This is a genomic window from Rhodohalobacter halophilus, assembly GCF_001715195.1.
Classification (GTDB): domain Bacteria; phylum Bacteroidota; class Rhodothermia; order Balneolales; family Balneolaceae; genus Rhodohalobacter; species Rhodohalobacter halophilus.
Map to the genome: position 1 here is coordinate 1 of NZ_MDWE01000002.1, position 57,671 is coordinate 57,671.

General features: G+C 41.4%; 45 protein-coding genes and 2 tRNA genes (1 of these 47 running past the window's edge). 3 read left to right on the forward strand and 44 right to left on the reverse strand.

What is annotated here, in order from left to right; translation table 11 throughout:
- Window positions 1–586: 586 nt before the first annotated feature.
- The 5 genes from BG260_RS00715 to BG260_RS00730 form a co-directional block, all read right to left on the reverse strand.
- Window positions 587–1,288 carry a tetratricopeptide repeat protein gene (locus BG260_RS00715; protein WP_069130031.1) on the reverse strand — a complete coding sequence of 234 codons (702 nt, stop codon included), beginning with the start codon at window positions 1,286–1,288 and terminating at the stop codon, window positions 587–589.
- A 110-nt stretch (window positions 1,289–1,398) separates the two neighbouring features.
- Complete coding sequence (locus tag BG260_RS00720; RefSeq protein ID WP_069130032.1) at window positions 1,399–1,893, reverse strand: hypothetical protein; 495 nt, start codon at window positions 1,891–1,893, stop codon at window positions 1,399–1,401.
- Between the two features lie 285 nt (window positions 1,894–2,178).
- Window positions 2,179–2,245: transfer RNA gene (locus BG260_RS14105), tRNA-Arg, on the reverse strand.
- A gap of 204 nt (window positions 2,246–2,449) precedes the next feature.
- Window positions 2,450–3,307, reverse strand: coding sequence for a nucleotidyl transferase AbiEii/AbiGii toxin family protein (locus BG260_RS00725; protein WP_069130033.1), 858 nt, complete (start codon window positions 3,305–3,307; stop codon window positions 2,450–2,452).
- Window positions 3,304–3,879, reverse strand: a complete 576-nt coding sequence (locus BG260_RS00730; RefSeq protein WP_176719397.1) for a type IV toxin-antitoxin system AbiEi family antitoxin domain-containing protein — start codon at window positions 3,877–3,879, stop codon at window positions 3,304–3,306. Before BG260_RS00730 ends, BG260_RS00725 begins: the two co-directional genes overlap by 4 nt.
- A 223-nt stretch (window positions 3,880–4,102) precedes the next feature.
- Here BG260_RS00730 and BG260_RS00735 point away from each other — a divergent pair, with 223 nt between their 5' ends.
- Both BG260_RS00735 and BG260_RS00740 read left to right on the forward strand, forming a co-directional pair.
- Window positions 4,103–5,221, forward strand: coding sequence for a hypothetical protein (locus tag BG260_RS00735; protein WP_069130035.1), 1,119 nt, complete (start codon window positions 4,103–4,105; stop codon window positions 5,219–5,221).
- A gap of 130 nt (window positions 5,222–5,351) precedes the next feature.
- Entirely contained in the window at window positions 5,352–8,381 is a 3,030-nt protein-coding gene (locus tag BG260_RS00740; RefSeq protein WP_069130036.1) for a sacsin N-terminal ATP-binding-like domain-containing protein, read from the forward strand.
- Window positions 8,382–8,495: 114 nt separating this feature from the next.
- On the opposite strand, the gene BG260_RS00745 is transcribed toward BG260_RS00740, so the two are convergent.
- The 19 genes from BG260_RS00745 to BG260_RS00835 form a co-directional block, all read right to left on the reverse strand.
- Entirely contained in the window at window positions 8,496–10,328 is a 1,833-nt protein-coding gene (locus BG260_RS00745; RefSeq protein ID WP_069130037.1) for a DUF262 domain-containing protein, read from the reverse strand.
- Between the two features lie 194 nt (window positions 10,329–10,522).
- On the reverse strand, window positions 10,523–11,215 hold the full coding sequence (locus BG260_RS00750) for a M48 family metallopeptidase (protein ID WP_069130038.1): 693 nt from the start codon (window positions 11,213–11,215) through the stop codon (window positions 10,523–10,525).
- On the reverse strand, window positions 11,212–14,445 hold the full coding sequence (locus BG260_RS00755; protein WP_069130039.1) for a type I restriction endonuclease subunit R: 3,234 nt from the start codon (window positions 14,443–14,445) through the stop codon (window positions 11,212–11,214). The genes BG260_RS00750 and BG260_RS00755 overlap by 4 nt, the downstream gene beginning before the upstream one ends.
- A 107-nt stretch (window positions 14,446–14,552) precedes the next feature.
- The gene (locus BG260_RS00760; RefSeq protein ID WP_069130040.1) at window positions 14,553–15,347 is read right to left on the reverse strand and encodes a DUF3800 domain-containing protein; all 795 of its coding nucleotides are present in this window, start codon (window positions 15,345–15,347) and stop codon (window positions 14,553–14,555) included.
- 170 nt (window positions 15,348–15,517) lie between these two features.
- Entirely contained in the window at window positions 15,518–15,916 is a 399-nt protein-coding gene (locus BG260_RS00765; RefSeq protein ID WP_069130041.1) for a hypothetical protein, read from the reverse strand.
- Entirely contained in the window at window positions 15,913–16,215 is a 303-nt protein-coding gene (locus BG260_RS00770) for a hypothetical protein (protein ID WP_069130042.1), read from the reverse strand. The genes BG260_RS00765 and BG260_RS00770 overlap by 4 nt, the downstream gene beginning before the upstream one ends.
- A 24-nt stretch (window positions 16,216–16,239) precedes the next feature.
- Entirely contained in the window at window positions 16,240–17,571 is a 1,332-nt protein-coding gene (locus BG260_RS00775; protein ID WP_069130043.1) for a restriction endonuclease subunit S, read from the reverse strand.
- 6 nt (window positions 17,572–17,577) lie between these two features.
- The gene (locus BG260_RS00780) at window positions 17,578–18,942 is read right to left on the reverse strand and encodes a Fic family protein (protein WP_069130044.1); all 1,365 of its coding nucleotides are present in this window, start codon (window positions 18,940–18,942) and stop codon (window positions 17,578–17,580) included.
- A gap of 1 nt (window position 18,943) precedes the next feature.
- Entirely contained in the window at window positions 18,944–19,411 is a 468-nt protein-coding gene (locus BG260_RS00785; RefSeq protein WP_069130045.1) for a hypothetical protein, read from the reverse strand.
- Entirely contained in the window at window positions 19,404–20,618 is a 1,215-nt protein-coding gene (locus BG260_RS00790; protein ID WP_069130046.1) for a nucleotidyltransferase domain-containing protein, read from the reverse strand. The genes BG260_RS00785 and BG260_RS00790 overlap by 8 nt, the downstream gene beginning before the upstream one ends.
- A complete protein-coding gene (locus BG260_RS00795) occupies window positions 20,608–21,756 on the reverse strand; it encodes an HNH endonuclease (protein WP_069130047.1) in 1,149 nt (382 codons plus the stop codon). The genes BG260_RS00790 and BG260_RS00795 overlap by 11 nt, the downstream gene beginning before the upstream one ends.
- Before the next feature lies 1 nt (window position 21,757).
- Window positions 21,758–23,248 (reverse strand): type I restriction-modification system subunit M, encoded by a 1,491-nt coding sequence (locus BG260_RS00800; RefSeq protein WP_069130048.1) that lies wholly within the window; start codon window positions 23,246–23,248, stop codon window positions 21,758–21,760.
- Window positions 23,249–23,252: 4 nt separating this feature from the next.
- The gene (locus tag BG260_RS00805; protein WP_069130049.1) at window positions 23,253–23,819 is read right to left on the reverse strand and encodes a restriction endonuclease subunit S; all 567 of its coding nucleotides are present in this window, start codon (window positions 23,817–23,819) and stop codon (window positions 23,253–23,255) included.
- Between the two features lie 246 nt (window positions 23,820–24,065).
- Window positions 24,066–25,118: a calcium/sodium antiporter gene (locus BG260_RS00810; RefSeq protein ID WP_069130050.1), complete on the reverse strand. Its 1,053-nt coding sequence runs from the start codon at window positions 25,116–25,118 to the stop codon at window positions 24,066–24,068.
- 643 nt (window positions 25,119–25,761) lie between these two features.
- Window positions 25,762–28,101, reverse strand: a complete 2,340-nt coding sequence (locus BG260_RS00815; protein ID WP_069130051.1) for a hypothetical protein — start codon at window positions 28,099–28,101, stop codon at window positions 25,762–25,764.
- Between the two features lie 82 nt (window positions 28,102–28,183).
- Entirely contained in the window at window positions 28,184–28,495 is a 312-nt protein-coding gene (locus BG260_RS00820) for a hypothetical protein (protein ID WP_069130052.1), read from the reverse strand.
- 226 nt (window positions 28,496–28,721) lie between these two features.
- Window positions 28,722–29,561, reverse strand: a complete 840-nt coding sequence (locus tag BG260_RS00825; protein ID WP_069130053.1) for a hypothetical protein — start codon at window positions 29,559–29,561, stop codon at window positions 28,722–28,724.
- Window positions 29,561–30,715, reverse strand: coding sequence for a tyrosine-type recombinase/integrase (locus BG260_RS00830; protein ID WP_069130054.1), 1,155 nt, complete (start codon window positions 30,713–30,715; stop codon window positions 29,561–29,563). The genes BG260_RS00825 and BG260_RS00830 overlap by 1 nt, the downstream gene beginning before the upstream one ends.
- 238 nt (window positions 30,716–30,953) lie before the next feature.
- Window positions 30,954–31,030 (reverse strand) — tRNA-Arg (locus tag BG260_RS00835).
- 186 nt (window positions 31,031–31,216) lie between these two features.
- On the opposite strand from BG260_RS00835, the gene BG260_RS00840 reads away from it, so the two are divergent.
- Entirely contained in the window at window positions 31,217–32,479 is a 1,263-nt protein-coding gene (locus BG260_RS00840) for an MgtC/SapB family protein (protein WP_069130055.1), read from the forward strand.
- 6 nt (window positions 32,480–32,485) lie between these two features.
- On the opposite strand, the gene BG260_RS00845 is transcribed toward BG260_RS00840, so the two are convergent.
- From BG260_RS00845 to BG260_RS00945, 20 genes are all read right to left on the reverse strand, one after another.
- Complete coding sequence (locus BG260_RS00845) at window positions 32,486–33,169, reverse strand: alpha/beta fold hydrolase (RefSeq protein WP_069130056.1); 684 nt, start codon at window positions 33,167–33,169, stop codon at window positions 32,486–32,488.
- Between the two features lie 118 nt (window positions 33,170–33,287).
- Window positions 33,288–34,769: a RagB/SusD family nutrient uptake outer membrane protein gene (locus tag BG260_RS00850; protein WP_069130057.1), complete on the reverse strand. Its 1,482-nt coding sequence runs from the start codon at window positions 34,767–34,769 to the stop codon at window positions 33,288–33,290.
- Window positions 34,770–34,797: 28 nt separating this feature from the next.
- Window positions 34,798–36,669, reverse strand: coding sequence for a SusC/RagA family TonB-linked outer membrane protein (locus BG260_RS00855; RefSeq protein ID WP_176719398.1), 1,872 nt, complete (start codon window positions 36,667–36,669; stop codon window positions 34,798–34,800).
- Entirely contained in the window at window positions 36,632–38,281 is a 1,650-nt protein-coding gene (locus tag BG260_RS13870; RefSeq protein ID WP_176719399.1) for a carboxypeptidase-like regulatory domain-containing protein, read from the reverse strand. The genes BG260_RS00855 and BG260_RS13870 overlap by 38 nt, the downstream gene beginning before the upstream one ends.
- A 49-nt stretch (window positions 38,282–38,330) precedes the next feature.
- Complete coding sequence (locus BG260_RS00860) at window positions 38,331–39,320, reverse strand: FecR family protein (RefSeq protein ID WP_069130058.1); 990 nt, start codon at window positions 39,318–39,320, stop codon at window positions 38,331–38,333.
- 101 nt (window positions 39,321–39,421) lie between these two features.
- Entirely contained in the window at window positions 39,422–39,952 is a 531-nt protein-coding gene (locus tag BG260_RS00865; protein ID WP_176719400.1) for an RNA polymerase sigma factor, read from the reverse strand.
- A gap of 261 nt (window positions 39,953–40,213) precedes the next feature.
- Window positions 40,214–41,296, reverse strand: coding sequence for a 6-bladed beta-propeller (locus BG260_RS00870; RefSeq protein ID WP_069130060.1), 1,083 nt, complete (start codon window positions 41,294–41,296; stop codon window positions 40,214–40,216).
- A gap of 352 nt (window positions 41,297–41,648) precedes the next feature.
- A complete protein-coding gene (locus BG260_RS00880) occupies window positions 41,649–42,734 on the reverse strand; it encodes a 6-bladed beta-propeller (protein WP_069130062.1) in 1,086 nt (361 codons plus the stop codon).
- Window positions 42,735–43,080: 346 nt separating this feature from the next.
- Window positions 43,081–46,254: an efflux RND transporter permease subunit gene (locus tag BG260_RS00885; protein WP_069130063.1), complete on the reverse strand. Its 3,174-nt coding sequence runs from the start codon at window positions 46,252–46,254 to the stop codon at window positions 43,081–43,083.
- Window positions 46,255–46,782: 528 nt separating this feature from the next.
- The gene (locus tag BG260_RS00890; RefSeq protein ID WP_069130064.1) at window positions 46,783–47,178 is read right to left on the reverse strand and encodes an endonuclease domain-containing protein; all 396 of its coding nucleotides are present in this window, start codon (window positions 47,176–47,178) and stop codon (window positions 46,783–46,785) included.
- Window positions 47,179–47,404: 226 nt separating this feature from the next.
- On the reverse strand, window positions 47,405–48,475 hold the full coding sequence (locus BG260_RS00895) for an efflux RND transporter periplasmic adaptor subunit (protein ID WP_176719401.1): 1,071 nt from the start codon (window positions 48,473–48,475) through the stop codon (window positions 47,405–47,407).
- 318 nt (window positions 48,476–48,793) lie between these two features.
- Complete coding sequence (locus tag BG260_RS00900; protein ID WP_069130066.1) at window positions 48,794–49,189, reverse strand: endonuclease domain-containing protein; 396 nt, start codon at window positions 49,187–49,189, stop codon at window positions 48,794–48,796.
- Window positions 49,190–49,514: 325 nt separating this feature from the next.
- Window positions 49,515–52,607 (reverse strand): efflux RND transporter permease subunit, encoded by a 3,093-nt coding sequence (locus BG260_RS00905; RefSeq protein WP_069130067.1) that lies wholly within the window; start codon window positions 52,605–52,607, stop codon window positions 49,515–49,517.
- Window positions 52,608–52,698: 91 nt separating this feature from the next.
- A complete protein-coding gene (locus tag BG260_RS00910) occupies window positions 52,699–53,142 on the reverse strand; it encodes a hypothetical protein (protein ID WP_069130068.1) in 444 nt (147 codons plus the stop codon).
- Window positions 53,143–53,179: 37 nt separating this feature from the next.
- Window positions 53,180–54,334, reverse strand: coding sequence for a hypothetical protein (locus BG260_RS00915; RefSeq protein ID WP_069130069.1), 1,155 nt, complete (start codon window positions 54,332–54,334; stop codon window positions 53,180–53,182).
- Window positions 54,335–54,439: 105 nt separating this feature from the next.
- The gene (locus BG260_RS00920; RefSeq protein ID WP_176719402.1) at window positions 54,440–54,949 is read right to left on the reverse strand and encodes a PH domain-containing protein; all 510 of its coding nucleotides are present in this window, start codon (window positions 54,947–54,949) and stop codon (window positions 54,440–54,442) included.
- Complete coding sequence (locus tag BG260_RS00925; RefSeq protein ID WP_069130071.1) at window positions 54,850–55,191, reverse strand: efflux RND transporter permease subunit; 342 nt, start codon at window positions 55,189–55,191, stop codon at window positions 54,850–54,852. Before BG260_RS00925 ends, BG260_RS00920 begins: the two co-directional genes overlap by 100 nt.
- A 711-nt stretch (window positions 55,192–55,902) precedes the next feature.
- Window positions 55,903–57,024 (reverse strand): 6-bladed beta-propeller, encoded by a 1,122-nt coding sequence (locus BG260_RS00935; protein WP_069130073.1) that lies wholly within the window; start codon window positions 57,022–57,024, stop codon window positions 55,903–55,905.
- 70 nt (window positions 57,025–57,094) lie between these two features.
- The gene (locus BG260_RS00940) at window positions 57,095–57,307 is read right to left on the reverse strand and encodes a hypothetical protein (RefSeq protein WP_069130074.1); all 213 of its coding nucleotides are present in this window, start codon (window positions 57,305–57,307) and stop codon (window positions 57,095–57,097) included.
- Window positions 57,308–57,605: 298 nt separating this feature from the next.
- Window positions 57,606–57,671 carry the 3' portion of a helix-turn-helix domain-containing protein gene (locus tag BG260_RS00945; RefSeq protein WP_069130075.1) on the reverse strand. 282 nt of this gene lie beyond the right edge of the window, so only the last 66 of its 348 coding nucleotides appear in the window; its start codon lies off the right edge, out of view; its stop codon occupies window positions 57,606–57,608.

A 57,671-nucleotide genomic window follows, 5' to 3' on the forward strand; every position in this document is an offset into this window, starting at 1 on the left:
CACGATTTCCCGCTGCAGGATAACAATCCTCCGCAGCCGGCAAAACAGCAAGAGCGGAAGTCACAGAAAAATCGTGGCAAAAGCAATGGAAGTGGAAACGGCAAACGAAAGAAAAGCAGCAACAGCAGAAAGAGGGTCAGGCGTCCTCAATAAGCTCTGACTATTACATCTGCTATCAAGATTATGATCTTATCTCAAGGAATTCATGAAGGCATAATTAGTGCTTTGTGAATTCCTTTTTTTGTTTAAAATTAACTACAGCTATGGGATTTATTCAAGATCTGTATCAAGTGAGCTTTTGACCCAATTATGTCCCATTTGAATTAATTCTCAAAAATAAAAAGCCCTACAATTCTATAATGTTTTGAATTACGAGGCTTTAAAAAAAGAGGACCTGATTGATGACCTTCTCAATGAAAGATTGACTCAGGATAAGTAAAATACAGAGTGAGTAAAACTAGAAGCCAGACCAACGCTTGAAGAGATAAGACAGGCACTAAAAATAAATAATGAAACCCCGATTTCCGCATCTGATTGTCTAGAAAAAGCTTCAATCTAAATTATATTAGCAATAAGACAATTCACTTTACCAATTCATATTACATTTCTCTTCTATCATTTCATAAGCACTCTCAATACCCAGTTCACCAGCTTTGCTAAGATGTAAACATGCCTTTCTTTTTAAAGCCGAAAGTTGAGATGAGTATTCGTCTTTATTATTTAGGCTTGCATTAAGACTTTCGACATCATAAACTAAAAACAATGCCTGCCCTGCCTGTAAATGTGCTCCTCCAAAGGTTGGATCTAATTCAGTTGATCTTATAAAATTTTCAGCAATTTCAATTAATGGAAATTGACCTGATAGACCCATGAATCTGGCTTTATTAAAATAATTGATTGCACTTTCTTCAAACTTATTTGCTGTTTTCAAATCATCTACTGCACCTATATAATCATTCATTTCAGCTTTTGCATTTGCTCTAAGAGCATATCCAGGTGAAAATTCTGGGTGGCGATTAATAACAAAACTTAAATCTCTAACCGCTTCTACATTATTTTTTAATTCAGAGTTTACTAAACCTCTCCAATAGATGAAGAGAATCTCCTGATCTTCACTTAGACTTCTTTCTGTTAATACATTTATAGTTTCCAGAGCTTCTGTATAACTGCCACTACTAATTTCTATTTCAGCTTTATTTGCCAGTTCTTCAACAGATTGTGAAACTGTTTTATTTGGCAAGAAAAATATCGTCACAACTGACAACAATAATAGGCTGATTCTATTCATACTAACTTTTATTATTTTTGTAATTTTTTTTTAAAAAAAATCAATGTCCAACCATCAGAGGTTCAAATTAAATCGGATACTTATATCATGATAGCTTAACAAAATACTACTCATTTCGCAGCCTTATTTTTAAAGAACTTTTTTATTTTTTGGGTTACTGAAATTCTTTTATTCATAGTGGAAAAAAGTATTTCATCTATTTCTTTCTGGATCTCTTTATTTAAAGACGGCATCTCAGTTTTTGCATTTTGAATAATTTCATTATCGTCAGGATCTTCTGAACCTCCTAAGATATATACATTTGCCAAATGGTCTTCAAATTGCTTCAAGCTGGAACTAAGTCTTTCATATTTTAGATAATTAGAATGCAAACCAAGAACACCTAAATCGTCTGATTTAAGGAAATCACCTGCACCTATCTTTTCTAATTCTAAAGGTATTACAACTGAAAGTTTTGAAACTTTATCAGAGAGATCCAAAAGTGATTTAGCATTTCGAGACCAATAAATTTTTTGGAACTCTAAAATTGCTTGGTGCTTAATACTCCAAGCACTTGCTAAATAACCAATTATTAAACCAGAGAATAAAGTAAGTACGTATTCCATAAAATTTTAAGATCTAACCTCAGTATATATTAATATATAATTTGTCAGGTTAAAAAAATCGAGAAAAACCGACCTGTCATCTCTAAAAACATTATTCAGTTAAAAAAACCAAAACAATGACTGAGATTTACTGTGTAACTCTCAAAAATCAAGGGTAAAGTAATTAAAAATAGATGTGCCTTTCACAATTCCGTTACCCAAATCTTAAAAACGAAAAAAAAGAAGTGCAAAAAAATAATCCTTTACAGATATGTATAACACTGAACCGCAAAGGCTTATTAAAAGTACACCCGAGAGGATTCGAACCTCTAACCGCCTGATTCGTAGTCAGAGAAAATAGCCTTAACGATGCCAAAATCGGCGTTTTTGAAGATTTCATGTACCACCATATGTACCACCGGTCTTGAAAACTGTGAATTTATTTCATTAAAATATTTTTGGGTAAGGTGATTTTTGAGAGTGAACTTTCAAATATTGATCTGAGTGAATATGGATAAAAGTGCATACACTTATCGGAATCTGTATGCATTATTATCCACTCGTGAACGGTGCCATTTTAGTCGAATTTTATCAGGTTCAATTCCTTCGAGAAATAGGCTTTCAAATCTTCCATGACAGACTCGAAGCTGACTCGTTCTTCGATTGATATTCGTTTTAGAAAGGCTGCCCACTGTTTGGATTTATTTGAATCCTGAACAAACTCTTTCTCAAAAATCAGTTTGATATCACCTATCTCTGTATTTCTCTTTTTGAATGTCGTTTCAATAGCTTCCGTCAAACGCTGCTTGTCAAATTTCCTGGTTTTAGTAAGAAACCAAATATCATAAAAGTCTTTCATACGGCTACCAAAAATCCCAAGGCTTACGATCGCCTGTAGTTTTTCTGCAATTGCTGACTCAAGTGAATATGCATTCACTTTGGGTGGTTCGAAGTCCAGCATGGCAGGATAACTCATCTCCACCGGACCGTGAACAATCACATCACCAAAGCCAATATCAATTTGAAGCCTTTGATGATCTCCTCCAACTAAAGCGGAGAGCCGAACACGCAGACCGGCATAGTCAGCATCCTTGGTGATTTCATCAATTTCAATCTTGTCTCCATGAAATTGAACCCCATCCTCTAAATCAATTTCAGTAATTTGCCTGATCGCTGTTTCAATCTCATCGACTTGATTGGAGAGATGGTTTCCCAGAAAATCAATGTCTTTTGTTGGCCTCACTCTCGATATATCATATGCAAGAAGCAGTAGTGCACCTTTCAAAATAAATCGCTTCTTATAATCAGATTGCTCCAATCTGGCAAGAAATCGTTCATGCATATATTGAATACAAACAAAGTTATAATCCCTGCCTGATGATCTCGCCAAATTTTTCAGACGATCTTTTACAGATTGATCAATATTCTTTGTCATCCGGCTATCATCGCTTTTACGTAGGGTTCCATCACCGTCTTCACCCTACAGATTTTCATATATTTACTAAGTTCATTGAGGTTTGAATCTGATCGATTCAGATAGTTTTGCAGTCCTTCAAGAGCCAGGTCTTCACCGAGTTTATTTCTGTAGCGGAACATATCGCAAACGGTTTTAGGTTTGTTGTATACCTTAAAACTTCCGTAACCCCTTTCCACCACATCAACACCTGCCTTATACATGTTTTCCCGATAGTAATAGACATTAATTGGGGGATAGTTCAGTTCAAACTTATCCGTGTTATTTGGAACAGCCACATCAATTTTAGACGGGTTAAATGTGGTTAGCTCATGATAGGCAAGTGCCGATCCAAGGCATATGATTGCACTATCATTGGCAGTATGAACATCAATAAATCCTTCATATTCATCTCTTTGAAAGTCCCGAAGCTTATAAAGTCCGGGCTTGATTTTTATGATAATCGCTTTTTCTACGGCTTCGCGAACTTTGCGGGTATGAATTCCTGCTTTTTTAAATTCATTCATAGTGGCGTACCCACTATGTTCTTTCATAAATTGTACAATCTGTTTGCTCATCGGGATGGTTCTTTTTCAAGGTCAATAAGTATTAATGACCTTGTATTTGAACCAAAATAACAATTATCATTTCAATTTAGAAATAATTGTTTTACTGCATAAGGATACTATGAACATCAAGTTCGAAAAGATAATATCTGTAACATTCCTATTACGCAGTAATAGGGAATGTTGAAAATCATAAATTAAAGACAATATTATGAAACCAATCACTTTCAACAGAGAACAACTTTATAAAGAAGTATGGGAAACACCAGTAAGTAAACTGTCAGAATTATATGGAATATCCTTCGCACAGTTTAAAAAGGTCTGTAAAGAGTTAAACATACCTACTCCTGATGCCGGATACTGGACCAAAGTAAGAATGGGGAAGTCAGTCAATATAAAACCTCTTCCAAATTTTGAGAAAGAGGCCTATAGCATAATTCCAGGGAGTGATAAGCAAATAAAACTTCATGAAAAACTTCCGGAAGGATACAAACCCATTACTGTTACTAACCAGTTAAGATCTCTTCATCCATTAGTTGAAAGAACCTACGATTATTTAAACAGTAGAGGAAAAGGCCGAAATGACCGCCTGCGATCACATGGCACAAAGATCCTGGATGTATCAGTTACTCAAAAACATTTAAAAAGAGCGTTGAGAATTTTAGATGCAGTTGTGAAGGAGTTTGAGAGACAAGGATATAAAGTGCATACAACCTCTTACAATGAGCTTTCAAAATCATATGTGAAAATAGATAAAGAGGAAGTTTATTTTCACCTGCATGAAAAAGGAAAAAGAGTTAAAAAAGAGAATAGCAAGTATAGCTGGGACTCATATGATCATATAAATACCGGGGAATTGGTTCTCGGTCTGAGTGACAGCATGTATTGGTCCAGAACAAGAGCAATAGCAGATGGAAAAACTGCAAGGATTGAAGACAAGCTGGATAAATTTTTCATTTCGGTTTTCGATTTAGCTGAAAAGGAAAAAGACAAAAGGATTGAGCATGAAAACTTCCAAAAAGAGGCAGAACTTAAGAGAAAAAATTTAGCAGAGATCGAAGAGAAAAAACGACTGATTAAAGAGAATAGAGAGCGGAAATTTCAGGAAGAATTAAACAGGCGTACATCTCTTGAAAATGATAGTAAAACATTCAGCGTTTCAAATGATATTTATCGATTTATTGATGCTGTAGATCGTGAAATCAGGAAACACACATTAAATGACATACAGAAAAGCCGCCATAAAGAGTGGAAGGCATGGGCAACTGAACATGCGGACAGATTGAGCCCTGTTAATAGATTGATTAAAGAGATAGTGAAAGATGGATAATAAGTCCAGCTACAAACTAAAATTGAAGCACTATTTGCAGAGCCATTTCATTTATACAATATTGTGCGTATTACATTAACTAGGCCTGTTCAATAAGTTTAAACGGCTGATCACAATTTCTATATTCAAAATGAAGCTTAAAGAACTAACAGAAAAACGCCAGAAACATCTCCAATCGTGTATTGATAATAATGATAGTTCACATGAATTGATTGCGGGGATGTATTCTGATCCTTCCCATTTTATATATGAATTGATTCAGAACGCTGATGATGCAAATGCATCAGAGTTAGCATTCAAACTTAATACAAACAGTCTGGAATTAACACATAATGGAACTGAATTATTCAATTACAAAGACGTTGAATCCATTACCTCAGTTGGACACTCTACCAAGTTAAACGAAATCAACAAAATCGGTAAGTTTGGCGCTGGTTTTAAATCAGTTTTCGCAGTTACAGAGAGTCCAATCATTCATTCCGGAAATTTTCATTTTGAAATTAAGAACTTCATTGTCCCTTATCAGATTGATGACATAACTGAGAATAGTAGCACGAAAATTATATTACCATTCAATAAAGAAGGTTCTGATAAGGAAAATATTTACAGCTTCATCAAGGACACATTACTTAACCTTGAAGCAGAATGCCTATTATTCTTGAAGAAGATTTCTACAATTAACTGGGAGACTAAATCAAGTTTTGGAAGCTATTATCTGGAAGCTGAGGACGATTTCACCAAACGTTTGATTAAGAAAGTAAAGCATGATCTATTTATAGATGATTATTTAGTCTTCTCAAACACAATTCAAATTGGAAGTGCCGATAACCTAAATTTAGTTGTAGCATTCAGTTTAAATAATGATGAAGGAGATGATGCACCAAAAAGGATTACAGCTTTTCATGAATCAAAACTATTTGTGTTTTTTCCAACGTCAGTAAACACGGGATTAAAATTTCTGATACATGCACCCTATAAGACAACGCCAAATAGGGAAACCATTAATTTTAATGATGAAGAAAATAAAATATTAACCCACGAGCTAAGTAAACTAGTTGCTCAGAGTATCATAGCACTAAAAGAGAGGGGATTTATTGACCTCGATTTTTTAAATCTGTTACCGCTAAGAAGTAATTTCGATCATTCTTTATACAATTCCATCAGAAATGAAATAATTGCATTAATCAAAGAGCAGCCTCTCCTTCCTACTTCAAACGGGACCTACGCAAGTGGGCTGGAATCATTAATAGCTACTGAAAAAGAATTACCACAATTATTAACAAGAAAAGATACAGTCAGTCTATACCAGAGAAAAGCGTGGCTTAATACTGAAATTAATTCTAAAAAATACCAACAATTAAAAGAGTCAATTCGGGATTATGTTGATTGCCCTGAAATATCAATAGATAATTTTTGCGAAAATTTAACTTATGATTTTTTAAAAAATAAAGATGATAGTTGGTTAAAAGAATTTTACAAGGCGGTATCAACTAAGACTCGATTATACCAAGTTAAATCCTATAGTGTAGGCGTATTAAGAAGTAAACCAATTATAAAACTGACTACAGGTGAGTTTGTAAATCCCACAAATGAGTCGGGCGACATTCAAGTCTATTTACCTGGAAACCAGAAATCGGAGTTTAAAACAATAAAAAAATCACTGGTTAAAGATCCCGGTGCTTTAGAATTTTTCCAATCACTCGGAATTACAGAGCCCGACAAAATCTCAGAAATTAAGGAATTTATAGTACCTAAATATTGGGCAATAGATTCTCTACCTAGTAAAAAAGAATATCAAAATAATTTTAATAAAGTTTATCAGATCTGGCTGGGGGAGGATGACTATAATAAAAATAGAATCACAGATTTGGTAAAAGGACTGGATTTTATAGGATGCTACAATCGAGAGAATAAATTTAGCTTGAAGAAAGCCAGCCAAGTATACATCATTAAAAAAGAGATACAACTATGGTATTCAGGAAACAACATTGATGAATATTATTTCATTGACCAAAATTTCTTCGACAATCAACATCTTGATTTTTTAGAAAGACTTGGCATAATGAGTGCTATCAAATTGAATAACGATACTCAATACCGAAAAGAGTGGACCGGTCATTACAAGCGTGGTGTTACTGGTTTCAATCCAAATTTTGATATTGAAGGCTTAGAGTATGCTATTGAAAATATGAATTATGCCCGATCATTGATTTTATGGAATATTTGCCTCGAAAATGTTAAAAGATTACATGGTCATACTGAATTTAAAACGAATAAAAACAAATCCTACGAGAAAGGTGAACTAGAAGATTCTCTGGCACTAAAAAAACTTAGAGATATCTTTTGGTTATATGATTCAAAGAGAAAAAAGATCCAAAGGGATTACTCTGAAATTGTTATTGATGATATTTCAATGGATTACACCAAGCATCATGAAAACATTGATCGTTTAATTAAAGCTTTAGGCTTTAAGCTTGATGAAGTTTCCGAATTTGAAAAAAAGACAGGTAAAAAAGTAGTTTCTAAAGAAGATTTTGAATTACTTCAAAAAATAAAAGTTCAAGAAAATCAGAATAATTCCGCTCATACTAAAAAATGGATTGCTCAAGTTGAACCAGATGAAGCAGAACCCCAGATTGATAATAACCCATTTAAAAAACGCAAAACTAAAGATCGATCATATCAAGACCAAGCACATATAAACAAAAATAATTCAGTCTCTGAGAACATACAATATCCGGAAGATCAACCAAACAACGTAAACTCCGACCAAAATAAAGAAATAGGAGTTTGGGGTGAAGCTGTTGCCTATAATTATCTGAAAAGAGAGTACAAATCTTCAGATTTTGAAGTCATAAATTTAAATCGAGTGTCGACCCGTGGTGTCGGATATGATTTTGTCGTAAAGAAAAACAAAATAGAAATAGCGTATTACGAAGTAAAAACTAAGATGGACGACCACCCATCGTTATTCAAAATATCAAAATCTCAATGGAACTGGGCTAAAAGATTACATGAGGAGGAAAACGGCGAAAAGTATCGCATATTAGTTATCACCAATGCTGGTAGTGATAAGCCAGGATTACTTGAAGTAATCAATCCAGTCAAACTGTGGGAGCTAGGTGAAATAGAAGCTGACCCTGTAAATCTTATTCTTTAGACATTTAAAATTGATGGACATCTTTAATTGTTAAACAAAAACAAACACACTGCCTGTGTAAGTACTAAAAACCGTTAAAATTATTGATTAAACCCCTGAGAGTTATTAAAACATTTAATCTACATTCCAAATGTTCTTTGTCATTTCATATAATAACTGAGTTCGCTCAGTAACTGCAATTTTATCAAAATCATTGTAAGGTTTCATGTCGTAACCATATTCATTTATAAAATCTCTATTATCCAATTTAGATTTGTAGAACTCCTGTAAAAGGGATTGATTCCAATATAAAGTGCCTGAATAGGTTATTTTCTTCTTGGTGAATGGCTCATTATTTGATGATTGATTATCCCTGCCTCTTAACAATAACAGCGCACCTAATTTATTTCTTTCCATTTCAAACTCTTCTTCGCTTTCAAAAAGTTGTCGATTATCGTAATTATCACTGATGATATGTTCAATATGATATCCGTTTTTTTTACCTGTATTACGGACTAAGTTGTACAATTCATCTTGCATATTTTTACCTATTCCATCTGCAAGATACTTTTCAATTCGAGCTAAATAATACCTTAAAAACCGTTTATTGAAATCCTGTCTTGTAAGCCCCCTAAATACTCTATCCTCCAACAAATTTGTTGTAGGTGCACTTCGTCTTTCATTGATTTCATCCAAAATGTTTTTATTAAATATCACATTGAATTTATCAGCGCTCTGGCCTCTAATTTCTTCTGAAATTTTATAGACCATCGAATAAAATCTATTACTATCATACGCCTTATTTAAATGAAGTAGAACATAGGCACGATCTACTAAGTAAGAAACAAGCTTAATCTTCTCTTTCTCTTCCTCATCTTTGACTGTACAAGAAGAAAGTATTAGAACCTCCTGAGAATCCATTTCAGTTAAACTATTAAATCGAACATATTCAAATTCTTCATCATAGTTCTTAGAAAGTTTTTTTACTTTTTTAAATAAATCAACATAATAGTTTAAATCAGACTCAAGGAATTTTTTTACTCCACTTATTTCATTTATCTGAAGCTCTTCAATGTGTGGTGGAGAATAGATTACGCGTTGATAATCTCCGTCAAACTTTCGCCCTTCTGCGCGAGTACCTGCAAATCGAGCCTTTAAATATGTTCGAAAGAATTCGTCAGCAGTATCTGCTAAAGGGTTAATTTTACTATCCCATATTTTTTCATAAGGTCTTAAATCAACTTTAGGAATTTGACTAAGAAGTTTACCCTTTAAAATTTCATAAGGTTGTAATCCAATTCCTCTATCATTTATTACCTCGAATACCATTGGAACATCTGTTTGTCCTACTTCAAGGTTTATAATTACAATTCTTAGAAGGGCATAATAAATGAAATGCAAAAGTTTATTTTTGCTATCTAGCCTTTCATTTAGCTCTTTTGCAAGGAAAAGGTAGTTCTGTTGTATATTTTTTTCGGTAACATTCTTTGGTTTGAATTCTTTTATTTCTTCAATGTCATTTTCAAAAATAAATGATACTACTCTCTTTCTGTCTTCATCTCCAATAAAAAATGTCTTACCATCTGAAGTGTATGTAACTATTTTTCTTTCTAGCCAGCCCAATAGTTCTTTGTTTTCAATATCCTTCGCTGCTTTTTTATACAACACCATTAAAAATATTGTTAGTGTTGTTAACCGTTGCTGACCATCCACCAGGTAAACTTCATTTTCTCTATTTGTGATATATGTATTTAAATAATACCAAGAATAGTTTTCGATTATATTTGATCTCGTGGGCTCAATAGATTCATTTTTACTAAAATCTGGTTCAAAATTATGAAAGAAATCATTGACCATGGTTTCTATCTGCTGTTTTCCCCACTTATACTCTCTTTGATAAAAATCGATTTTATAACTTTCATTAGAAAATAACCTATCTATATTCTGTTTCTCTGGCTGAATTTCCATAACTATTTCTTCTTATTTTAAATTGATGACTTATCCCCAAATCCTCTTCATTCCGAATCGTGATCTCCAAATTACCACTTCCGTAGAGACCGATGTTGTAGGACGTCCAGGGTAAAGCCCCTTCATGTCTATTCTGTAAGAACTAATACCCCGTCAGTATATATTTAGAAAAGTTTGATGGCAAAGATTGATCATTAAGCCAATGTTATCTCCAACTTCTCCTTCCACCGCTTCCAGTGTGGCATTTTAGAATTCAAGAGACGGTAGAAAGCGGCATCGTGTTTATGGTGTATAAGGTGGCATAGTTCGTGTAAAATCACATATTCAATACACCGTTTTGGAGCCTTGATTAAGTGTAAGTTTAAGGTGATAACACCTCCGGGTGTACAGCTGCCCCAGCGTGTATTCATCTTGCGAATATTGAGCTCTTTAATTTTCAGATCATGTTTTTCAAATTCAGGCAGCAGATCTTCCAAAATACTATTGAAGTGTATCTGAGCCTTGAACCGGTACCAGTCATATAACAATTCTTCGGCATTTTTCTTGTTCCTGGTTTTTACCCTCAGATATTTTCCCTTCAATTTGACTTGGTTATCAACAGCTTTCTCAACTTTTAAAACATACTGTCGACCCAAATACAGATGGGTTTCCCCGGATACATAATCTTTGGGTTTGGATAGCGGTTGATACTTCTCAAATGTCCGAAGCTGTTTCAAAATCCAGCGGGCTTTGGATTTCACCTTTTCCTGGATTTTCTCTTTACTGACATTTTCCGGAGCAGTAACTACAACATTCATGTCTGGATAGACCGCTATTCCCAGTGTTTTTCGGTCTGAAAATTGTAATTCATATCCGATCTCCTTTTTTCCGTAGCTAATTGTGTTCATGTGTAATTCCTGATAGCCAATTCAATAGATTTTTCAATGATATCATCCATCTCTTCCAATGTTAAATTCACACCCTTGTCTCTTAGTGAATAAAGATAATCATCGATATCCTGACGCATCGCATTTTTAATATCTGTTTTAAACTGCCAGTCTACGACCAAATGGTTTTGAATGATTTCATCAATCTTGATGCCCATATCACTCAGCTCAGTTTTTGAGGAATCTGAGCCATAGGGAATACCATCCGACTTTACTTTACCACCATTCATGATCTCATTTACAACTCCGTATATGGCCTGGGCAGTTTTCTTTCCTTGCAACTCTTCGGGAATGTCATCAGATGACCGGGAGCGGACCTTCTCCATTATATCTCGCACCCGGTTTAGATACTCAGCATCCGATAATCGTCGAGCCTTCCAGTCGCTTATCGTTTGCTCCAGCATTTCAGAAAACTTCTTATAGAGAGCAGGATCTTCATCCATTACCAGGTTGATAGATTTTTTAGTGCGAGTCGCTATCCGGTCAGCCCGAGCCGCATCGCTTTCAACCTTCGCTAATTCCTGCTCAAACTTCTCTTCATCAAAAATGTTAACCTGTTCCGTCAATTTCACGACTTCACTTGAGGTCACATGCGTATCTATCAACTTCTGCACCTGTTTTTCGTATTGACCATAATCGATTGAATCAGAATACCTGGCTTTCACGGATGAGCGCAAACTCATAAAAAACTTTGCGTCATTCTTGTACTGGTTAACCTTTTTGGGATCTGTATTTTGAATAAAATCAAAAGTAGAAAGAGCCATTTTCAATGTTCTGGCAAAGAGAGAGAGCCTCTCGTAAAACTCATCCCGAATATCTTCATCTTCCAAATGCTGCTCATAATATTGAGCATCAAAACTCCGATCTATTCCATTAAATATATCCCACACGTGAGCATGACGCTCAGGGAGTTTCTCTATTTCCTGCTGAATATCGGCTAAGGTGCCCTCTAACTCTTCCTCCTCAAACTCTTGCAGTTCACTGTATGTTGTCAAAGCTTCATCCAGCTCACCAAGAATGCCATAGTAATCGATTATGTATCCAAAATCCTTCCCTTCAAACAAGCGATTGACACGAGCGATGGCCTGAAGCAGTTTATGTTCTTTCAGGCTCCTTGCAATGTATAAAACCGTATTTCGGGGAGCGTCAAATCCGGTAATCAATTTATCCACCACGATCATGATCTCCGGATCTTCATCACTTTTGAACTGGTAGATCAGTTGTTTGTTGTACTCTTTTTCGGTGCCGAACCGCTCCATCATTCTCTTCCAGAATTTCTGGACGATATCGATATTTTCCTCGTCCAAGTCTTCGTGCCCTTCACGAGTATCCGGTCCGGATATGATAACCTCGGAACTTACCTTTCCAAATTCATCCAGGAACTGTTTACACCTGATTGCGGCTGTTTTGGAATGAACGGTTAGCTGACCTTTGAAACCGGAACCTTGCCACGTTTTTGAAAAGTGATCACTGATATCGTAGCAAATGGTCATCAGCTTTTGTTCAGCTTCATTTAGCTGATCGGCCCGGCTGAATTTCTTTTTAAGATCAGCTCTTTCTTTATCGTTTAGACGCTCCGAAATTCGTTCAAAATAGGTGTCGATGGGTTTTTTATTGACATCCTGCGGAATATGCCGTCCTTCATATAACAGTGGAACAACCGCCTTATCGCTGACGGCTTCTTTAATGGTGTAGGTATCAATAATGCCGCCGAACTTTCGTGCGGTATGTTTTTCCTGCTTCATCAATGGAGTTCCCGTAAAAGCAATGAAGCAGGCATTGGGAAAGGTTTGCTGCATTCGGACATTGGCCGTTCCGTACTGCGTGCGGTGGCCTTCATCCACCAACACAAATATATTCGGTGACTCCTCTTTCACCTTGCTCTTTTTAACCACAGCTTCAAACTTATTGATAACCGTTGTAATGACGGCCCTCTTCTTCTGCCTGAGCAACTCAATCAAATGTTTACCGGTAGATGCCTGAACCGGTTCCAAATCACAGTCATCAAACGTTTCATAGATTTGATCATCCAAGTCCACACGATCAGTGACTAAAACGATACGGGCATCGGGAATTCCTTTATCCAGCGCAATACCTTTTGCAAGCATCACCATGGTCAGGGATTTTCCGGAACCCTGGGTATGCCAAATCACACCCCCTTGTCGTTTTCCCTGTTCGAGTGACTGAATGCGTTTCAGCGTCTTTTCTACGGCATAAAATTGCTGATAGCGAGCTACCTTCTTCTCACCTGCATCATATAAGGTATAGCGTTTGATAAAGCGCAAGAGACGAGCTGGGCGACATAAACCGTAAAGAATCTTGTCCTGACCTGTGACTTTTTGATCTCCCTTTTGCAAAGCCTCAAAATGTGATTTTACATAACGAAACCGATCAGAGAAAATATCCTCAAACAGGTCCGGGTATAGTGGTTCATTTTTTAATTCTTCAAGATTACGCTCATAGAGTTGTTCTTCATCTTGTGTTTCGAACTTCTCTTTCCATGTGCTCCAGAATTTATTCGGTGTTCCGGTGGTCGCGTATTTATTGCTGTTTACAGCAAGCCCAAGGAGTAATTGTGAATAGACATATAAACCCGGAATTCCATCGTTCTTTTGATTTCTGAGGTGCTGTGAAATAGCCTGATCAACCGGCTTTTGGTCTTTTTCCCTCATCTTTAAATCAGGGCGTTTACATTCAATAATGACCAGCGGAATACCATTTACAAACAGCACAATATCCGGGCGGTACTCTTTATAACTGCCGGTACGCTGAACGCTGAACTCTTCGGCCACATGAAATACATTGTTCTCCGGGTTTTCCCAGTCAATGTAGTGCAGGCTGAAGCTTTTGCGGTCACCATCTATGGTTTCTTCAAAACTACTCCCGAGCGTAAGCAAGTGATATAGCTTCTCATTGGTTTTGATGAGTCCGCTTACAAGAGGCAGATCACTTACTTTATCCACGGCTGCTGAAATGTTGTGATTGGAAAAAGGGTATGTTTTACCGTGAAAATCAATGTTGTTGATTTTTCGAAGCTGCTCTTCCAATACCGGTTTTAACAATACATCGGAATGGCTGTCTCTCAGCTCTTCCACTTCCCCAGGCGACAAGTATTCATACCCCAACTTGCTCAGCATCATCAGTGCCGGGATTTGGCTGGAATGGTCTTCTATGTATGAGGGAGTATTCATTTACTTGCTCGCTTCGGGTATTCGTATTAATTGCATATATATTGTATATGTATTACATTAGTAATGAACCACTGAAAGTCCGAATGGGCCGTAGGTGGTGTTTTATTTTATATGGGGTAGTAAACAACTCCATAATCATCTCTTCCACTTGCTTTTGTATTCAAACTCGGCTTCATTATGTTCAGCATTTCTAATTCATCTCCATAGTCAAGTACATTCAATAACCTGTTTGCCCATGAGATTCTGGGGTTTGTTAAATTCCTTCTGGCATATAGCATCGTAGTAGAGGCTAACAGATCTGCCATCTGAATGAAATAAGATTCTTCAGAGGGTTTAGGAAGAGGGTCTTCTATCAAATGCTCAATTTCTTTTCTATAGCTGCCATGATGGTGTTTTGAGGGAATGAAATTTATTCGCTGAATCTTTCGCGTTACTCTTCGCATAGAAGCAACCCGGCCTTCATCTGAAAGAATAAGAAAATCTTTGTCTGATAATTGTGAGTAGTTCATGTCGTTTTCTATACGCTGGATATTATAAGTAAGGGCATTCTCCAACACATCATAATCAGCTCGTTGAATTCTCCCTTTATCGATTACAACATTGATGCATTTAATTTTTAATGCTGCTATCAATTCACAGAAAAGAAAAGTGATTTCTTTTCGCACTACCGGTGAATATTTACCGTGATACGGATCTTTATCAGACAGAAAGTGCATGGTATGAAATTCCATTTTGACCGGGAATTCATAATCTATCTTAAGTTGCTTTCGGAATGCGCGGATCTTTTCATAGTTCTCTTTCCAAGAGCTCTGATGCATGTATATACTGCTCAACACAAATAGTTGAGATGAATACTGAGGGTAACCGTCATCACCGGATTCATCAAAGTAACAGATATACATAATTAGGGAGTTTTATTTTTACGAAATAGGTACCAAAAAACATTTCAAATGCTTTTTATTTTTTCCCACCACCTTTTGGAGGCCGTACCGGTTTTCATCCTTTGTTTTGCCCCGGAGGTGCTGGCCTCGTAGTTGGTTTTGGTGGTCTTTTCTGTTCTTTTGCCATGATTTTATAGGTTATAGGTTACAAATATGGATATACTAACTACACCAATAGCGAATAAAAAGAGCGAAAAAGGATTTAAAAAATTCAACCAGGTTGTGAAATGGCCTCCCGGATCTACATCTTCAAACTCTTTGCCTGAATCCAACTCATCAATTGCCCGGCGAAATGCAAGTGTACTCAGGTAATAGGAGGCCAGGCTGCACACTATACTCAGGCCCCAAACCAGCCAGCTTGTGATTAACCAGCCTGCCAGTACCGGTTCATTCACAATAAAATTACTCACAAATGCGAACGTCACCGCAAATGCACCACCGGAAAGCTTGATCAGCGTCTTATCAAGCTCATCCTGAGCGTGATGTTCAGATTTTATATAATCCTGGCGGTATTGTTCTTTCAAATTCATTCAACTGTTGAATTTGTAATTTGATAAACATAAACCATGTCACTTTTTTCACTACCTCCGCCACCCCCACCTTTCATTCCTTTTGCTATAAAATGCTTTTCAACGTCTCTCGCTGCCATATGGGAATTGGCGGTATCATATATCCAACATCCAGCATCTTCGTCCACTTTATGATCATTAAACAATCTATTCCGAGCATCTTCAGAAATCCCCACATAGTATTCTCTATAATAATTTCCTGAACACTTTTGAATATACGTTTCAATTGCATTTACAATATCCTGTTTACCATTTGCCATATCTTATCTCCTTGTTTGTTTAAGTTAATTTTTCTCCACCTTCACCCTCGTTTTTCCCGTCAACAACTGCTGCATCAGACCCTTTTTTTGGATCACTAAAAGCTCTTTGTTTTTCTCAAGTGATTTAATCTCTTTATCAATATTGGTTAGAACAGACTCAATCTTGTTGATCTCTTCATTATCCGCAGGAAGACGAATCTTAAGCTTTTTTACATCACTACTGTTTATCGCCGGATAATTTGATCCAACCGTTAAGGCATAAAATTGACCTGATATATGGTGGCTGTACAAATAATGATAGAGGTATCTGATGTTGAAGTTCTTTTTTGGAGTCAAAACGGCAAAGCCAGTAGAAGCAATCTTACCATTATGCTCTTTCTTTGCCATTGCAAAAGCTTGAAGATTCGGGCGGACAGTCGCCATTAAAATATCACCTTCGGAAACTATCCGTTTTGCCCGAGATGGAGCATCTTTAAATTCATAAACTTCTAAATCATTACTGATATGTCCATTTTCTACATCTGACAAGGAGATGTATTCAAACTCATAATCCGGTGAAGTTTTGGAGTTTAACGATTTTGCATCAATCTTAACTACATCTTTAAATCGAACTTCCCTCCACTCCCCCTCAAACCCCGGAAACTGTTTCTTCCCGGTAAGCAACTGCTGCATCAGGCCTTTTTTGAGTTCTTCTTTTTTGGCGATGAGCCGGTCCAGGGTTTCAATGGCACGGTCCCAGGTGGAGAGGATGTCGGCAATCTTTTTTTGTTCGGGGAGAGATGGAAGGGGGATTCTAAGCTTAGAGAGATTACCTTTTGAGATTCCAAAAACAGAAATGCCCGTTGCAATTTTCTTTAGTTCTTTCGCTACCGGCCAGTTTTTCAAAATATAAGCCCGGTACCGGTCTGCTGTTTTTCCATTTTTATCTCTGGCAACAATAGTGTGAAGTCCAGCGATAAGATTTTTTGAATTCGTCAGCTCACCAATTTCAATACATTCCCCCACACCCTCATAATCTTCAGAAGCATCTGCAATTACTAAGTCACCTTCTTCAAGGTATATCAGATCTTTTTCTGGCTTCGAAGATTGTTTCAAAAGAGGAATTTCGGCATGATTCTCTTCATGTAGGTGTAGAATTAAAGTGTCAAACTTAGAATGAATGTCACCATAATGGATATAAAAAGTATCGCCTTCATCTTCTTCAAAGGTCAAATCATTTCTTGAAAAAGAATAGCTTTTCTTAAAATCAAAAACTTTATCAAATCGGTGTATTCCCCATTCCTCAGGAATCCAACCTAATTTGGTCTTTTTAAAACCGGTTATTAATTGGTCTTCATTTTGTGTGCTACTATCCATAGACTTCTATTCTTCCTGGTTGTTAGCATTATGATAAGATTCCAGTTCTTCTAATATTGAATTACCGTCCTTGTTTACATAGTCTTCGATTTCTTTTTCATAAAGAGGTCGATCGTAGAGCTTTTTTATCTCAGGAAGATTTTTATTTCCATTATGATGCGGATTGATAATATAGAGGTGGTCCTGAAACTCAATATTTGTTTTGAGGAACACTGTTTTTGGCTTTTCAGGAACAAACTTAAAGGCTATTAGCCGTATCTCAATCCCTAACTCTTTTAAATGATCCGTTTCAGAAATAGCTTCTTTAAACTTCTCCTTAATTTCTGGTAGCGAAATCTCTCTGGTGCCGGAGAAGGTGGTTCGGTCAACCATATATTGAAGTTCATGATCTGCAAATAGACGATAAAATTTATGAGTGCTATTATATACAGATTCAAAAAATGGCCAAATTGAATCTTCAAACCTTTCAGCTATAACTTCTTTAGACCGCTGGAGTTTAATTACATCTTTATCGTCTTGAGTAAGCTTGCTGCTAAATATCTTTAGTCGCTTATCCAAATCTGAGGGCTCGTTAATATCTTCACCTTTGGCAGCAGATATGTACAGTTTTAATGAGTCTGCCAAGCCATTCCCCAAAAATTCATATAAAGATTCGAATTCAGCTGCATCTGCTTGACGTAAACCACTAAAGTAGAGGTCTTTCTGATGAGATTTAATAATTACCGGAGGCAACTTATTACTCATTAAACAATAATTCATCAACAACCTTGAGACTCGGCCATTACCATCATCAAATGGATGAATTCTAATAAATCGGTAATGCAACTCTATTGCTTTTACCAAAGGATGTAATTCATCTTCATTCGCATACCAGTCAACTAGTTCCTGCATTTTTGCGGGAACCTCAAAAGGCTCTGCAAACTTAAATTTATCTCCACTTTTAGTTTCTACATGATTAGGAGTGGTCTTGTATTCGCCCGGATAGATTGTTTTCGTAGTAACTTTACCATCAGACGTTTTAGTTTTAATGGTGTATGGTTCTTTTAAAATCTTGAGGTTCAGCTCTCGAATAAAGCTCTCTGACAATTGCCTACTACTTTGGGCAATATCTTCAACTAATAAGATGGCTTCCTCGTGGCCTTTGATCTCTCTTTGATCTTTATAAGGCCTCTTTGAACCTTGTCCATATTCTAGTAATTCTCTGGTTTCTCCATATGATAGCTCATTTCCTTCCAGTTTGCAGGAGTGAAAAGTCCATTCGAGATGAACTTTTTTCATAAGATTATTCTTGTACACTTCCTCTATCGGTGAAAGAACATCCAACTCTTTTTTGAGCTTATCTATTTCTTGGAGTAATGCTTTTATCTTCATATCAGTGCTTACTCTTAGTTGATTTTTCAAACTCGTGTTCTTCCTTTTTACTGGTGGGATGGATACCACCACCATGCCAATCCCCCTTACCTAACCAATACTCGTAAAATTCTAACCATTCCACTGCCCAAGGAACTACTGTATGTACTAAAAACATGTCCGGATACCACTTCCTCTCTCTTACCTCTGCTGAGGGATAATAAAGACAAAGTTCTTGTTTTTTGTGAGAGTAGACATGAGGAAGCCTTTTTTTACCTTTAGCAAGTTTCAATCGCTTTGGATCAACAACAAAAACATCCACTCCAGAACCTTTTTTATAAGTCAGCTTCAACGTATAAGAATCACTTACAGGGGTAGGAGTAACGGTATGAGTCCAAGACAGACTAATTTCATTACTAAAAGTCACCTTTGAATCTGGAAAATAAGACTTCAAAGCTCCCGCCTGACTGGAAAGTGGTATTCTATTCATCCTTTAATCTCCCATAGTTATCATGATCTTTAACTTTAGTTCTCCCTGCAGTACCTAGAACTCCAGTACCAACTCCCATCATTTTCTGACCGGACTCTCTCAGTGACTTTGAATTATCTGCTAAGTTTGTAAAAGCTTCATTAACTACTTGTTTACCAAGTGGCTTTTCAAAAGCTTTTTGGATGTTGTGTAATCCAGGTTGTTCCAAGGCAGAGAGGATTTCTTCTTTGGCTTTAACTAACCAATCAAAAAAGGCTTTCTTTCTCTCAGGGAAATGCTCCCATTTATCTGCAAAATTCTCCTCTTTGGGATTGACAGGGTTTTCAACCCAGGCTGTACCATCCTCTTTGAATTTAATATGACCTTTCATTCCGTTTAAAATTGAAACAAGGGCTTCATATACATTGTCTTCTTGGTTATAGGCTTTAGCAGCAAGAGTTGTGATAATGATAGAAATAGGTTTCTTCTCGTCCTCCCCAAACATCAAGTCACGATGTCTTTTCAGAATTTGAATCGCTCTTTGAAGAGGTGTCTTTACACTCCATTCTGGAACATCTTCAATACTCCTCTCCATTTTCATGGCAGCTTCTTTCAAAAGACGATCACGAATAGGTTTCATTTCCTCCTTAAACCACTCCGAATAACCCTTCGGATTTGTTTTCGGCCATTCAGATCTATTATTAGAATCATAGTGAGAATGCTCATTATCTGTCATTCTAAGCGCATTTTGATACAAGTTTTTATCAACTACCCCTTCAAATAGTAGTTCTCTAAAATCATCAGGAATAGCAGGAAGAATGTCCATGTGAAATTTTGTGCCTTCTGCATAATTTAAGGTCCAACAACGCTGCCCTTCCTCATCTAAATGTTCTTTATAACGCCCTTTTCTTAGTTCATCTCCAACTTTAAGCTTAAGATCTGACTGTGTATCTAAGGGAGGAAGACTTTCCAGCTTGCAAATTAGGTCTATATCAAACTGTCCATCTTTATTAATGGGTTTTATCATTGTGCCGAGTAAAAAGGAACCTTGCGGTTCGATAGATGGATTTAAATCCGCCAAGGATGAGCCTTCTCTTTGTAAATACTCACCAACTGCTTTGTATCTATCTTTTGCTTCTTCGATCTGTGTATCTGTTAAATCAAGTGATCGTCCCAATTCCTCAAGGATATCCCCGTATTGGGTGATTTTTTGCTCATTAGTAATCATGTCTGGCCTCTTGCCTTTTTGTTATTGTTAATGTCTCGATAAATCCATCTCTGCTTGAATTTTGGTCGTAAATTTTCATCGGTAATTCTGCTTTTGGTTGCCACACTCGCCCAAACTCAATAGCTGTAGAATTAGGCATAGCAGGAAACACATGTATCAAGCTATCCTGACCATGCGCCTTCTTAACTTCTTCAAAAACCTCTCTTACCCTGCTCCTAAAATTTTCCAGAGTTTTATCTGACCTGATTAGATCCTTCCCCGGCTTAGGGGCCGTTAACTTCCAGATAGAACTATCTTCTCCCATCACCTTTTCAATTCTACTCTCCTCTATTTCAGCTGTTATTGAAATATTTAATACTGGCTCTCCATCAGTATTATCTGGTTTGATAACTTCAAAATCGATAGGAGCATCGTCTTCGGGGTGTTTCCATGTCTCCGGCTCTCTTAAACGAGTATAAACTTTTGCTCTGAAGATTTCTGAGAAAAGCACTCCTAATTGTATTAACAAGGGTTGTGGTGCTAATCCAAAAATTGAAAAATGAGGCACATCAGTAGTTTCTTTCAACCGACCCAATTCAGTGTCAAAATTCCGTTGCAAAGATTCAGACTGTATCTCCCAGTACCTATCTTCTTCATCTTTATGAGGACTAGCCATACTAAGCTCGATAGGTTTATCAGTGGCCGGATAAAACTCCGGTTTCATTGAATTCACAGCTTCTTTAAAGGTAAGAGGCGAACCATGGTCACCAATTTTTGCCCCATATAACACGATATGAGATCTCATTTCTTCATCAATACCACTCACCGTATTGATTCTTTCCTCATGCTTTCTCTTCATCTCCTTTAGCCGTGATACAGAATGCCCATCAACATCATGACTATCTACAAGTCTATGATGTCTATCGCAAAGTAGCATAAGGTTAGATAAATCGTCCCCCAGTTCTTCCGAGAGGGTTTCATGACCTCTTGGACCGCCCGGTTTATCAGCAATTATATGAGCTATATAGGCTTGGTTAAATTCCGATTTAGTTGTCGGATCTTGATAAAGTTTTTCATTACAGCCCTCATATTGACATCTACCAGCAGCAATCCCCCAAAGTATATATCTATTAATTGATGATATGCTTGATATGGACATCCTAAAACCCCAATTCCTTTAGATATTCATCCATCTCGCTTCGCACCTCAGCCAGCTCTTGTTCAAGCAGTTCAATTTCATTTTGTACCGCCGGGATGTCCACTTCTTCCTCTTCCTCAAATGTATCCACATAGCGGGGGATATTGAGGTTGTATTCGTTCTCTTCCAATTCCTCCGGCCGGGCCTCGTAGCTGTATTTGTCTATGGTTTCATAGTCGCGGTACGTTTGGGAGATTTTTTCGAGATCCTGTTCCCGGAGCTTGTTTTGTTTCTTACCATCCCGGTATTCACGACTGGCGTCAATGAATAACACGTTTTCTCTGCTCCGGTTTTTCTTAAAGACCAACAAGGCGGCCGGAATACCCGTGCCAAAAAAGAGCTGTTCCGGCAGTCCAATCACGGCATCCAGTAGGTTCTCTTTTATAAACTGCTCACGAATCTTGGCTTCGCGGCTACCCCGGAACAACACCCCGTGCGGAACTACCACCACCATTCGCCCGTGTTCATTCAGGCTTTCCACCATGTGGGTGATGAATCCGTAATCTCCTTTCGTTTTTGGAGGAATTCCACGCCAAAAACGATTGAAGGGATCGTGTTCGGCCTCTTTTACTCCCCATTTTTTTAACGAGAACGGCGGATTGGCTGCAACCACATCAAACTTCATAAGTTTATCATCCTCGGTCAGTTTGGGATTTTTGATGGTATCGCCCCATTCTATTCTTGCGTTGTCAATATCGTGCAGAAACATATTCATTTTACAGAGTGCCCACGTACTCCCGTTACTCTCTTGCCCATAGACGGAGTAGTTTCTATCAGGCACTTGCTGAACAAGCTTGATCAACAGGGAACCTGAACCACAGGTAGGATCATACAGTCGTTCGCCTGACTGGGGTTGTAGCAAAAGCGCCATTAATTCGGAGACTTCAGATGGCGTATAGAACTCTCCGCCTTTTTTACCTGCATCGGATGCAAAGTTTTGAATCAGAAACTCGTAGGTATCTCCAATGATGTCATTCTTACCCGTTCTGGACGGTCGAAAATCGAGTACCGGATCACTAAAATCTTCAATTAAACTTTTCAGTCGCGAATTGCGGTCTTTTGTCTCACCAAGAGCGGTTGTTGAATTGAAGTCAATATTCCGGAATACTCCATCCAGCTTTTCTTTGTTGTTCTCTTCAATATCGTGCAGCGCTTTATTGATAACTTCCCCAATATTCGGTTCGTTACGCTGACTATAAATATGATCATAGGTGCAATGCTTGGGAAGAACAAACCGCTCCCTTTTCAAAGCACGCTTAATGCGCTCCTCATTACCATTATATTCTTTCTGGAGCTGCTCCATCCGATCTTTACGCAAATCCGACAGATACTTGATAAAAAGAAATACGAGGATGTAGTTTTTGTATTCAGAAGCATCTACTACACCCCGAAACGTATTACATGCTTCCCATGCTACCGAGTTGATTTTGTCCTGTGAAATTTCCTGGCTCATAATGTTATTGTCTTAAGATGTTTTTTGTTATCGCCTGAACTAGCTTCTTTCTGGCAATCACTAGCCGGTTCAAAATTTCTGATTCTTTTTCTTCTAAAATTTTTAGTGACACGATCTTTTTTTGGACATCCAAATCCGGCAGTTCAATCTTTAATTTTCTTAGATATTTGATGGAAAGTGAACTAATATTAGTGCCTGTTGCGCCTTTTTCAAGCTCCCATTGGGTCCGGGGCAAATTCAGATACCATTGCAAATATTCTGGCAGAATCCCATCGCGTGTTACCCGAATTATAAACAGTGAAGAAGAAGCAACGGAAGTACAGCTATACTTTTCGGGGACAATAGCTGAAGAAAATTTACTCCCCTTGGCAGGTAGCAGAATATCTCCTGATTGTAAATAATCATCCCTATCAATATTTACAGATTCCTGAATATAGACCACATGCCCCTCATCAATACAGCCCCCTTCAGTTAGATTGTTTACTTGAAAATAGGCCACTGTTCCCTTTTCAGAAGAGCTATATGAGCTCCCAAAGTGAATATCAGCGATATTTTCAAATAATTTATCCATTGTAGAATGATTACAAGGTAATAAATTTAATTTACTTCACAAAATTCCTGTTATTGTAGAACTTCTACAATCAATACATATGCAATAAGAAGTTAATTAAATGATTACATCTAAAATAGAAGGGAGAGTGAAGGCATGGTGTCAGGGCATTCAATCGCTCAGATTTCAGAATTTATAGTTCTGAACTTATACCGAGCTTGTTGTATCAATTCATGAATTGACTTATTTCACACCCGAAACGTGATTTCATTTTCTTGATTTGAACTGCTGCCAGACCGTTACAGCTAACGTAATGACGGTTATAGGTATCACAAACCAGATCATGACGGAGCTGAATACGGGTAGCGCATCGTGGTGTGTGGCTGCCAGTATCAGGTAGAGTGTATATGCGGAATAGTATCCCAAAAAGAGAATACCTTCACCGCGGCTGATGATTCCGCCGCTAAAAAAGATCGGCAGGCAAGCTAGTGCCACGGCAATCATTACCGGAATATCGAATTGAATCATTGAATCTGATATATCAATCCCATCGGCGGCAAACAGTGCTGAAATACCCAGCACGCCCAGGATATTAAAGATATTACTGCCAATCACATTACCAACGGCAATCTCACGTTCACCGCGAATAACCGCCATTATGGAAGTAACTACTTCCGGCATGGATGTGCCCGCAGCAACAATAGTTAACCCGATGATGGTTTCACTCAGGCCGAAATTTTGCGCAAGATAGACTGCACCATCCAGGAACCAGTTGGAACCTGCCATCAGCAATCCAAGTCCGCTGGCAGCCATGATGATATTCAGAATCCACCCTTTCTTTTTTACCGGAGTCTCACCTGCTTCTACAGGTTCTGCGTTTCTTCGGCTCCCCACGATTAGAAAAGATGTATAGATGATGAGTCCGGCTGTCAGTGCAATTCCCTCGATCCGGCTCAGCACCCCGTTCAACGATAAGAGCAACAATACAACCGAAAGAGTGATCATAAAGGGCACATCCATCCGCAGAAGCTTTCTGGAGACAGAGAGCGGCAGGATCACAGCCGATACGCCAAGGATAAACAGTATGTTGAAAATGTTGCTTCCCACTACCGTTCCAAAAGTAATGCCCTCTTTGCCGGTCAGTGATGACTCTATCCCCACTGCCAGTTCAGGTGAACTGGTTCCGAATGCCACAACCGTCAGACCGACAACTAATGATGAAATACGAAAATTGAGGGCAATTCCCGATGAGCCTTTTACAAGCAGTTCGGCACCGGCTATCAGAAGCAGTAAACCTGTAATGAATAGAATAATGGTCATCAAAGAAGAAGGTTATGAATGGAGAACATCTCTTCTTATAGTACAAAGATCTGTGATGATAAAGCGAATTGAGTAATCGTTGTGGCGTATTGGGTATTCTCGATTTTTTATAAATCAAATACGGAATTACCGATTTCCTTAATAAAACTGGCCTTCTATGAGTATTTCAAACATCTATGGAATTGCATGGAATCTCCCGGAATTAAATGAGTTCTCTGGAATTAGCATTTCTATCTATCGGTTTTCTCTTCATCTTTCTATCAGATCATTAAAAAAACCATCTGTTTTTCTCTGCTAAGCTGCTGAATAGTGCTAAAGAGTAGGTAAAACGGGCTTTTATGACTGTATAAAGCGATTATTGGTCAAGCAGTTTGTTTAACAAATTGCTAATAAGTGCTAACTACTGCTAAGAAATTTAGCAACGATTAGCACCTCTTAGCAGGGTTTAGCAGTAGATATTATTAATAGAATTGATGTTTTTGATAGTGTATGGATAATTTTATTAGACTTTTTAGCAGTTAGCAGTGTTTTGTTAAATTTAACATCCCATTTTTCCTAGTAAAGTACTTCAACCACCCCTGCCCTCCGGACGAGACCTCGGAAGGCGGGCCTGGCCCCTCCTTGAGAAGGAGGGGAAATTCTATTATAAACTTAATCTTTCGACTCGAGTTTTTTCGTAGTCACGGGCTTTTTCTATGAGTTCTTCTAACATTCCTTTTTTGAAGAGCTCCATTACGTTGAGTTGGTAGCAGCGGACATTGCTCTCTTTTTTTGCACCCAGAGATTTTGTTAACAATACCTGGGCACTTTTATCTAAGAAATAACTACTGTTTTGCAGGTGTGATTCCAATAGGGACAGATAGATCTCCTTCGTTATAGGTGCCCGGTGATCTTGCAAAGTATTCCAAATCCGCTTGATATGAATGGCCAGTACCGGCCCTTTGTAAATGAGCTCCCCGTTATGGTCTCTAACTTCCTCAAATCCTTTAAACCGAAAATGGCGGTGGTCTAACAACATGTGCTTTGTGTTAAAGTCGGATGCCGGATCAAAAGTCTGCGTAGCATGGTGCTCCACGCTTTGAAGAAAGTCGTGAATCGGGTTGTGTTCCTGCTGCAACGAATGCTCTTTTCGGATGGCGTTGCAAATTTCGCTTCTAAAGGCCTCAAAATTTTCAAACCATGGTTTTAGTCCGGGAAAAGTAGATTTTATTGACTGTAATCCGGCCAAAATGATCGCCCAGTTGTTCACGGTTCTCCCCTCAAAGCCTTCATTGCTTAAATTGTTTTGATAGTTTCGAAGGTGAATGAAGAAGTGATCTCTTATCACATCATAGTTTTCAAGAATAAGTGATAGAAACTCTGAGAAACGAGGAGTAAAGTCTGACACCTCACTAATCTGCTGCAGTTCCTCTTTCTTTAGAAATTTATTGTAGTTGAGGATCACCAATCGGCTAAGAACTGCCGGGTCGGTCGGCTTATCGTTACCGGTCATTACCACACACGCCTTCATCGGGGTTTCGATGGTCTGATGATCCGTACTCTTCTTTGCCATCGCGGTACCGATACGGTGGTACCAGTTTAAAATACTGCTTGTCATATCCGGGGCCTGGGTGTTGGTCTCATGGTTCCGGAAATCATCCAGGAAAAATGGAAACGATCGGGGCAGGGTCATTCGCCGGATCACACTCTTCACTGTATTCTGCTTCGAAACTGACTGACGATTTCCATTCAGATAGCCGAACAGAGACATGAACCAATCCATACTGGAACTCTTACCGGTTCCACGCTCTCCAAATTTGAAAAGAATCGGAAATCCATCCAGTTTATGAATAATCTCACGACTGAATATACACGCAACTGCATATCCCAGGGTGGTTCGTACATTCAATGAGCCGTTAAACTTTTCCCACAGCAAGAACTTTTCAGTCAAAAGATCTACACTGTTATCCTTAACGGTTGACAGAACCGGCGGGGTCACCTGTTCACTCCCGCTTGGACAGGTAAAGAGCTTATTTCCTACACGAATTCGAAGTTGATCGTCTGCTTCGATAAAACGCTTCTCTTTTATACTATAGATTCCATTTTCAAACAGAAACTCACCCGGCTGAAATTCTCCCCAGGAGTTCATGTTTCGGATGGTTGGATAGTCCTGCTCATTGATCAGAAACTCATGAAACATATCAAAATGGTGGTTTTCACCAATAAACTTGATGAATCCTTTAGATACCAAAAAACTGGAGAAACGGGTTTTGGTCGTCAATTCTTCATGCGTTACCTCCGTCACTACCTGCTTTCCCTTTCGGTCGTTTAATTCAAGCCGATACCTTACCTCTTTATCATCTGCACGTCTTCCTTGTTGTTCAGTCACATACTCAACCGCTTCAAGAACATGAACTTCACAATCGGTGATTTTGGTCAATTTCATTAAATAATCTTTCTCATTCTCCGGAATATCTTCCCGCTTCATATATGGGTGGAAATAACAAGCTCCTGCCCTATTTACAATGGAATTTGGAATGAACGACTTCATCTGACTCGGGATATGACGCTCCCTTGTAATTGCAAGGTTGGATTCTAATGTATCTGATGCCTTCAACTCTTCGGCAACTTCCTGCATGATTGTTTTTAGTGGCGGACGCTTTTTCTGCTTCCCTTTTCTCAATGCTTTCGGTATCCATCCGGTCTTTTTTGCCCGGCGATAGATCTCCTGGTTCAGATAATCATCCAGCGTGTGCAGCTGATAGCTGGTAAAACTCAAATCTTCCCACATGGATTCAAAATCTGATGGGAAAGAATTCTTTGATTTATGGTACCAATCAAGTGCAAGCTCTTTCCCCTTTTCCGGGTAGATCGTTTTCAGTGCTGAACAGATCAGCTTTTGGTCAATGTTAGGCGGTAAATAGTAGATCGCCTCATTCAGGTCCGGTTGGTGATGAGTGAGATCCGCTTCATGGTGTATCGGTTTACTTTCTGATGGTTTCATTAATATCTGTGATTGTCTGATTGTGGATGGTTTTAAAGTATTACCAGTACCCCTCCACGAGTTATCAGAGCTGAACTTGAGCCTATCGTCTGCCGGATGGTGTTAGAATTCTCTCGATCACTTTTCGTTCGAAATATTTACGTCTCCCCTGCAGCCTCAAGCTTGGAATGAACCTATTGTCTCTCTGACTCAGATTACTTCGGTTGAGAATGGTCCGCTGATCGATTCCAAACTCCTGTTCAATTTGCTGGGCGGTAAGGTATTTGGAGTTGCTTGGCCCTCCTTTTAGTACACTCAATACCAGGTCCAGTTTGTTTTCAATTGATGTGGTTTTTTCTACTACATCCTGAAGGGCAGAGTTACTGTTTGACTGTATTTTACTGTTCGATTTCATATGTCTTTTTGATTTGTTTGTTGATGTTAACAAAACAAAGAAAAGGCTTATATGAACTTAATTCACCGATTTAGAAGCTAAATCGGCGTAACTGTTTTATGAATCACCCCATGAAAATACTGCCCGTTTAAAACAAATATTTTTGACCTGATTTGTGCCCTTTGTACAACATTAGATGAGCTTGCCCCTGTAATCTGTTTTACTCAATCCCGTTAACTTTTTCTCTTTACCTATGCAGTTTTCTCTTGATCTTATTTCGCACCGCATTCCTGAAGCCATTTTCATCTAACAGATAAACCGGATTTGATAAAATTTCGTAACCACTCACAGCTTCGTCCACCAGTTCATCCGTTGACTGTTTTGCTTTTACCGGATTCACGATGTTCTGCTCTTTCACAATCAGCATCTCATCAATCAAAGCATCCAAATCCATTACTCTCTTTTTAAATCGATAGACTCCTTTGATTTCAGCGATTCGTCTTGCGTGCTCAATCGCTTCATCAATTGTAGCATAGCGAAGGAATTTCCCCAGCTTTCCTTCCAGGCGATTCAGATTTGTCCTGGAAACTCCAAAGATTGTGATCTCATGCTGATTGTTTCTCGACTCCCCTGCTTCTGCAAATACCGGCACTTTGTTCACAAAATCAGATCGCAGGTAACTAAGAATAATCGGATCTGTCAAATCTGTACTCTCGAAGTTCAGGGTTTCAACATTCAGCCGATTTATTGACTCCTTACAGAATTGGATGATGTCTTGTGTAATCTTCTCAATCTGCTGCTGATAGATCTCTATGATCGCTTCAACCCGTGAGCTGTCGAACTCACCTTGCTTAAATCCATCCAGATCTCTTAACGATTTTTCAAACAGAGGTTCATATCGATCTACAGATTTAAAATAGTGTTCCGATAGCTTGAAAATTCTCCAAATTCGCTCTTTATCCCATTCATCCAAAAGGTTGGGACGAGGATCTTCAGCAATAATATTCGCCACGACCTTTAACCAGTGTATCCGGTAAAAGTCGTGATCAGTTTTAGAAATAGTGGTTACATCACCCCGTTTTATCATTATTTAATCAGTCCTGTTCTGCTTGCTGTTGTAATCAAATCATTTGCGACCAGATGTACGTATCGGTTGGTGACCTCCAGACTCCTATGCCCCAACATATTTTTTACCTCAATCACATTAAAACCCTTTCTCAAAAGAAATGTCGCGCATGAGTGACGCAGTCCATGGAAGTTAGCCGTCTTTTTGATACCTGCCTCTTTCGCAAATGCGTTAAAGGTCTTTGAAATATGATTCCCAAGCAATGGGAATTTTAACTTTTCGGTCGATCTCGGATGAGGGAATACCAAACCGTGATCCGGAGTCCCATGTTGCTGATGCCATTCGTTCAATATGATATAGAGCGGATCAAAAATCGGGACTGTTCTCTCCTGTCCGTTTTTGGTATCGGTAACCCGGAGAAATCGCTCTTTCAGTTTTACGTGAGACCAATCCAGGTTGATGATCTCCTTTCGTCTCATCCCGGTATAGAACGCCATAGTCATAAGTGGGCGAAACCAGAGCTTTTCGGCCATAGCATTTTTCAGCTCTCCATTAGCCCTTCTCTTTTCTTGTACTTCAGTGAATTTGGAGAGCATTTTTTTGAGCTGTGACTCGTCAATTATTTTGTCAACCACATTCTCTTTCACTTTAGGCACTTTCACCTCATTGCACGGATTCTTTTGAATCAACTCTTCCTTCACAGCCCAGTTGAAAAAAGCTTTCAGGTGGCGCAGGTAGTTTTTCTTTGATGCGTTGGCGAGGTCTGGATTAAGACAGTACTCCTTTAGATCCTTGACCGTCACCCTATGGATCGGCAGTGATTCACCGACAGTCTCAACAAAGCGGCCGATCACATCATCATAAGCATCCTTCGACTTTTGGGTGATGTTGGTTTTGCTATCCAGGAATTCTTCCTTCAGATCGGACAGATAGAGGGAGCGGTCTCCGGCTCCTTCGATATCCATTTGCCGCTGCTCAAACTCCTTGAGATTCCATCCCGGCTCAAAAGGATTCAGCTCTCCACTCTCGTATAATTTCTCATATTGATTTTTCTTCTGCTCAGCAATCTGCTTTCGTCGCGTACCAAGTGCGAAAGTTTTTTTAATCGTCTTTCCGTCAACAGTAGTTTTGAAAGATAAGGAGTAGTATCCGTTTCGTTTTTTAAGGCTTGCCATAGGGGTACATTTAGTGGTACATCCGGTGGCTCATATAGGGGTACATGAGACCGGATGAGTTTCAGTTTTTTGATGGTATTTGAATAAGCTCTCGCCGCGATTCATTACACTATAAATGTACCACCATATGTACCCCCGAAGCAATAGATATGTACCCCCAGTGAAAATTTTTACCCGTGAAGAATCACTCCAAAACATAAAAAAACCCCGTTTAAAGCTAATTAAACGAGGTTTTTAGTGGTACACCCGCCAAGATTCGAACTTGGAACCGCCTGATTCGTAGTCAGGTACTCTATCCAGTTGAGCTACGGGTGCATTTCAGTAAAAATTTGTCTTACGACTTTAAAATCGTATTTATTACAGACCCCAAATATAGGAACCTTTATCCGTAAGTTTCAACCGATTTTGTAAAGTTTATCTGCCTCCTCATTTCTAAGCAGGAAACATCAATTCTATATTTATCGTTAAATTATCAAGAGTTGCAATATATAAATAACTCGTATGCAGGAACTTCACGATATATCGCTTTCTCTTTTGGTAGCCCTGTCCATAGGCCTGCTGATCGGTATAGAGCGGGGCTGGAGTGAACGAGATGAGAAAGAGGGGGATCGTATGGCCGGTATCCGTACCTTCTCGGTTGTGGGTCTGTTGGGTGGAGTCTGGGGATTACTGGCTCTTGAAATTGACGAGTGGGTCATGGCCGCGGCTTTTCTGGCCGTCACGGCAATGATTATCTCGGCTCACATCATGGATGTAAAAAGAGATGAAGATGTCGGAGCCACTACGGCATTTACCCTGATGCTGGTTTTTGTACTCTCTGCCTGGTCCGTTTTTGGGTATGAGCTCCCCGCACTGGGTGCTACGGTTATCGTTACGGCACTTTTGGGATATAAACCTACACTCCACCGGTGGCTGCGAAATATCAACCGCAAGGAGATCTACGCATGGACCAAGCTGCTGGTCATCTCGTTGGTTTTACTGCCACTTTTACCAAATGAAGGGTACGGCCCCTGGGAGGCCTTCAATCCCTATTGGGTGTGGTGGATGGTGGTACTCATCAGCGGACTCTCTTTTGTGGGATATGTCGCCATCAAAATTGCAGGGAAAAATCTGGGTACAATGCTCACTTCTTTTGTGGGCGGCCTCGCCTCCTCCACCGCTGTTACCATCAGTCTGGCACAGTTTTCGAAGAAGAGCAAAACAACGTTCATCTTTATGGCCGGAGTGCTGCTGGCTTCGTCCATTATGTTTATCCGGGTCCTGATTGAGGTCAGCGTGGTTAACTATCAGCTGCTCGATCAACTTTGGCTTCCCATCAGTTTGATGTTCACCGGGCTTATTATTGCAGGTTTTTGGCTTTGGCAATTTAAAGTTCATACGGAAGAATCTTCACCCATCAAGCTCAAAAATCCCTTTCAGCTGAAAACCGCCATTCAATTTGGTCTGCTATTGGGAGCTATCCTTATCCTCTCGGAGGGAATGCAGGAGTGGTTTGGGGATCAGGGTGTTTACGTTCTCTCTGTCATATCCGGACTGATGGATGTGGATGCAATCACCCTCTCATTATCCCGAATGTCTCAGGATAATCTGAGAGAAGAAGTAGCTGTGATGGGAATTATCCTTGCTGCAGTTACGAACACACTCGTCAAAGGCCTGATTTTCTCCTTCTTTGTGGGAATCAAAAGAAGCCTCACACTGCTCATCCTGCTAATTTTAGCCATCACGCCCGGCATTTTAGCCGCCGGATTTATGGTTTGGTTCTGATTCAAATCAAGCGAAAAAGTCGTTCAGAGAGTCGGCCAGAAGTTTGATATTTGCGCGTTCTACCGGGTGGGGTGTATCCGGCAGCACCATCAGCTCGCCGTTCTTAAGCTCTCTGTAAACAGACATACTCTGTTCAATTCCTGCCGTGGCATCCCGGTCGCCCGTGTGAATTCGAACCGGCTGTGATATTGAACTCCATTCCGAATCAGAAATGCGCGGATTATCACCCAGATCGAGCAGCAGGTCTTTTGTCTTCGCTGCCACATTCTCCCATCCGGCCGGGTGACGCTTCTCCAGCTCGGCCGCAAATGCCGGAACCTTCTCTATGATTTTATCCGGATTCAGAAACTTCACTTCCCGCTCTGCAATTTCCGAACTCCATTTCAAGACCGTGCCCAGAGTGGAAATCTTCCCAACTCTTTCGTGATGACCTTTCGCCAGCATCATCGCTATATATCCTCCCATACTGTACCCGAAAAAATCTGCCCGGTCAATTCCGTGCTGATCCATAAAATCGATCACATTCTCCATAAAATGCTCCATCCGAAAAGGGCGGACAGAGATGGAATCTGCCCCGTGCCCTTCAAAGTTCATCAGATGGATCGATTGTTCAAGATCAAGTTGTTCAGCTAGAGGTTTTAGCTGACCGGACGTACCTAGTGCACCGTGCAGAAAGATAATAGGAGTCATTGTTAATAGATTCTTTGTTTTTAGTTTTACAGAAGATAGGATAAAATCGGATAGAAATAGAAAAAGCCCGTCGAACTACATCAACGGGCTTTTGAACTTGTGGAGTTTGAAATGCTATTTAGTCATTTGTAGGATTTTGTTCCATTTCAGGGTTCGCATTCAATTCATCCTGTGGAATCAGGTAAACCCATTCGTTTGTACCTGCTTCTATGAACATCACATTTGATGCAGAAGTTGTGTTATGGTTAGAATTTGTACGGTCCATGTCCTGGTTCAGACGTTTCAGGTCATAGAATCGAAAACCTTCGCCCCAGAACTCAAGGCGCCGGTTTAAGTAGATCTCATCCAGCAAAGCCTGTCCGGTATTGGTGGATCTCACATAGTCATCATCCCGTTCGCTTACCAGGTCAAAAAGGACATCAGCGGCCGTTGGATCACCGAGATTGGCTTTAGCCTCAGCTTCAATCAGGTACATCTCTGCAGCCCGCATATAAGGCACATCTACACGGCTGTCTGATTCACTCACTGCAATAAACTTCTCATTAGTATATGGTGCTTTTGAAAAGTTTGACGGTAAATCGAGATCTTCGTGTTCTCCGGTTGGATCGAAGTTTGCCAATCGAATATCAGATGCAGGGAATGCACTGTAGAGGTTTTCATTAATCGCCATCGGATTGGTTCGGATAAATGTGGTACTGTTGTTTCGTGAAATCTGAGCACCAAAGTTTCCAAATCGATCTGATTGGTCCTCGGCAATATGAGAACCCCACATCCATTCAACATTTGTGTAATCGTTGAATCCTGCTGTGTATTCAGACTGGGTCATCAATGAGTAGCCGGCTCTCGCATCTTGCGCATAGGTGATCGCATTTGGCCAATCTTGCTGAACAAGATATACCCGGGCTTTCAACCCTCTTGCAACACTGGCATCGATGTGAGATTTATTGGGTCGGCTGTAATTCTCCAGCCTGTTAATAGCCTCTGTTAAATCGTCGTGAATCTGCTGATAAACCTGCTCCACAGTGGCTCTGGGCTGACCCACATTTTCCGGCAACGTAACAATTGGAATTCCCGGCTGGGAGTTGGTTTCGCCGCCACGGTAGCGCTCCGCGTAGAGCTGCACCAGTTGGAAGTGGCTGAAGGCTCTGTAGAAGTACGCCTGACCCACTGGGATATCGATTTCAGCCTGTGGACCTTCTGCGTTTTCTTCACCATCAATAATTACGTTCGCATTTCGAACAACCTGATAGTAAATGGTCCATGGTAATAGATTATCACGGGCAGTAGCATTTCGGTGTACCTGCCATCTGTAAGCCCCGTAAAACCAGGTTGAGGATGTTCGGGTCATGACTAAATCATCACCCATTGCATCATTGTGTATCATCAACGCTCCCAAACCAACACAGCCCTGACATCCATACCGAACGTATAGTGACCGGTGAATACCGTTAATGCCGAGCATCATGTTTGCCGGTGAAGTTGTTACAATTTCATTTGACACATCCTCGGTCGGGTATGTGCTCAGAAAATCTTCTCCACATCCACTAATACTGACAAGCAGTAAAAGTATAAGTCCAAACTTTAGAGTTAAATTTTTCATAATACTATGATTTATATAGTTTTACTGATTAAAATGTGAAGTTTACACCCAGAGTTAATACTCGGGAAGGTGTGTAGCGAGGATTTGTGGTCCCGTTAAACTGCTGAATCGGCTCAAGCCCCTTTCGGCCGGTAATGGCGGTCAGATTTTCAGCATTTACATATACACTCGCATTTCTAATCCCAAACTGATTCACAAAGGTTGGATCAAACGAATAGGAAAGGTTCACATTTCGAAGTGCAAGATAGCTTGATGAAACCAACCAACGGCTTGAAGCTGCGTTAAATGCAGCCGCCTGATCTCTGTCAAGACGGGGAACATTTGTCTCATCGCCCGGCTGCTGCCATCTGTCTAAAATATCAGAATGCAGGGCACGTCCGTCGGTACTTCCGGGATGCATCAAACCTGAATAGTTAGAGTCGTAGGTTTTTCCACCAATCTGGTAGGTCAACAGCGCAGAAAGGGTAAACCCTTTAAAGCTGAATCTGTTTGTTACACTTCCAAAAAGATCAGGAATGGCTGTACCAACATATGCATACTCTGCATTATTCTGGTTGGTTGTAACCGTTGTCCCGTCCACTGTTCGGATATCACTTCCGCCTGCTTCAATGGCCTCTTCACTGGCAATATACAGAGCGGAACCATCAGACGGATCCACACCATACCACTGCCTCAGCCAGTAGTCGTAAATAGAACGCCCCACCATCAACTTCTTGGTTCCATTAATAATCTCATCCTGTGGAAGCTCCTTGAACTCATTTCTCAGGGTTGAACCCTGAAGTACTAAATTCCACTGGAAGTTCTGCTTACGGATTACATCCATATCGAAGGTGAGCTCAATACCTCGGTTAAACATTGTACCGATGTTATCGGGATATTCGCTGATACCGGAGGATACCGGAAGAGGAACATCAAACAGAAGATCACTTGTCTCTCTGTGATACCACTCTACAGTTCCACGGAATCTGCTGTCGAATAACTCAAATTCAAGGGCAATATCCGTTTGTGCATTGGCTTCCCAAAGAAGGTCCGGGTTACCGGCCGTACCTAACAAAATACCGGCTTCGCTGGCATTGTTATATCCAAGCTCATAAAGCGCCTGATAAGCGTAAAATGAAAGAGAGGCATGTGATGTATGAGAATCGTTTCCAACTTCACCATAGGAACCTCTTAACTTGAGTGAATTAACCCAGTCAATATCACGCATAAAGTCTTCCTGGTCGAGCCTCCATGCAGCACCCAGAGACCAGAATGTATCCCAGCGAACTCCGGATCGGAATCTGGATGAACCATCATACCGAAGTGACCCTGAGAGGTAGTATGTGCTTGCATAATCATAGCTTACCCGGGTAAAATACCCTTCCTTACGATATTCACGCTTGTTTGACGTACCGCTCATCAGGTTTACGTAGTTAATCAACTCTGTATTCCCTTCTACTACCTGCTGCTCTCTTCTCATGTAGGTGTAATCCCGCTCATACTGGAAGCTCTCATGACCAACCAGTGCATTGATGCTGTGATCACGGATATCCGTCTGATAGTTGAGTAGCTGGTTGAATGTAATTCCGGTATAAACATATCCATACCGGTAAGCATCACCGCCCGGCGCCGCATCCCCAATAATCGCATTTCTTGCGCGCTCACGATTGTTGTACCGTCTGTCAATCGTAGCATTCACTGTAAACGTAAAGTCATCCAGGAAGTAGAAATCTGCAAAAGATCGTACGTTCAGATTCGTATCTTTTCTGAGATCTTCATTCAATTTATTCTCCCATACTGCATGACGGCCGGACGCTTCAGGGCGGAAATCCCCGCGATCATATGTACCGCCCTCAATCAGCTCACCGGTAAACCGGTCTCTTTCATAAAGCGGATAGATTGGCCATAAATCGAGTAGCACGATATGGGTTAACAAAAGATGAACTGCTCGCAACACCATCAATTGCAGCATTTGATTCTGAAACTGCACCCGAGAGATTTATTCCGGTTCTGAACCAATCGCGCGGTCTTGAATTGATATTCAGCCGGCCATTCAGTCTTTCAAAGTCTGAGTTGATGATATATCCCGTTTCGTTCAGGTAGCCAACAGATGCATAATAGCTTGTGTTATTTACACGGCCACTGTATGCCATCTCCATATTACTCCTTAAACCGGTTCTTACAAGCTCCTCCTGCCAATCGTCATCATACATTAGAGATGCATTCGGATTCAACTCACCGTTTGGCAGTACAATTTCATCAGTCGGCACACCAAAAGGGTTGTAACCCAAAATATCAAACACTTCAGCCGATGCTTCCTGCCCGGCAAGTTCCGGGTCCATTCCGCCGGAGTAAACTTTTTGATTTCTGAGAGCTTCCCAGAAAAGCGGATAGTAATCAAAAGCATTCACCCGATCATATTCAGGAACGGAACGAGTTACCACACCCTGACTCATGCGAACATCTACCTGTCCCTGTTCACTTCGTCCCTGTTTTGTCTGAATCATGATCACGCCATTGGCCGCACCTGAACCGTAAAGTGATGTAGAGGCTGCATCTTTTAAAACTGTGAGTGACTCAATATCATTTGGGTTAATACTGGAGAGCTGACCGCTAAAAATAGCACCGTCCACAACAATAAGCGGGGCATTGGATGTACCCACAGAACCGATACCACGCACACGAATATTTGGAGATGATCCCGGCTGACCGCTGCCCGGTGATATTAACACACCCGGAGCGGCTCCTTCAACAATTTGAGTAGCATTTGTTATTGCACGTTGCTCAAACTGCCGACTGGTTACCTGAGTTGCAGAACCAACAAACTCTTCACGGTTTACAGCACCAAAAGCCACAACCAACAGGCCTTCACCTTCAATGATCTCCATCTGAAGGGATACATTAATCTCGGTTCGGCCGTCAATTTCAATTTCCTGAGACTGATAACCGATATAGGTAAAAATCAGTGTTTGGTTTAAATCTTCCACATTGATTGAGTAGAATCCGTCACCGTCAGTTGATACACCTCTTGTAGTACCTGCAATCTGAATATTAACGCCGGGCAGCGGTTCTCCTGTATTAGAATCAGTAACCCGACCGGTTACCGTTTCCTGGAAAATTTCAACTCCAGGCACTTTCTCTTTAATGACCAAACTTCTGCCATTTGGCGCCAAGTCAGTAATCAGATTTGTATCCTTAAGCAGATCGTTTAACGCCTGGTAGATATAGGTCTGATTGTAATTTTTCGACACTTTGGTGTCGGGCACTAAATCAGAATCAAAAGACAAACCTACTTTCGCTTCACGAGCTACCATTCGCAAAGCTGTTGCCAGAGGAATGTCCTCAAATTTCAAGTCGATAAAGAATTGATCATCGTCAATCTGCGCACTTGTCAGATAGTTATCGGTCCTGTTTTGGTCATCCAAACTTAAAGCCATACCCGAAGAGAGTGCAAAAGTCATAACTATGCACAAACTCAACATCACCTTTTTAAGCTGAATGAGCTTACTGAAAGATATAGTAACGTTATCCATACTCATATAAAGTTATATGTTGTTGTTTTATTTTAATGTACAGGTTGTATTAGCTGCTCCAGTAAACAACCCCATCCTCTATACTCACTTCTATTTCGAGAGAATATGCGATTGTTTGAGCTACCTCTTCCGGGGTTAACCCGGAAAGTTCAGCTGTTAGCCTAAGCTCCTTCAGTTCATCATTCAATAATACATGTGGTATATCATAGATATGACTCAACTGCCGGGCTGCATCTTCAAAGTTCGTTTTCTCAAATAGGATTCTGCCATGCATCCAGCTCAGATAATTATCTGCAAGGTGCTGCTCTTTTATAAACTCATTACGGCTTTTGTCAAAAATTCCTACCCGATTTTTTGTAAGCTGAATTCTTCCATCAACTGAATTATGTATACCAAAAGAGACGGCCCCTTCCGTTACTGCCACCAGCACAAAGTTAGATTGATCATTGGATTTAACGGAAAACTCAGTGCCCAATACCCGAATATCTGTTTCGCCGGCTTGAACAATAAAGGGTTTATTTTCATTGGACTGAATCTGAAAAAAGGCCTCACCGGTTAGCTTAACACGCCTTTCATCCCCGGAAAAATATTCAGGCACTTCAATTGAAGCCCCACTGTTTAATCGAATTTTTGACCCGTCATTCAGCGATAGAACTCGCTGTTCATAGGTATTTGTGGAGTAGACAAGTGTAGTATTTTCTACAGACTTAAATTCGCCATTCTCTTGTATTGAATAGGCAAAAAACGAAATCAAAAAACCAAGAAGGAGCACGGCGGCAAATGCCATCCACTTCATCCTATCAAATGATTCACTCCCCTTAGAAACAGTTATTCTTTTCCGAATCTGCCGGTACGACTCCTCAGATGCACCCTCATCATTTACACTTACATTTGGTGAGTAGAAATCCTTTCTGAATTGCTGATTAAAATAACTCTTCCCTTCATCCGTATTCAGCCACCCCAAGACCATCTCGGCCTCTTCAGGTGTTACGGTGCCGTTTAAATATTCTTCAAAAAGTTTTCTGTAGCGCTGTTTCATTCAATAATTTTTGGAAGCGTTTCCATGTACTACAACGCCAAACAGAAAAAGTATGCCGAATTAATTTCAACCTGATTAAATTGAATGGGTATTACTCTGCTTCAAATCTCTTCCAGCTGCTCACTCAGGTACTCTTGAAGTATTTTATTGGCCCGATAAAACTGAGATTTTACTGTATGAATAGATATATCCAGTTTCTCTGCAATCTCCCGGTTTGATAAGCCCTCAAATCTTTTTAGTTCAAAAATCACCCTTTTATTCTTTGGTAATTTTTTGAGAGCCTCTTCAATTATTTCCTCAAGCTGAAACTGGTAAACCTTTTCATCCGGCAATACTTTTCTTCTCTTGTTTAATGAGAGATATTCAAAGTTACGGAGGACCCTTCTCTTGTTCATTTTAATCACATTCAGCGTGTGATTTTTTAGAAATGTAAACAGCAGAGCTTCAAAAGACTTTTCTGAATCTATCTCACTCCGGTAGTTCCAAATTTTCACAAAAACATCCTGAATCACATCCTCAGTTAAATCGGAGTCTTTCAGATAGCGATGAACCAACCCAAATGCACGAGCCCGGTAATTCAAATAGAGCTCTTCAAATGCAGATTCATCCCCGCGATTCAATTTCTGTACCAATCTTCTATTTTCCGAAGAGCATCCCATCCAGTTAATTTAGAGCAAATCCAATATTAATGACTTTCAAAAAGTGAGGGTGTTCAAACCACATCCTGAAAATGCATAAAATTAATTTCCTGAACTGTTAAAATTCGAGCGGTTGTGTAAAATTCTATACCGGCCATTTTTTTATGAGAATAGAAAACATCGAATTACTGTTTAATAAGCGTATAAGTGAACAGCTGTGGATTGAGTTTTGCTTGTATAATATTGATTCGAACATCACAACCGGACTTCATACACATCCAGCACATACCCCTCATCATCAGACAGAAGCGTGTATATCCGCCCTCCATTCACATGCAAAATCCTCCTCTCTCCCTCCAGATCAAAACTACCAATGGGCTCACCATTCGAATCCAGAACCAGGTACTCCGGCGAATCGTGGGTTTGCAGCCAAATATTTTGTTGACGATCTACCCACATCGCTTCGGCAACCGGTTTAGTATCGGGCATGTGTTCCGCTGCAAGGGATCGAAATTGATCCAGACGGTCTAATCGCTCCCAGCGCTCTTCCGTGGTAATCGGCTGATTTGGAATCGCAGCACGGACGGAATCAGCCGGCTCCAGTTTTGCATTGTACACGGCAACTTCAAAATCCTCATTCCAGGTCATATAGAGTTTACCGTCGTGACCTCTTGCAAGAAGTGTGGTTCTGCCAAACGGGATTGTATTCATCAAACCGTCATCTCGCACCAGGTAGCCCATCTCCCTGAACTCTACTACATCATCATCCAGCAATCCCTCCTGCAGAGAACCGGTCCCAAGAACATGGACATACCAGTAAGCCCCCGGATCAGGCATTTGATTGCGGCTCTGCCTGAGGATATAGTTTCCTGCTTTGTCAATAGTTTGAACTCCAAACCGTGTTCCCTCTATCGTTACAAACTCTTCAGGCTGCCACGATCCATTCACTTCCCGGAAGAATACGCTTCGGTTATTTGCCATGTCGAAGATGATCAACTGATCGTTCTCATCCACAAACATATTCAGAATCGCCCTGAACTCATCCGGGCCCGCACCCTCACGGCCAATGGTCGTATTAAAATCCCCGGTCTCATCGTAAACCAGAATGTGATTGGTCTCCTGGTCTGCCACAAAAATCCTTCCCTTTGAATCAGTTTGCAAGAATCGAATTCTCTCGAAAAAGATTCCTTCCGGTTCTTCAAGCATGAACAGGTGATTTAATTCAATTTCGGGCAGCTGGGCCGTATGTATTTCGTTCGCGCTCTGTTCTCCTGAAGCGCAGGAGATCAAAATTACAGTTGTTGATATTAACAAAATGGCTCTCACGATTGGATACATAACTGATATATTTGATTTAGCATTTTAATGTTCACCGCAGTGGTGCTGGGAACGCGGAGGATTGTTCGAAAACCTGTCAGCGGTTAAGTTTGAGATCGAATTTCAACATTCGCAAAATCCCCTCCTTATGAAGATCCTGTCCCGAAAAGTATCGGAAAGGGTCCAGGGGTGGTTGGATCGGAATTTCTTCCTCCAAAAAAACATAAAAAATAAACTCTATCTGTTTGAACCACCCCTTAATCCCCTCCTTGGAAAGGAGGGGAAGGTTTGTTGCACAATAAGTTATTTGATAATTCAAACCCACAACTCCCACTGCGGCTCTGCGGTGATCTTTACAACCTTTTCGAAATCATTACAACCGGACTTCATACACATCCAGCGTATAGCCTTCATCATCACTCAGCATGGTGTAAACCCGTTCTCCATCCACATGCATAATTCGCCTCTCTCCATCCAGATCGAAACTCCCGATCGGCTCGCCGGATAAATCCAGGACCAGATATTCAGGAGAATCGTGGGTTTGCAACCAGAAATTTTGATCGCCGTCGACCCACATTTGATTTGCTACCGGTTTGGTGTCCGGTATATACTGCCGAACCAGAGATTTAAATCTCTCAGACGTATTTTCAATTGCCTCCGCTCTCTCCTCAGATGACACTTCAAGATTTGGAATCTCGGCGCTGACAGAGTCGACCAGGTCCAGGTCCATATTGTAAACTTCTACATCAAACCGTTCACTCCAGGTCAAATAAAGCCGCCCTTCATTCCCGTTTGATACGAGAGTTGTTCGTCCGAACGGTTTTCTGATAAAAGACAAATCATCCGCAACCAGGCTTGTCGTCTGACGAAATTCAATTCTGTTGTCATCTCTGATTCCGGAATCCAGATGAGCCGGCAAAAATTCGTGAACTGACCAATCCATACCCGGCTCCATTCTGCTCCCTGTATCTCTGCGCAGTATCACTTCACCGTTCTCATTGATCACTTCTGATCCGGCGGGTGAACCCTCTACTGTTAAAAACTGCTCGGGACTCCACTCTCCGGCCACTTCCTCAAATAAAACGTTACGATTGTTGCCAATATCGAACACCAGCAGACGATCCTGTGGATCGACCAGAAGCCTCATAATTAATGAAAATTCATTCGGGCCTGATCCTTCTCTTCCGATAGCTCCCACAAAATTACCCTCACTGTCATATTGAAGGATGTGACGCGCTGCCTGATCAGCCACAAATATTCGCTTTTCCGAATCAGATTTTATATCAAATATCCTCTGAAAATAGTATCCGTCCTGCTCTTCAAGAGTGAACAGGTGATTTAATTCAATCTCGGGCAGCTCAGCTGTTCTGATATGGTCCGTGCTGTGTTCTCCTGATGTACAAGAGATCAAGGTTGCGGTTGTGGTAATCAGCAAAATAGTTTTCAAGGTTAACTGCATGAATGAAGTTTTTTGATTTTAATTTAATGATATTCACCGCTGGGGCGCTGGGGCGCTGGGGGCGCGGAGGTCTATTCATAAACCTGTCAGCATCCCGACAGCAGTCGGTACGCTCGGTACGCTGTCAGGTCGTCATTTATCGACTCTGTGGACTTGCAACAAAAAAACATAAAAAATAAACTCCACCTGTTTGAACCACCCCTTAATCCCCTTCCCGACGGTTCAGGACAGGCTCTTGGAAAGGAGGGGAAAGCTTGTTGTTCAATAAATTATTTGATAATTCAAACCCACAACCCATTTACGGGTTATACATACGAGCGCGGGTTTTATCCCCGCGATGAACAATTTAATCTCCGCGGTTACTGCGGCTCTGCGGTGAAACTTGTTTTTTATCTTTCTCCCAGACTCCCATCAACAGTAAAATGAGTGTCAAACTCGTGCCGAGGCCCCAGATGACTACCACAGCCAGGTCGGTCCAGAAATCGTTACTTCCGAACAGGATCAGCGGAACCAGTCCGCCCATGGTGGTGAGGGAGGTGATCATCACGGTTCTCATCTTATTACGATACACCCGCACCCAGCTTCTCAAACCGTGAATATTCAGTGACCGGCATCGCTGCTTTTCATGGATCAGCAGTATGGAGTTATTCACCACCACCCCGACGGCCAGAAGCGTTCCGGCAATGGCACCCTGGTCAAAATTGATATCGTGCCAGAGGGCGCCGGCCATCACCCCGATAAGACTGAGCGGAATTGCCAATAGCACCACCAGCGGATCTTTCCAGCTTTCGAGCAGTGCCGACACAATCATCCAAACGCTCAGAATGGTAAGCAGAAAGAGTAACAGATAGTTATCAAACTGATCGCTTTGGCCCCATGAGAAAAATCCTCCGCCAAACTGAATGGACGCTCCCACCGGAACGGGAACCTCATCCAGCACCGACTCGATAAAGTTGTTGGCCAGGCGGGGCGGTCCCAGAAAATCGACCCGAAGTGTTCGGCTGTAGGATTGATCTTCCCGAATGATCTGATTCATCGTACGCTCGCGGGTCAAATCGGCAATTTCATTGATCTTAAACAGCCGGTTATTTGAGCGGCGCGCCTGCTCCAGAAAATCCTCCTCGTACTGCGTTTGTGCAATATTGGCTCCAATCAAATACATTCGCTCCCCCTCCAGCTCTACCTGTCCACGAATGTTGGTTGGGTTTACATCGAGCTGAATGGCGTCAAGAACCGAACGGCGGTCCAGATCTTTCATTGCCATCAGCTCTTCATCCAGATTCAGCACATATTGAAACAGATCATTAGCACCCCAGCCCACGCTGTGAATATCCACCTCCTGCACACGCGGATTCCGTTTCATCCGGGCGGCAATATCCTCAGCCAGGAGAAGCAGTTCATCATAGGAAAATCCGTGAAGCGTGATGCGCTGTCCCGAAACACCGCCGCCAAAACCGGTACTGTGTCCGTCCCCAAGTCCGCTAACCGATATCCCCGAATTGCCGGTTTGTGATGCCAGATATATCGCCTCCCCGTAGTATTGATAGGGTTCATTCTCAAACAGGTATTCATCTTTGATAATAAACTGAAGTCTTGCACCGGAATATTCGGAGATATCCGTTTCAAAATACTCAAAAGCCTCAGCATAGGGAATAGCAAGTAATTCAAAACTCCGGGCCATCTTATTGATCTCATCCAGGGGGGTTCCCTGCGGGGTGCGGATGTTAATAAAAATCCTCTCCTGCTGTCGTCTGCCCCACGGTGTTCCGAAATAGGTCTCATTAAAAAACTTGTAGGTCAGTCCGCCAATTTTCGGATCAATCTCGCTACGATTATCAAAATAGGTGCGGGTGATCTCCGGCCAGTTTGTGTCATCCCAGTCGGGTTCCTCGATAGCAAACAACGGAATTCCGAAAAGAGCGAGCAGCCCGATATAAAAGACCCATCGGAATTTGTGCCGCCAGTAAAACGTCCGATGAAGCATGCGGTCGATCCATCGGCTCACCTTTTTCTTCAGCGACTTCTCCTCTTTTTTGATCGCTGAGGGCACCAGCCAGATCAGCGAGTAGGGAATCCAGGTGAGGGCGATCAGCACGGAACACATCAGCGTCAACGTGAGCGCCACGGCCAGCGGCACAAGAAATAGCTGAAGCTCCTCCATGGCAAAGAAGAGCGGTATGAAAATTCCCACGGTGGTGAGTGTACTTCCAAAAACAGGCACAAGCGTGTAGGGTAGCTCCTTGCGAACGTGCTCAATCCGTTCATCCCTACCCGATGGAAGTTTTGGGTTGAGCTGTTCAAACACTACAACGGCGTTATCGATAATCATTCCCAGGGCAACCGTCAGCCCGGCCAGTGTGAGCACATTCAGCGTGTAATCGATAAAAAAGAGGATAGAGAGGCTCATCATCAAGGAGAAGACAATGCTTCCCAGAATCACAAACGGGGCACGAAACCTGCGGATGAAGAGCATCAGAATCACAAACACAAACAGAAGGCTGAAGGCCGACTGATACTGAAGATCCCCGAACTGCTCCCGCAGGTCCTCGGTCGAATCGCGCTCAAGCTGAATGGTGATATCATCGGGCAGAACGGATTGAATGCGTTCCATTTCCGATCTCATCTGCTCGCCCAGTTTCATGGCATCGGACCCGCTCTCCCGTACAAAAATCATGGTGAGGGCCGGTTTACCGTTCAGGCGCTTCAGGCTTTTCACGGGATAATCCTCAATCTCCACTCTTGCGATATCCCCAAGAACTACCTGACGGGAGCTGTTCGGGACCGTAATTTTCATTTTTCGAATATCCTCAACCGATTCGAACTGTGGAGGAATCAGCATGCTGAGCCGGTTGTGGCTCTGTTCGATAAAACCGCTCGATCTCCAGGTAAGACGGTCGCGAATCTGCATCAGGATCTGATCGGAGTTGAATCCATACTGCTCCAGGATTCGCGTGTCGAACCGAACGGTAAGGGCGGGATCTTCCGCTCCCTGGATGTCAATATCGGCCAGCCCCTCGAACCCCAAAAGCGGGAGCCGAATCTGCTGCATGGCAAACCGGTAGAGCTCCCTCGACGATCTCTCCCCGCTGATGGACCACGCCATGAAGGTCTCCTGCTCCTGAAGCTCCTGTGGAATGGATCGGCTGATGTTGGGCTGACGCACCTGGGGCGGAAATTCATCCTGCAGGCCGTAGAGATACTCCTGAAGCTCCAGAACCCTGTATTCGACGGGTGTATTCTGCTCAAACGTGATGGTTGTACTAGACCGTCCTTCCTGGGAGACCGACCGAATCCGTTCTACATTCCGCAACCGGGTAGCCACTGACTCCACCCTGCGGGTAATCTCCTGCTCCATCACTTCCGGTGAGGTGCTGCCCCAGCCGTAGCTCACTGTAACCGACGGCAGCCGAAGCTCCGGGGCCATCTCCATAGGAATGTTCATCCACGCAACAATCCCTACCACAGCAATAAGCATGTAGCTAAGCGAGATGAAATATTTTCGACGGAAGATTTCGCGCATATTATTAGGTGAAAAGGCAAAAGTGAAAAATTACATCAACCTGTTTCAGGCACCAACACTCCCCTCTTTTTTAAGGAGGGGCTGGGGGTGGTTCAATCAATCATTTCCATTCTGTTCGATTTTAAATTCATAGGCACGGTCGTTTTGATTTTTTAAACATTTATCTGAGAATTGGCTTTTTTAAGTATTCACGATTTATCCAAATATCTTACTGTAAAATCATAACTCATCTATCTGATTCAAATCCTCTACACTCAACCACCCCTTAATCCCCTCCTTGCGAAGGAGGGGGAAATGATTTAATCAAACATCACCAAGTAATTCAAGGTTAAATTCTTAGGCACAGTCATTAGTAAATCACGTTTATTTTGATTTATAAGAGTTATTCATTCGTTTCAAAAATCAAATAGCTAATCCGTTATCAATAAATTTTGATGCTGAATATTCGTAAATCACAGTGTTAAATAAAGTTTTGCGCACTCAACCACCCCTTAATCCCCTCCTTGCGAAGGAGGGGAAATGGTTCAATCAATAATCTTCATTTACCTCAATCTTAAATTTACTGGCACGGTTTTTAAATACATCTTCCAAATAGAGAATGGTACTTTCGTAATCCTCTTCAAAATCAAGATTCTTAATCCTGACCAGTTTAATTCCTTCAGCTTTCAGTAATCGATCTTTTTCCAAGTCTTTCTTCACCTTCTCATGATAGTGATGGACATCACCATCAATTTCAATGGCCAGTTTTAGTTGTGGACAGTAAAAATCAATAATATAGTTTTCGATTCCGTGCTGACGTCTAACTTTAAACCCAAACATCTTTTTTCCCTTCAGCTCATTCCATAGCCGCACTTCCCACTTCGTCATGTGACCACGAAGGTACTGACGCTGCTTCTTGGTTTTCTTTGGATTTAACTTTGTCATTGAATCAGACTATATCGCTTTTTTTAAGTTTCTCCCCTCCTTTTTAAGGAGGGGTTAGGGGTGGTTTAATCAATATTTTTCAATCATTTTAATTTTAAATTCTTTGGCACAGTCTTTGATAAATCACAATTTCAAATAGAGTACTCAACACTCAACCACCCCTTAATCCCCTCCTTGCGAAGGAGGGGAATTCTCGCCTATAGTTTAATATCCAGCTTTAAACGCCTCACTCATCAACCTCCTCTCTTACAATCTGCCCGGACATTCGGGGGCGAACGGGTTGAAGGTGGCTGATGGCGAAGTGCCGGTCCACGGCAATGGTGTCGCCCGGTGCAACATCTTCGTGGTTGATGATGGCCCAGTCGGCCGTGGCGTATTCAGGATCTACGTAGACCCACTCCACTATTTCTCCATTCAGCTTAAACAGCAAGGTTCGACCGCCGTCCCGTTCCAGAATTGCGGATCTCGGCACCCGGGCAATTCCGGTATGCGACTCCACCCGTATCCGTCCCTCAACGGTCATTCCCGGACGCAGTATCCGGTCCGGGTTTTCCAGTTCTACCACAATCTGCCCGGTTTTACTTTCCGAGTCCACCACAGGAGAGAGGGACCGAATCACTCCCTCTTTTCTCTCACCGGATGGAGTGGTCAGCTCGGCAACCATTCCGGTATTCAGGCGATTCAGCTCCGATTCCAGCACATCAAACCGAATTAATACCGTGGTGTCGTCAATCAGCCTGCCCAGTTCACTTCCCGAACTGATATAGGCGCCGGTGGTGATCCGTTCCTGTACGGAGAGCTCTCCTTCAAACGGAGCTTTTATTGTGGTATATGAAAGATCCAATTCAGCACGCTCCAGAGCCAGTTCCGCTGCGGCCAGACCCGTGGTAATTCGCACCAGCCGTTCGACATTTCCGGATTGATTCCCGCTGTCTCCATTTCTGATCTGACGCTGCCCCATCTCTATATTATAGGCCGATAGTGCCGTTTCGTACTCATTTTCTGCCTGACTCAGCTGATACCTCCACTCCTGGTCGTCGAACTCCAGAATGGTTCCTCCCGCGTCAACCCGGTTCCCGTCTTCTAACTGGCTTTCGGTTACAAAGCCGCTGATTCTCGGCCGGATGGAAATTTCACGAATCGGTTCCACCACACCCTGGCTTTGAATGTAGATATGAAGCGGATCATCATCCGCAATCGTAAACACCACATCCGGGCGGATCTCCACATCATCCGGCCTCTCCGGCCGCTCACGCTCTTCGGAGGAGGTGCAGGCGGGAAATATTACTATTATCATGAATATTGATAATAAGGTAACAGTATGCTGAATTTTCATAATACGAGTTTGTTTGGTTAACACTCCCCTCCTTATTAAGGAGGGGCCAGGGGTGGTTCAGATAAATATCTAAATTCAATTCAAATTTAAATTCTTTGGCACGATCTTTAAGAAATCGCGCTGTTTTTTAAGTAGTTCATTTGCGATTTAGCTTGTTTATTTGTTTACGCTTATCCAAAGATCTCACTGTTAAATAATTACTCAATATTCTGAATCTAATCCTCTGCACTCAACCACCCCTTAATCCCCTCCTTGCGAAGGAGGGGAAGGATGGCTCCATCAATAAGCTTCATTTATCTCAATATTAAATTCTTTTGCACGCTCTTTAAAAACATCTTCCAAATAGATAATCGTGCTCTCATAATCCTCTTCAAAGTCCAAATTCTTTATTCTGATAATTTCAATTCCTTCATTTTTCAATAACAGATCTTTTTTCAAGTCTTTTTCCGCTTTCTCTTTAAAATGATGAACGTCACCGTCTATCTCTATGGCCAATCTCAATTCCGGGCAGTAGAAATCAACTATATAGTTTCCAATGCCATGCTGTCTCCTCACTTTAAACCCAAACATCTTTTTACCCTTCAGCTCATTCCACAAACGTACTTCCCACTTCGTCATGTGACCGCGAAGATACTGACGCTGCTTCTTTGTCTTTTTTGGATTTAGCTTAGTCATGTCATTACACGGAATCGATTTATTTTAAAAGTAAAGTGCTGAAATACCAATGACTCCCCTCCTTTTTAAGGATGGGGCTGGGGGTGGTTCAAACATATCTCATCATGTACTTCAATCTTAAACTCACTAGCACGGTCTTTAATAAATCACGATTGTTTTGATTTTTTAAACGTCTATCTGCGTTTTGAATTGGTTATGAGTTCACAATTTATCTAAACCATCTTACTGTTTTATCATTACTCAAAATTCTGAAACAAATCTTTTGTACTCAACCACCCCTTAATCCCCTCCTTGCGAAGGAGGGGAATTCAATATCAAAACCTTCTCACGATTCACTTTTTACTTTTTCCTTCTCACTTCCAATGCCCCCTTCCATCCAGCCAAAAATGACCGGAATCAAATAGAGGGTTAAAATGGTGCTGGTGATCATCCCGCCCATCAGGGCCAGGGCGAGTGACTGCCTGAAGGCGTAGCCCTCGCCGAAGGGGATCAGCATGGGAACAAGGCCTAAAATGGTTGTCACACTGGTCATCACGACGGGACGGAACCGGTGCTTGCCGGCCAGTTCAATCGCCTTACGGAGATCTCCGGTATCGGCCAGGTATCGTCGCATAAAATCTACTTTCAATATGGAGTCATTCACGGCAATTCCGGTCAGAATCAACACCCCCATGAACGACATCGCATTGAGCCCGGTGCCGGTAACCCACATGATCAGCAGCGAGCCCACCCAGGCAAACGGCACAGCCAGGATAATGATCAGCGGATATTTCAGGTTTTCGAACTGAACCGACAGGATGATATAGATAATCAGGATACTGAGCAGCAGCAGTTTGCCCATATCCAGCATCAGTCCCTGCACCATCAGCGCATTCCCGGCCACCTGCACCTCCTGACCGGTCGACTGCATAAAATCCCGCATGGTGTCCATCGTCTTCCCGCGATTCCACCACCAGTCCGCCAGATCCCAGTTCGCGACAAAACTGAGTACAGGTGTCTGATCCACCCGTTCAAGCTGCTCCAGTTCGGCGGCCCGCTCAATCTCGGCGATATAGCTGAGTGGAATTTCCCGGCTTCCCATTCTCAGGGTGATCTCCTCCGGTGCATAAATCTGAGACTGACTTCCCATCAATCGGATGGCGATCCGTTCATCCTCCCGGCTCCAGTCGGTCACAAAACTGCCGCGTGTGATCGACTCCAGGTATCGAATGACATCCTGTTCCAGTATTCCGAGCTGCAGCATCCGGTCTGTTCGAAATCTCAGATTCCAGGTATCCACCTCCTGCTCATACTGTTTGCGAAACTCAACGGGCATACCCGCTTCATTTAATCTATTCTTCAATTCGGCAGACATGCGCTCACTTTCTGCACGATTCATTCCAATCATCCGGAACAGTACGGGCGGCTGATCCGCCCCAATCAGCGCGCTCCAGCTTTGGGTGGATGCCACCCGTTCCACCGACCATCCCGGAAAATCCAGATCAAACTGCTCCATCCTCTCTCTTACCCTGTCCGCTTCGTTTTGACCGTTAACCGGCACAGAAACGGTAAACTTATTCAGGCCTTCGCGGGCCAGGTTGGCAAGATTCGACTGATCGGTAAAACCGCCCTCAACCTGAATATTTTCTCCACCCAGGCCGTCAGACTGTAGCCGGACCCGAAGCGCATCCGCAGCCTGCATGGTGGAAGTAAGCGATGTGTTCCCCGGCAGCTGCACGCGGTAGGTAACCAGGGACGGCTCATCTTCAGGAAGCATATTTTTGGGAACCACCATAAACGCATAGACAGAAACAGCGATCAAAACCGTGGCCAGGGCCACTACGGGAGCGGGACGTTTCAGCACGCTCTGCAGGGTCGACTCATAACGATCCAGCAGTTTATTGAAAAAGGGTCTTGTATTTAGCTGACCGTCACCCTCGTTATCCAGGTTTTTCCCGGCTCTGCGTTCCAGAATCTGAACCACCAGAACCGGCAGAATAATGAGCGCTACAAACAGGGAAGCCAGCAGACTGATCGAAAGCGTATAGGCCTGATCCTGGAAAAAAGCTCCCTCAAATCCGCCCAGAAAAATCAGGGGCAGAAAAACGGATATGGTTGTAAACGTGGAGGCCGTGACCGCAAGGGCGATCTCCTTGGTTCCGGCTCTTGCCGCATGGTTTACCGACTTTGTGAGCGGCATGTGCCGGTTGATGTTCTCGAGCACCACAATCGCGTTATCCAGCAGCAGCCCGATCCCCAGGGTGAGTCCGCTCAACGATACAATGTTGAGCTGAATCCCGGAGATGAACATCACAAAGAAGGTGATAAAGATAGAGACGGGAATGGCCACCCCGACTGTAAAGGGTGTGCGAACATCATTCAGAAAAGTAAACAAAACAAAAAAGGCAAGTACTCCTCCGAAAAGAAGGGTCTGCAGAAGGTTCGCGACTGCTTTGCGAATAAACGTGGCGTCCTCCCTAAGCACCTCAATGCTGATATTCGGGTAGAGCTCGCGCATCTCCTCCACCAGGGGCATTAGTGTGTCGTAGACCTCCACGGTGTTGCTTCCATACTCTTTTTTTACCAGAAGGTTGAGTACCCGCTCCCCGTCGAGCGTGGCGAATGAGACCGGGTCGGTCTCCTGCAGGGAGATCTCCGCAATTTCACCCAGGGTGAGAATCCGCCCCATACCCAGGCGGGTGAGCGGCACATTCTCAAGGTCTTCCAGTTCGTTAACGCGGCTCTCAATCTTCACCGAATAGCGATACCAGCCATCGCGCAGCTCTCCGCTGGAAGTGAAAATATTGGCATCCCGCACCAGGCTCTGCACCCGGCTCAGACTCAACCCGTAGCGGTCGATTTCGCGTGGGAGATAGCGGATCTGCACCTCAGGTTCCACTGCACCCACCGATACAACCTGCGCAATGCCCTCGGCCTGCTCCAGCCTACGCGACAGTACCTGCTCTGCCCAGCGCTTAAGCGCAAGGCGGGTTTCAAACTCTTCGTTGGGGCGATCTTTAGACGTAACGGCAAGCACGGCAATCGGCTCGTCGGCGGTGGTGTTGAAAATGAGCTGCGGACGCGACGCCTGCTCCGGCATGATGTACTGCACCTGGTCCAGCTTCTCCCTCACATTCAGAAATGCGAGATCCATGTTGTGCCCCCACCGGAAATTGAGGTAGATCACGCTCTGCCCCTGTCGTGCAAACCCGTGCACACTGTCGATGCCCGGAACCGTGCTCAATACCGCTTCCAGGCGCTCATTAATCCGGCCCTCCACCTCTCGCGGCGACGCCCCCTGCCAGTCGGTGCGCACCACCAGGTTGGGAGAGTCCACATCGGGAAGCAGATCTACCGAAAGTTCATTCAGTGCCAGGCTGCCGAAGATAAACGCAGCCAGGATCAGGATGATCGCAGTAATGGGACGGTTAAGCAGCAAAGAGAGTTAAAATTCGTTAAAAGCTACGAACAGTATAGTTAATGAATTTTATAGATTCAATGAAATAAGTGGGATAGTGTTTTCCCCTTTTTTATTGATAATCAGAAATCCTATCCCAATTGAGAACTACAGCAATTGCTTCATATCTTTTACTTGTTATTGTAATTGATGAATATTCAAATTCACCAACTTCGGAAAATTTATAGTTTACAATGAAATAATGATCAGCAACTTTATAAAAAGAATGAAGACGGTCATCTTCTGATAAATTCAAACTCTCTATTAATCTTTCACATTCAGTTTGATTTAACTCATTTTTAAGGGCGTTGATTTTAGTGTACGAAGTATGGTCAATATTCATATTATATTGTCTGCGCAAATCTTCTATTGCTCTTTCACTTTCTAAATATTCATGAAGTACTTCTTCTGCTTTTTCATGATTAGAAGGACATTGGAATCCAATAACTTCAGAATTATCAGGGCCATCTAAAACAGCGAAAAATATAAATAGTAATATAGCAGTAATTGTTTTCATTGTAAGTTAACTTTTTGTATTGAAAATTATTTTAGACTTAATATCCACACCGATTGAATGTTTGGCTATATTGATTAGGATTTGAGGGCTGAATGATCCGAATTTTATCTTTGTCAATTACATACATAGGTATAGAGGGTAAGCTAGGCTCATCATGAATTGTCTGCACCAGAGCAGCATCACTACTACTTACACTATTCCCATTATACGCCCCGGCAGGACATTTCGAATCCTCGATTGTATCATTATGCCCATAAGGGTGAGTATGAATTAGAGCAACAATATTCGATGGGATCGAAGTACCAGGAGCACTAAAATGACACGAGGAAGTTTCCGGTCCGGGCGGTATTTCTTCAAATGCATAACCACTACTTGTCGCTGTTACGATGACCATAGTCTCATTTCTTTGATCATGTGCGTAAGGTTCATCATCTGGACCATAGGAATCAAACCATGCCTGATACATCGCATCTTGAAATGGCACATCGTCCAGATGGGCATTACCTGTATCGCAGGGTTCCAAAAACTCTGGCAATTCTTCATCATTATCGCCTCCTCCACCATCTCCTGGTGGAGTGCCTCCACCTCCGTCACCATATGGAGGTCCGTCTCCGTTTTCTTCATCTTCACCACCGTCACAAGGTGGAGCAGTGCAAACATACTCTTGCCTTGAATGATCCCATTCCAGCTCACACTCATAGTCACCACAGTCGGACATGATAGTCAGTGTGCTATCGTTGCTCTGCCGATTTGAATGTTGTGAACCTGAGCGATTGCCGTCAAAAGCTTTTTTAATTAAATTAATCGCATCCTCCGAATCAGGCACTGTACAACCTGCATATCGAATAAGATTACCATTAAATTTGTTTTGCTTGTATACAAAGCGAGTAGTTTTCGAACCAGCATTTTCGGTTATTTTATTTGGAAAGATAACCTGCCAGACATGAGCCTCTACACCTTTGTAGCCATTCTCGCCGCCCCTCCAAATGTAGCATATATATGGATTTTCGCTATTTATTGATCCCTTACCGCCAGGCTTAACCCATTGTAATTGATAGGCAGAAATTTTAGCTTCTTCCTGAATTGTATTCTTATTAAATAGAGTGAGTTCTTCTTTGAAAGAAGTTGATGGGGTGTCGCAACTCCAAAATACAAAAAGAAGGAATGTACATACAAGAAAATGCTCTTTCATATTGAAAGTTAATCTTTAATTGGGTTACTAAACTTTTATAAAAGAGAACCGAATTAAGAAAATGTTACAGAAAATCTTACATTTGTTAAGTTTCAATAAAATATTTTAAACAGGATATTCAGCCCTATAAATCGTCGGCTCCATGGAATCCACAAAAAGGATTGTTTGTCGATCAGGTGCAATTCGGAAGCGAAGAAGAAAGCTTTTTTCAACTTCGGGATATTCGATCAACCGGATGTCTTCCCCGCTGTTGGAGACCCATAAGACCGTAACAGGGTTTTGCTCCGCAGTTTGGAGCAGGATGGCAGCTCCCTCCTCATATACATGAATGCCACGGGCGTATGAGAGCTGTGGGATGAACCGCTCCTGTGTTTTCGCTTCCTGCAGGTATTCCTCATAAACTCCTTTCAGAGCCGGCAGGTCGATAAAATCTTTCTCCCATAGAAGTTCGCCGCTGCCGGAGAATTTTTGGAGCCTGGCTTCTGCCTGTTGAAAGGAAAAGATCCCCGACTCATTCACTCCCAAAAACACCAGGTTTCGGACACGTTCAGGAATCTCGCCCCGGCGGACCATCGTCGCTTCATCTTCGTGAGAACGATCCCGATGCTCTGCCACTGCCGGGCAAAACCCTGTACACGGTCCACACCGGGAATGGTACTCAGCACTGCTTTCAGCCGTTCGTTGATGCGATTTTCGATCTCCCGCGGAGCGGCTCCCTGCCAGTCGGTACGCACCACCAGGTTGGGAGAGTCCACATCGGGAAGCAGATCCACCGAGAGTTCACTCAGTGCCAGGCTCCCAAAGATGAGAGCCGCCAGAATCAGGATGATTGCCGTTATGGGTCGGTTTAGTAGCAAATGGGATCGATAAAATCTGTCGGTTTAATAAGAGCGAAAGAGATGAGCTTAATACAGCCGGCACATTCATTTTCACTACGATGATATTAGTTTTCAAAAACGAGAACTGCAAGTATTTATTTCCGTTTCGAATAGAAAGGAGTTTTATAAATTTAGAACTTACTACACACAAACAAGAAAACTCTATTGATAACTATCCCCCTAACATAACCCTCTTCCAAATAAAGACCTCTTCTTCGGTAAATAAATCAACTCATTTTATGAGATATACCGACTTATTTAAGTAAACGATCAAAACTAATAGTAAAAGTAATCCTTCAACCCCTAAGATTAAGTATGGATTTCCATTAAATATTGCATTACTGCAAGATGACACAGTCCCATAAAACAACGATATCAAAACAGCTACTACATTTATAGACACTATAACAAATACAGTCAACACTGAAATATTGAACATTTTTTTTGAATACATTAAACATGCCGAAAAGGTTTGAAGTAATAACATTGAGTAAACTATTACATTGTATTTATCAACACTATCATTGATTGGATCGTTTAATACAAAACTAATCAGTTCGCTAATGTTTTGATATAATTCGGGAGAAACTATTTTCATATAAGCAAAAAACAAAATCAAAAGAGTAAGCATATTTCTTGCTACATACGGCACGATGTTCTTTATAAACTGCATTTAGCTCACCCAAAAAACTAAAGTTTAAATTTTTTAAGCTTAATCTCAGGACTTACTGAAATTGCGTATACGTCATTACCATCCAACACTAAACTTCTCAAAGGAACATCCAGATCAACAGATTCCAGATAGCTAGAAGTTTTTTTATCGAAAATATGAAGTATGGATCCCTCATTTGCTCTATCCGCATCCAAAAAGTCTTGTCTGTTGTTTATTTGGAACCCTGAATACACCCCAATTATATAGTCATCATTTACTCCGACTGATACATAGTGTTTGGGAAACATATTTAAAGGAGGACTTATTAAACCACCACGTAAACTCGCAGGTAAATCAATTTTAGTTAAATCCGGTAGAGCCCCCATATTAACCGGCTCCTCATTCATGAATATCACATTCCCATCAACATCAAACCCTATAATCAAAGAGCTATTATTCAATGCTATAAAAGCATTTGAATTACTATCAGTTGCCACATCACCTTGTTTTAATAGATGATTATTTTTTGCCGGGAGCAACTTTTTAAGTTCTTGATAATATCCATATACAGTTGTATCAGTATCCGTTGACAAATCACTCAATAAACTTACCCCATATGCGAAATGATCAAATGGTACTGCTGCCCTGCTGATCAATTTATTTCCATGTAAATATGGAAATGTCTTTAAGGAAACAGATTTTTCATTTACAAAATGACCATCACTAATATTAAAAGATAGTATACGACTGGTCTCACGGTCATAAATTAATATTTGTTCATTTTGTATACCTATAACCGTATGACCATCTCTGCTAAACTCCCCCGGGCCTTTTCCCCAGCTGCCAATGAAATGTGAAAACACTCCATCTACTTTAAATACAGGTAAAGGTTTTTGTGAGCTATTGTCTTGAACGATTAGATAATCATGAAATTTATACAATGAGTATGGATTAGCTAAGTTATCAGATGTGACCTCCCATTGTTTCTTAAATTCTAATGGATAACCTTTACTGGTTACAATTTTACCAGTAGGCACTACACCCTCCTTCTCTTCTTGATAATTTGACTTTACCAAGTCGGTACTAACATACAAGTTTATTACTAAGAACATGCTAATGATCACACTCAGGCCTGCCAATATTACTTTTAGTATTTTCATAATTAATAATACTTTACAAATAGTAGGTGTCTGTTTTCTTCAGACACCTACTATTTTAATATTATTTTTTTCACTCTAAGACTTGTTCACATGGACCAATAACAACATTTCCTTGAGCCTTAATTATCCACAGTTCAAGGCATGTATTATTACTTGGTGCACAAGTAAAACAGGTTTCAGACTCTACTGATGCTTCAGCAACCGAGTTAGTAGCTATGACTGTACCTAACGCCAGTACAATGGCTATCAAAATTGAGAAAATTGAAATTTTATCATTGTTCATTTTACCCTCCTTTTTATTAGTAATTAAATGGCATGGTTACTCTATATAAGGTTGCAACCATTTTTAATTCACCTACAAACTGCAAAGGTGTAATTCACGGAAAACATTACCAGTAATCGAAGTAATATTATCTCACTAATAATAGTCTAATTTGGGAACCCTAAATAGTCAACCTAAACTGTTATTATTCTTTACTTTTATATTTTACTATTATTTTTTTCTGGTAAGCTTTGATTAAATACCTAATTCACTTTTTTTAGAATCCAATATTCACGAGGGTGGATTTTCATTTTCGAAGTTATTGCTGATTTTTACTTTTAAAATTACACGCACGATAATATGAAGGAGCATTACCTGTCTGCTT

Bases quoted from the DNA above. Each gene is read 5' to 3' on its own strand.
- BG260_RS00715 (WP_069130031.1), bottom strand. From the start codon at position 1,288: ATGAATAGAATCAGCCTATTATTGTTGTCAGTTGTGACGATATTTTTC.
- BG260_RS00720 (WP_069130032.1), bottom strand. From the start codon at position 1,893: ATGGAATACGTACTTACTTTATTCTCTGGTTTAATAATTGGTTATTTA.
- BG260_RS00725 (WP_069130033.1), bottom strand. From the start codon at position 3,307: ATGACAAAGAATATTGATCAATCTGTAAAAGATCGTCTGAAAAATTTG.
- BG260_RS00730 (WP_176719397.1), bottom strand. From the start codon at position 3,879: ATGAAAGAACATAGTGGGTACGCCACTATGAATGAATTTAAAAAAGCA.
- BG260_RS00735 (WP_069130035.1), top strand. From the start codon at position 4,103: ATGAAACCAATCACTTTCAACAGAGAACAACTTTATAAAGAAGTATGG.
- BG260_RS00740 (WP_069130036.1), top strand. From the start codon at position 5,352: ATGAAGCTTAAAGAACTAACAGAAAAACGCCAGAAACATCTCCAATCG.
- BG260_RS00745 (WP_069130037.1), bottom strand. From the start codon at position 10,328: ATGGAAATTCAGCCAGAGAAACAGAATATAGATAGGTTATTTTCTAAT.
- BG260_RS00750 (WP_069130038.1), bottom strand. From the start codon at position 11,215: ATGAACACAATTAGCTACGGAAAAAAGGAGATCGGATATGAATTACAA.
- BG260_RS00755 (WP_069130039.1), bottom strand. From the start codon at position 14,445: ATGAATACTCCCTCATACATAGAAGACCATTCCAGCCAAATCCCGGCA.
- BG260_RS00760 (WP_069130040.1), bottom strand. From the start codon at position 15,347: ATGTATATCTGTTACTTTGATGAATCCGGTGATGACGGTTACCCTCAG.
- BG260_RS00765 (WP_069130041.1), bottom strand. From the start codon at position 15,916: ATGAATTTGAAAGAACAATACCGCCAGGATTATATAAAATCTGAACAT.
- BG260_RS00770 (WP_069130042.1), bottom strand. From the start codon at position 16,215: ATGGCAAATGGTAAACAGGATATTGTAAATGCAATTGAAACGTATATT.
- BG260_RS00775 (WP_069130043.1), bottom strand. From the start codon at position 17,571: ATGGATAGTAGCACACAAAATGAAGACCAATTAATAACCGGTTTTAAA.
- BG260_RS00780 (WP_069130044.1), bottom strand. From the start codon at position 18,942: ATGAAGATAAAAGCATTACTCCAAGAAATAGATAAGCTCAAAAAAGAG.
- BG260_RS00785 (WP_069130045.1), bottom strand. From the start codon at position 19,411: ATGAATAGAATACCACTTTCCAGTCAGGCGGGAGCTTTGAAGTCTTAT.
- BG260_RS00790 (WP_069130046.1), bottom strand. From the start codon at position 20,618: ATGATTACTAATGAGCAAAAAATCACCCAATACGGGGATATCCTTGAG.
- BG260_RS00795 (WP_069130047.1), bottom strand. From the start codon at position 21,756: ATGTCCATATCAAGCATATCATCAATTAATAGATATATACTTTGGGGG.
- BG260_RS00800 (WP_069130048.1), bottom strand. From the start codon at position 23,248: ATGAGCCAGGAAATTTCACAGGACAAAATCAACTCGGTAGCATGGGAA.
- BG260_RS00805 (WP_069130049.1), bottom strand. From the start codon at position 23,819: ATGGATAAATTATTTGAAAATATCGCTGATATTCACTTTGGGAGCTCA.
- BG260_RS00810 (WP_069130050.1), bottom strand. From the start codon at position 25,118: ATGACCATTATTCTATTCATTACAGGTTTACTGCTTCTGATAGCCGGT.
- BG260_RS00815 (WP_069130051.1), bottom strand. From the start codon at position 28,101: ATGAAACCATCAGAAAGTAAACCGATACACCATGAAGCGGATCTCACT.
- BG260_RS00820 (WP_069130052.1), bottom strand. From the start codon at position 28,495: ATGAAATCGAACAGTAAAATACAGTCAAACAGTAACTCTGCCCTTCAG.
- BG260_RS00825 (WP_069130053.1), bottom strand. From the start codon at position 29,561: ATGATAAAACGGGGTGATGTAACCACTATTTCTAAAACTGATCACGAC.
- BG260_RS00830 (WP_069130054.1), bottom strand. From the start codon at position 30,715: ATGGCAAGCCTTAAAAAACGAAACGGATACTACTCCTTATCTTTCAAA.
- BG260_RS00840 (WP_069130055.1), top strand. From the start codon at position 31,217: ATGCAGGAACTTCACGATATATCGCTTTCTCTTTTGGTAGCCCTGTCC.
- BG260_RS00845 (WP_069130056.1), bottom strand. From the start codon at position 33,169: ATGACTCCTATTATCTTTCTGCACGGTGCACTAGGTACGTCCGGTCAG.
- BG260_RS00850 (WP_069130057.1), bottom strand. From the start codon at position 34,769: ATGAAAAATTTAACTCTAAAGTTTGGACTTATACTTTTACTGCTTGTC.
- BG260_RS13870 (WP_176719399.1), bottom strand. From the start codon at position 38,281: ATGGATAACGTTACTATATCTTTCAGTAAGCTCATTCAGCTTAAAAAG.
- BG260_RS00860 (WP_069130058.1), bottom strand. From the start codon at position 39,320: ATGAAACAGCGCTACAGAAAACTTTTTGAAGAATATTTAAACGGCACC.
- BG260_RS00870 (WP_069130060.1), bottom strand. From the start codon at position 41,296: ATGTATCCAATCGTGAGAGCCATTTTGTTAATATCAACAACTGTAATT.
- BG260_RS00880 (WP_069130062.1), bottom strand. From the start codon at position 42,734: ATGCAGTTAACCTTGAAAACTATTTTGCTGATTACCACAACCGCAACC.
- BG260_RS00885 (WP_069130063.1), bottom strand. From the start codon at position 46,254: ATGCGCGAAATCTTCCGTCGAAAATATTTCATCTCGCTTAGCTACATG.
- BG260_RS00890 (WP_069130064.1), bottom strand. From the start codon at position 47,178: ATGACAAAGTTAAATCCAAAGAAAACCAAGAAGCAGCGTCAGTACCTT.
- BG260_RS00895 (WP_176719401.1), bottom strand. From the start codon at position 48,475: ATGATAATAGTAATATTTCCCGCCTGCACCTCCTCCGAAGAGCGTGAG.
- BG260_RS00900 (WP_069130066.1), bottom strand. From the start codon at position 49,189: ATGACTAAGCTAAATCCAAAAAAGACAAAGAAGCAGCGTCAGTATCTT.
- BG260_RS00910 (WP_069130068.1), bottom strand. From the start codon at position 53,142: ATGAAAACAATTACTGCTATATTACTATTTATATTTTTCGCTGTTTTA.
- BG260_RS00915 (WP_069130069.1), bottom strand. From the start codon at position 54,334: ATGAAAGAGCATTTTCTTGTATGTACATTCCTTCTTTTTGTATTTTGG.
- BG260_RS00935 (WP_069130073.1), bottom strand. From the start codon at position 57,024: ATGAAAATACTAAAAGTAATATTGGCAGGCCTGAGTGTGATCATTAGC.
- BG260_RS00940 (WP_069130074.1), bottom strand. From the start codon at position 57,307: ATGAACAATGATAAAATTTCAATTTTCTCAATTTTGATAGCCATTGTA.